The 56719-nt window shown below is 57.8% G+C and carries 52 protein-coding genes, 3 tRNA genes and 1 pseudogene; 24 read left to right on the top strand and 32 right to left on the bottom strand.

Annotated elements, in window-relative coordinates; all coding sequences use genetic code 11:
* Positions 1–334 precede the first annotated feature (334 nt).
* Together H6G07_RS12460 and H6G07_RS12455 are read right to left on the bottom strand one after the other, a co-directional pair.
* Positions 335–928 carry a DUF1517 domain-containing protein gene (locus tag H6G07_RS12460; RefSeq protein WP_199312057.1) on the bottom strand — a complete coding sequence of 198 codons (594 nt, stop codon included), beginning with the start codon at positions 926–928 and terminating at the stop codon, positions 335–337.
* Positions 929–1442: 514 nt separating this feature from the next.
* Positions 1443–1515, bottom strand: a tRNA-Arg gene (locus H6G07_RS12455).
* 142 nt (positions 1516–1657) lie between these two features.
* On the opposite strand from H6G07_RS12455, the gene cobO reads away from it, so the two are divergent.
* The 3 genes from cobO (at position 1658) to H6G07_RS12440 (ending at position 3878) form a co-directional block, all read left to right on the top strand.
* Entirely contained in the window at positions 1658–2335 is a 678-nt protein-coding gene (cobO, locus tag H6G07_RS12450; protein ID WP_073608576.1) for a cob(I)yrinic acid a,c-diamide adenosyltransferase, read from the top strand.
* Positions 2336–2362: 27 nt separating this feature from the next.
* Positions 2363–3217, top strand: coding sequence for an oxygenase MpaB family protein (locus H6G07_RS12445; RefSeq protein ID WP_073608577.1), 855 nt, complete (start codon positions 2363–2365; stop codon positions 3215–3217).
* Between the two features lie 70 nt (positions 3218–3287).
* A complete protein-coding gene (locus H6G07_RS12440; RefSeq protein WP_073608578.1) occupies positions 3288–3878 on the top strand; it encodes a hypothetical protein in 591 nt (196 codons plus the stop codon).
* 34 nt (positions 3879–3912) lie between these two features.
* Here the strand turns inward: H6G07_RS12440 and H6G07_RS12435 are convergent, their stop codons facing one another.
* From H6G07_RS12435 to H6G07_RS12390, 10 genes are all read right to left on the bottom strand, one after another.
* The gene (locus tag H6G07_RS12435; protein ID WP_073608579.1) at positions 3913–4338 is read right to left on the bottom strand and encodes a YggT family protein; all 426 of its coding nucleotides are present in this window, start codon (positions 4336–4338) and stop codon (positions 3913–3915) included.
* A 344-nt stretch (positions 4339–4682) separates the two neighbouring features.
* On the bottom strand, positions 4683–5864 hold the full coding sequence (locus H6G07_RS12430) for a TRC40/GET3/ArsA family transport-energizing ATPase (protein ID WP_073608580.1): 1182 nt from the start codon (positions 5862–5864) through the stop codon (positions 4683–4685).
* A 209-nt stretch (positions 5865–6073) separates the two neighbouring features.
* Complete coding sequence (locus H6G07_RS12425) at positions 6074–6850, bottom strand: YebC/PmpR family DNA-binding transcriptional regulator (protein ID WP_073608581.1); 777 nt, start codon at positions 6848–6850, stop codon at positions 6074–6076.
* A gap of 114 nt (positions 6851–6964) precedes the next feature.
* Complete coding sequence (locus tag H6G07_RS12420; protein ID WP_073608582.1) at positions 6965–8017, bottom strand: glucokinase; 1053 nt, start codon at positions 8015–8017, stop codon at positions 6965–6967.
* Entirely contained in the window at positions 7995–8852 is an 858-nt protein-coding gene (gene larE / locus H6G07_RS12415; RefSeq protein ID WP_073608583.1) for an ATP-dependent sacrificial sulfur transferase LarE, read from the bottom strand. The genes H6G07_RS12420 and larE overlap by 23 nt, the downstream gene beginning before the upstream one ends.
* 116 nt (positions 8853–8968) lie before the next feature.
* Positions 8969–9343, bottom strand: a complete 375-nt coding sequence (locus tag H6G07_RS12410) for a DUF5615 family PIN-like protein (RefSeq protein WP_073608584.1) — start codon at positions 9341–9343, stop codon at positions 8969–8971.
* Entirely contained in the window at positions 9327–9569 is a 243-nt protein-coding gene (locus tag H6G07_RS12405; RefSeq protein WP_073608585.1) for a DUF433 domain-containing protein, read from the bottom strand. The genes H6G07_RS12410 and H6G07_RS12405 overlap by 17 nt, the downstream gene beginning before the upstream one ends.
* 89 nt (positions 9570–9658) lie before the next feature.
* Complete coding sequence (locus H6G07_RS27080; RefSeq protein WP_073608586.1) at positions 9659–9838, bottom strand: YDG/SRA domain-containing protein; 180 nt, start codon at positions 9836–9838, stop codon at positions 9659–9661.
* A gap of 22 nt (positions 9839–9860) precedes the next feature.
* Positions 9861–11075 (bottom strand): glycosyltransferase family 4 protein, encoded by a 1215-nt coding sequence (locus tag H6G07_RS12395; protein ID WP_073608587.1) that lies wholly within the window; start codon positions 11073–11075, stop codon positions 9861–9863.
* Positions 11075–12067 (bottom strand): glycosyltransferase family 2 protein, encoded by a 993-nt coding sequence (locus tag H6G07_RS12390; RefSeq protein ID WP_073608588.1) that lies wholly within the window; start codon positions 12065–12067, stop codon positions 11075–11077. Before H6G07_RS12390 ends, H6G07_RS12395 begins: the two co-directional genes overlap by 1 nt.
* A gap of 166 nt (positions 12068–12233) precedes the next feature.
* Here H6G07_RS12390 and H6G07_RS12385 point away from each other — a divergent pair, with 166 nt between their 5' ends.
* Positions 12234–13142, top strand: coding sequence for a phosphodiester glycosidase family protein (locus H6G07_RS12385; protein ID WP_073608589.1), 909 nt, complete (start codon positions 12234–12236; stop codon positions 13140–13142).
* Between the two features lie 81 nt (positions 13143–13223).
* On the opposite strand, the gene H6G07_RS12380 is transcribed toward H6G07_RS12385, so the two are convergent.
* The 9 genes and pseudogenes from H6G07_RS12380 to H6G07_RS12340 form a co-directional block, all read right to left on the bottom strand.
* A complete protein-coding gene (locus tag H6G07_RS12380; RefSeq protein ID WP_073608590.1) occupies positions 13224–13937 on the bottom strand; it encodes a lecithin retinol acyltransferase family protein in 714 nt (237 codons plus the stop codon).
* A gap of 94 nt (positions 13938–14031) precedes the next feature.
* On the bottom strand, positions 14032–14694 hold the full coding sequence (locus H6G07_RS12375) for a hypothetical protein (protein WP_139297037.1): 663 nt from the start codon (positions 14692–14694) through the stop codon (positions 14032–14034).
* A complete protein-coding gene (locus H6G07_RS12370) occupies positions 14694–15644 on the bottom strand; it encodes a zinc-dependent metalloprotease family protein (RefSeq protein WP_073608592.1) in 951 nt (316 codons plus the stop codon). The genes H6G07_RS12375 and H6G07_RS12370 overlap by 1 nt, the downstream gene beginning before the upstream one ends.
* 1611 nt (positions 15645–17255) lie before the next feature.
* Positions 17256–19043 (bottom strand): annotated as a pseudogene (gene recJ, locus H6G07_RS27250) (single-stranded-DNA-specific exonuclease RecJ); the annotation flags it as partial.
* Between the two features lie 224 nt (positions 19044–19267).
* A complete protein-coding gene (locus H6G07_RS12360; protein WP_073608593.1) occupies positions 19268–19543 on the bottom strand; it encodes a type II toxin-antitoxin system RelE family toxin in 276 nt (91 codons plus the stop codon).
* Positions 19543–19842 carry a RelB antitoxin-like protein gene (locus tag H6G07_RS12355; protein WP_139297038.1) on the bottom strand — a complete coding sequence of 100 codons (300 nt, stop codon included), beginning with the start codon at positions 19840–19842 and terminating at the stop codon, positions 19543–19545. Before H6G07_RS12355 ends, H6G07_RS12360 begins: the two co-directional genes overlap by 1 nt.
* A 71-nt stretch (positions 19843–19913) precedes the next feature.
* Positions 19914–19995 (bottom strand) — tRNA-Leu (locus tag H6G07_RS12350).
* Positions 19974–20840, bottom strand: a complete 867-nt coding sequence (locus H6G07_RS12345) for a M48 family metallopeptidase (protein WP_073608595.1) — start codon at positions 20838–20840, stop codon at positions 19974–19976. The genes H6G07_RS12350 and H6G07_RS12345 overlap by 22 nt, the downstream gene beginning before the upstream one ends.
* A 99-nt stretch (positions 20841–20939) precedes the next feature.
* Complete coding sequence (locus tag H6G07_RS12340; RefSeq protein ID WP_073608596.1) at positions 20940–21515, bottom strand: glyoxalase-like domain protein; 576 nt, start codon at positions 21513–21515, stop codon at positions 20940–20942.
* A 288-nt stretch (positions 21516–21803) separates the two neighbouring features.
* Here H6G07_RS12340 and H6G07_RS12335 point away from each other — a divergent pair, with 288 nt between their 5' ends.
* Positions 21804–22580, top strand: a complete 777-nt coding sequence (locus H6G07_RS12335) for an RNA polymerase sigma factor (protein WP_073608597.1) — start codon at positions 21804–21806, stop codon at positions 22578–22580.
* A gap of 34 nt (positions 22581–22614) precedes the next feature.
* Positions 22615–23631, top strand: a complete 1017-nt coding sequence (locus H6G07_RS12330) for a tetratricopeptide repeat protein (protein ID WP_084173143.1) — start codon at positions 22615–22617, stop codon at positions 23629–23631.
* 85 nt (positions 23632–23716) lie between these two features.
* Here the strand turns inward: H6G07_RS12330 and cphA are convergent, their stop codons facing one another.
* The 7 genes from cphA to H6G07_RS12295 all read right to left on the bottom strand — a co-directional run bounded on the left by cphA (position 23717) and on the right by H6G07_RS12295 (position 33458).
* Complete coding sequence (gene cphA / locus H6G07_RS12325; RefSeq protein WP_073608599.1) at positions 23717–26407, bottom strand: cyanophycin synthetase; 2691 nt, start codon at positions 26405–26407, stop codon at positions 23717–23719.
* A gap of 409 nt (positions 26408–26816) precedes the next feature.
* Positions 26817–27554, bottom strand: a complete 738-nt coding sequence (locus H6G07_RS12320) for a DUF1995 family protein (RefSeq protein ID WP_073608630.1) — start codon at positions 27552–27554, stop codon at positions 26817–26819.
* 20 nt (positions 27555–27574) lie between these two features.
* Complete coding sequence (locus H6G07_RS12315) at positions 27575–28741, bottom strand: cysteine desulfurase family protein (RefSeq protein ID WP_073608600.1); 1167 nt, start codon at positions 28739–28741, stop codon at positions 27575–27577.
* Between the two features lie 127 nt (positions 28742–28868).
* On the bottom strand, positions 28869–29777 hold the full coding sequence (locus tag H6G07_RS12310) for a glycosyltransferase family 2 protein (RefSeq protein ID WP_084173147.1): 909 nt from the start codon (positions 29775–29777) through the stop codon (positions 28869–28871).
* A gap of 354 nt (positions 29778–30131) precedes the next feature.
* Positions 30132–30785 (bottom strand): acyltransferase, encoded by a 654-nt coding sequence (locus H6G07_RS12305; RefSeq protein ID WP_073608631.1) that lies wholly within the window; start codon positions 30783–30785, stop codon positions 30132–30134.
* Positions 30786–31749: 964 nt separating this feature from the next.
* The gene (locus H6G07_RS12300; protein WP_073608601.1) at positions 31750–32601 is read right to left on the bottom strand and encodes a glycosyltransferase family 2 protein; all 852 of its coding nucleotides are present in this window, start codon (positions 32599–32601) and stop codon (positions 31750–31752) included.
* Between the two features lie 392 nt (positions 32602–32993).
* Positions 32994–33458: a DUF309 domain-containing protein gene (locus H6G07_RS12295; RefSeq protein ID WP_073608602.1), complete on the bottom strand. Its 465-nt coding sequence runs from the start codon at positions 33456–33458 to the stop codon at positions 32994–32996.
* A 91-nt stretch (positions 33459–33549) separates the two neighbouring features.
* Here H6G07_RS12295 and glmM point away from each other — a divergent pair, with 91 nt between their 5' ends.
* The 13 genes from glmM (at position 33550) to H6G07_RS12230 (ending at position 44564) form a co-directional block, all read left to right on the top strand.
* The gene (glmM, locus tag H6G07_RS12290; protein WP_073608603.1) at positions 33550–35022 is read left to right on the top strand and encodes a phosphoglucosamine mutase; all 1473 of its coding nucleotides are present in this window, start codon (positions 33550–33552) and stop codon (positions 35020–35022) included.
* A 199-nt stretch (positions 35023–35221) separates the two neighbouring features.
* Positions 35222–35986, top strand: coding sequence for a hypothetical protein (locus H6G07_RS12285; RefSeq protein ID WP_073608604.1), 765 nt, complete (start codon positions 35222–35224; stop codon positions 35984–35986).
* 139 nt (positions 35987–36125) lie between these two features.
* Positions 36126–37251 (top strand): peptide chain release factor 2 gene (prfB, locus tag H6G07_RS12280; RefSeq protein WP_199312056.1). Its coding sequence is split into 2 segments (ribosomal slippage): positions 36126–36200 and positions 36202–37251, totalling 1125 coding nucleotides; the frame shifts between segments, so codons are not numbered across the junction.
* Positions 37252–37354: 103 nt separating this feature from the next.
* On the top strand, positions 37355–37555 hold the full coding sequence (locus H6G07_RS12275) for a DUF3285 domain-containing protein (RefSeq protein ID WP_073608606.1): 201 nt from the start codon (positions 37355–37357) through the stop codon (positions 37553–37555).
* Positions 37556–37557: 2 nt separating this feature from the next.
* Positions 37558–38076: an rRNA maturation RNase YbeY gene (ybeY, locus tag H6G07_RS12270; protein ID WP_073608607.1), complete on the top strand. Its 519-nt coding sequence runs from the start codon at positions 37558–37560 to the stop codon at positions 38074–38076.
* A 72-nt stretch (positions 38077–38148) separates the two neighbouring features.
* Complete coding sequence (locus H6G07_RS12265) at positions 38149–38613, top strand: diacylglycerol kinase (RefSeq protein ID WP_073608608.1); 465 nt, start codon at positions 38149–38151, stop codon at positions 38611–38613.
* A 34-nt stretch (positions 38614–38647) separates the two neighbouring features.
* Positions 38648–39253 carry an anthranilate synthase component II gene (locus H6G07_RS12260; RefSeq protein WP_073608609.1) on the top strand — a complete coding sequence of 202 codons (606 nt, stop codon included), beginning with the start codon at positions 38648–38650 and terminating at the stop codon, positions 39251–39253.
* Between the two features lie 35 nt (positions 39254–39288).
* Positions 39289–39828: a Uma2 family endonuclease gene (locus tag H6G07_RS12255; protein WP_073608610.1), complete on the top strand. Its 540-nt coding sequence runs from the start codon at positions 39289–39291 to the stop codon at positions 39826–39828.
* Positions 39829–39940: 112 nt separating this feature from the next.
* Positions 39941–41584, top strand: a complete 1644-nt coding sequence (gene crtI / locus H6G07_RS12250; protein WP_073608611.1) for a 15-cis-phytoene desaturase CrtI — start codon at positions 39941–39943, stop codon at positions 41582–41584.
* Between the two features lie 296 nt (positions 41585–41880).
* Positions 41881–42648, top strand: a complete 768-nt coding sequence (locus tag H6G07_RS12245) for an MBL fold metallo-hydrolase (RefSeq protein WP_073608612.1) — start codon at positions 41881–41883, stop codon at positions 42646–42648.
* 116 nt (positions 42649–42764) lie between these two features.
* Entirely contained in the window at positions 42765–44075 is a 1311-nt protein-coding gene (locus tag H6G07_RS12240; RefSeq protein WP_073608613.1) for an aminopeptidase P N-terminal domain-containing protein, read from the top strand.
* 15 nt (positions 44076–44090) lie between these two features.
* Positions 44091–44354 (top strand): hypothetical protein, encoded by a 264-nt coding sequence (locus tag H6G07_RS12235; RefSeq protein WP_084173149.1) that lies wholly within the window; start codon positions 44091–44093, stop codon positions 44352–44354.
* Positions 44355–44491: 137 nt separating this feature from the next.
* Positions 44492–44564: transfer RNA gene (locus H6G07_RS12230), tRNA-Val, on the top strand.
* 157 nt (positions 44565–44721) lie between these two features.
* On the opposite strand, the gene H6G07_RS12225 is transcribed toward H6G07_RS12230, so the two are convergent.
* A complete protein-coding gene (locus tag H6G07_RS12225) occupies positions 44722–48720 on the bottom strand; it encodes a magnesium chelatase subunit H (RefSeq protein WP_073608614.1) in 3999 nt (1332 codons plus the stop codon).
* A gap of 388 nt (positions 48721–49108) precedes the next feature.
* Between H6G07_RS12225 and H6G07_RS12220 the strand changes: the two genes are divergently transcribed.
* Positions 49109–49762 carry a DUF305 domain-containing protein gene (locus H6G07_RS12220; RefSeq protein WP_171973013.1) on the top strand — a complete coding sequence of 218 codons (654 nt, stop codon included), beginning with the start codon at positions 49109–49111 and terminating at the stop codon, positions 49760–49762.
* A gap of 79 nt (positions 49763–49841) precedes the next feature.
* Here H6G07_RS12220 and H6G07_RS12215 read toward each other — a convergent pair whose 3' ends face one another.
* Positions 49842–50258, bottom strand: a complete 417-nt coding sequence (locus H6G07_RS12215; RefSeq protein WP_073608615.1) for a tetratricopeptide repeat protein — start codon at positions 50256–50258, stop codon at positions 49842–49844.
* 62 nt (positions 50259–50320) lie between these two features.
* A complete protein-coding gene (locus tag H6G07_RS12210; RefSeq protein WP_073608616.1) occupies positions 50321–50677 on the bottom strand; it encodes a HesB/IscA family protein in 357 nt (118 codons plus the stop codon).
* Positions 50678–51017: 340 nt separating this feature from the next.
* Here H6G07_RS12210 and H6G07_RS12205 point away from each other — a divergent pair, with 340 nt between their 5' ends.
* From H6G07_RS12205 to H6G07_RS12190, 4 genes are all read left to right on the top strand, one after another.
* Positions 51018–52697, top strand: coding sequence for a DUF6930 domain-containing protein (locus H6G07_RS12205; protein WP_073608617.1), 1680 nt, complete (start codon positions 51018–51020; stop codon positions 52695–52697).
* Positions 52698–52813: 116 nt separating this feature from the next.
* On the top strand, positions 52814–53206 hold the full coding sequence (locus H6G07_RS12200) for a VOC family protein (protein ID WP_073608634.1): 393 nt from the start codon (positions 52814–52816) through the stop codon (positions 53204–53206).
* A gap of 122 nt (positions 53207–53328) precedes the next feature.
* Positions 53329–54459 carry a hypothetical protein gene (locus tag H6G07_RS12195; protein ID WP_073608618.1) on the top strand — a complete coding sequence of 377 codons (1131 nt, stop codon included), beginning with the start codon at positions 53329–53331 and terminating at the stop codon, positions 54457–54459.
* Positions 54460–54627: 168 nt separating this feature from the next.
* On the top strand, positions 54628–56355 hold the full coding sequence (locus tag H6G07_RS12190; protein ID WP_073608619.1) for an alpha/beta hydrolase: 1728 nt from the start codon (positions 54628–54630) through the stop codon (positions 56353–56355).
* Positions 56356–56368: 13 nt separating this feature from the next.
* Here the strand turns inward: H6G07_RS12190 and H6G07_RS27070 are convergent, their stop codons facing one another.
* Positions 56369–56608 (bottom strand): opioid growth factor receptor-related protein, encoded by a 240-nt coding sequence (locus tag H6G07_RS27070; RefSeq protein WP_139297041.1) that lies wholly within the window; start codon positions 56606–56608, stop codon positions 56369–56371.
* Between the last annotated feature and the right edge of the window lie 111 nt (positions 56609–56719).

Genomic DNA, 56719 nt, shown 5'->3' with positions numbered 1-56719 from the left:
GCCCCCCGTGACTTCTTCGTCTGTCAGACGTGCTAGCGGCAAATTGGCGCTGCGAAACATCGACTGCCCAGGCGCAGTGTTGAGCAACATTAGGCTATACTCACCCGAGCTGTCGTCATAAGTAGCTTGCTGCACGGGGTAAGCTCCGTCTGTAATTGAGCTAGCAGCAGCAGGAACAGTTGTTTCCTGCGGAGGTTGCGGCGCTGGTTGCGAAGTGGAATAGCCTTCTGGGCTAGTGCAAGCCACCGATGACAACACTAGGGTTAGCGCTAATAAAGAAGCAGAAAGTTTACGTATCATTGTGGTTAAGGAGGGGCGCTGTGAATTAGAAAAACTAGAGCGGAATGAGTTCAGGAAAACTTTCGATCAATTGGTCTGATGTGAGTTCGTCTCCCAATTGAGCCGGAGAAAAATGTAGCTGAATTGCTCTTAAATTTCCTCTATAGTTCAGGTCGACTAAAGCTTTTAAACCTGCTTTTAAGGCAGTAATGTCAGCTAGGTTACCTTCTAGTTCGGGCACTTCGCCTTCAAAAGCAACTGTGAGCATGACGACCACGTTTTGGGTCACGGGGATTGCGAAATCTTCACGTCCATTTGAGTCAGAGCCGATCGCGCTACCATAACGTGCAGCCGAGTCGGTGAATAGCTCATTCACGTAATCTCCGGCATCGCCCTCATCCCAAAGAACATCTCCTTCGTTGGCTGCCGATTGCCAAAACGTTTCATATTCCAGCAAGCTTTCACAAACCCGCACAAGCTGCTTGCCCAACACTTGCATATCACCTTCTGAATCAATTGCCTCCCGTGCGGCTTGATTGAGCACGCCCAGAAGTGGTGCTACTTCTCGGCCTGAGAGATGCACAAAAATGCGACATACGACAAAGCGGGTCTGTCCACTAAGTTGATTGAAGCGATCGCGCAAACCCATAGCAATTTAATTTAGGTAGGAGAGGCATACAGGATCTATTGTAGATAGCCAACCTTACGGTGGTCTTGATCTAAAGGTTGATTGATAGGGTGATTTCCGCCATTAGCTTAGGGAAATAATTGAGCAGGTTGTTAGGATTGGTTTGTCACCCAGACTAATGAGATGCAAGCTGTTCCTTTAGGACGACTTTTTCTGTCCCTAGGCTCATAAACGACCCTCTCAGCACATCCGTTTTCGTGCTGCCGACGGCGATCGCGCAAACGCGACCACTGGTACTGGCGGCACTGGTCAGCTAAAAGATGATGGACTAGCAAGCGCCATGATTTGTGGCCGCTCAAGCGCACTACGGCGCAAAAGTTTGGTTTGAGACAAATCCTGCCGGGTTTGACTGGGCAGGAAGATTGACAAGCGACACTGGTGCCGGAACAGCGACACTAATTCCAGAGCTGTGTCAGATAATTTCGTAACTTACAAAAACCTTGCGGAGTAGCTGACTCCCTGGCTGTGTAAGAAACGAGCATGGCAGGATTCGAACCTGCGACCCCTAGAACCGGAATCTAGTGCTCTATCCACTGAGCTACATGCCCTTAGGCTGCACCATTCTAGCATCTGCTAAGGGCGTTGTCACAATGACTCGTCCTTAGTCCACAATCGAGTATGGCAAATACTGTATCGGCCCACACGGCTGATCCACGAGTTTTGCCCGCCCCACACTCTATCTGAGACCCCATGACCCAACCTACTGACACCGCCAATTCCCTCGATGCTGCCGCTGCCGCCTTGACCCAAGAGGCTGAGGGGGCGGGTTTATCTGAAGAGCAGTATCGCCGCAAAATGCAGCGCCGTCAGGAGGTGCAGCAGCAGCGCATCGCCGAGCGCAATGTCGAAAAGGGTCTGGTAATTATCAACACCGGCAACGGTAAGGGCAAAACCACCGCCGCTCTGGGCATGGTGATGCGATCCCTTGGCCACAGCTACAGGGTTGCGATCGTGCAGTTTATCAAAGGTGCGTGGGAACCGGCGGAAAAGGCGGTGCTAGAGCGGTTTGGCGACCAGCTCACCTTCCAGGCCATGGGCGAAGGCTTTACCTGGGATACGCAGGATCGCGATCGCGACACCCAAACGGCCCAAACCGCTTGGGAAACAGCCCTTTCCTACATCCGTAACCCCTTGTACAAAACCATCCTGCTCGACGAAATTAACATTGCCCTCAAGCACGGTTTTCTAAGCGTCGATCAGGTGGTGGCGGGGCTGGCCGAAAAGCCGGAAATGACCCACGTCATTCTCACCGGGCGAGGCGCACCCCAAGCGCTAATCGACCAGGCCGACCTGGTGACGGAGATGACCCTAGTGAAGCACCCCTTCCGTGAACAGGGAATTAAGGCCCAGCCCGGCATTGAATACTAAATCCACTCACCTACCCATCCACTCTCCATGGATCGCTACGCCACCCTACGACGCATTCAGAGCCTCGACCCCGAGCGCGACCACGCCGAAATTTGCTGCCTGCTGGCAGGCTACGAGTTTCCGTGGGATGTCACTCGCGCTCTGGAGGTTGCCCTGCTGCGGACGTTTTGCATCCCCAGCGTGTCGGCGCTGCTAGATAAAACTGGGGAGTTTCGCCACCACGCCCAAAAGCGCTACGACGACACCGGCATTGTGGTGTCTGAGGTGCTCAAGCACGGCTACGACAGCCCCCGCGGCGACGCCTTTATTCAGCGCATGAATGCCATTCACCGCCACTACGCCATCGGCAATCGCGACTTCCTCTACGTGCTCTCAACATTTGTGTATGAGCCGATTCGGTGGTGCGATCGCTTTGGCTGGCGGCCTTTTTGTCAGCAGGAGCGGCTGGCCTGCTACTACTTCTGGCGGGCGATCGGCGATCGCATGGATATTCAAGACATTCCGCCAACCTACGCGGCGTTTGAGCAGTTCAACCGCGAGTTTGAGGCTGAGCAGTTTGCCTACGCCCCCACCAACCAGCGGGTTGCCGATGCCACCCGACACATGCTGCTGTCGTGGTTCCCTGCCGTCACTCGGCCACTGGTGAACTGGGGGCTGCCCTGCCTACTCGACCCACCCTTGTTAGCGGCCTTGGGATGGCAGCCGGTGCCGGTGGCAGTGCAGCAGCTAGCCAACACCGCCCTTAAAGCCCGCAGTCGCCTATTGCGTCGTCTGCCGCCGCGCACCGAACCCGATTTCTTTGTCGATCAATCCATCCGCAGCTATCCCAAAGGCTACACCCTGGAGGATATCGGGCCAGAGGCGCTGCGATCGCGCCTGTAGCCAGTGCCCCCAACGCTATCGATAGGGTTATGCCCTATCATCAAAAGCCGTAGCCGCCACCAGTAGCCCCATGCCTGACTATCAGCCCTCCCTGCTCTCCGACGCCGATCTGCGGGCAGCGGATCTGTCGTGGGCCTACAACCGACCGGCGGGGTCAGCCATGCTAGCCGACGAACTCCAGGGCTGGAAGCAGCGGGTGGCTCAGTTTCAGGCCACCGTCAAATCTAACCCGTCAGTTCAGGGGACGTTGTTTGAGGTCGTCGATGCTTCGCCTGCGGATACGATTGATCCCTTTGCCCTACCGCCTCGCAACGCCGAGTTTTGGCGGGGGCAGTTTCAAGAATCGGGGGTGCCCGCTCTGTACTTTGTGGTTGATCACGACGCGGCGGTGCTGCTCTACGTGGGCGAAACCGTCAAGTCAAACCAGCGCTGGAAGGGAGTACACGACTGCAAGCGCTACATTCTCAGCTATGTGGAAGCCCACCGGGTTCACCAGCTGCCCGTGGCGGTGAATATTGGTTTTTGGCCCCACGCCGACTGCGATCGCAAGGCCCGCCAGTCGTTAGAACTGGAGCTGATTCGCCGCTGGCGATCGCCCTTTAACAAAGAAAACTGGGCCACCTGGAGCACCCCATTTGTAGGCGGTAAGCTAGAGCCCTAGCGCCCGCCATCCGCACCTATTGCGATGACAGCAGTTAGCGACTCTGAAAGCCTGGGCCTTGAAGGTAGTTGACTAGGGCGATCGCCAGGCCCCCCAGCAGGGCATAGATAGCCATGGCAATTAAGTTGTTGAGATCAAAAATTTGAGTGGCGTCAGCGCTGGTGGGGCTAATAAACAGGGTCGAGAAGGGCCGCATAAACGGCTCTGACAGGGCGTAAATAGTTTGGGCAAAGGGATTATTGGGGTTTGCGCTAGTCAGCCGCAGAAACAATCGCAGCGCCAGCAGCACCTCTAACGCACCGACCAGCAGCACAATAGAGTTGCGTACCCAGGCTAACCGAGCCCGCCGCTGAGCTGCCCGCAGCCGATCGTGCTCCTGCCTGAGACGATAAACCTCCTGGTTGTGAATGAGTTCTCGGCTGCGTTCAAACTCATCGTGTCCGTTGGGTCTTTGGCTCATGGGGATGTTATTGCCTGCAATTAACGGTTCTTGGTGCTAAAGCAACCGCTACGTTAGCTAAACCATAACGCAGCTCAGCCAGCGCTATAGTTTGGCTCACTTTATTTATATAGGGTATGGCTCAGAGGCTATCTCTGCCAGGGATATTACCAAACCAGCAACAAAAAGTGCCTACCACCATAAATTAACGAGATAGGAAGGCTATAGGACGTCGGCGCTGCGATCGCGGGGCGCACCCAATGGCCAACTTCTGGTTGGGCTGGGGTACGAGGCAGTGGAATTTAGCCAGACCCCAGCCTGCGCTGCTATAACGCAGGCGATCGCAGCTTTGTCCGATTCACTCCCTAGCCACCACTGGCAAAGCGAATCTTCAGGTAGTCGTCTTCCATCTTGGCACCAGCGGGTTGTAGGGCCGCCAAGGCCTGGGGCAGCACTAGGTTGCGGCGGTGGTTACCAATCCGCACGTTTAGCTCGTCTGCCGACTTGCTCAGCTCAATCTGGTCTTTGGGAATGCCGGGCAGGTAGAGTTCCAAGCTATAGCAGCCTTCCTCCTGCACCACGCGCAGGGTGGTTTCTTTGTAGTAAACCTGGGTGGGGTCTTCGTCGGTATAGAGGGTTTCTTTGAGGCGCTGGAGCGACTCTAGGCCGCACAGTTCTTCGGCAAACAGGGGCACCTCTTTCACCGGCAGTGGGTGAAAGTTCTCGTGAATTTCCTGCTTGTACTGCTGCTGCTTTTCCTTCATCCGCTGAAAGAACGGATCCTGCACTTCCTCAGGAATAATGCGGTTGGCGATCACCAGATCGGTACCGACGTTATAGAGGCTGAGGTAGGCGTGGGCGCGGAGCGATTCTTTGATCACCATTTTTTCGGGGTTGGTGACCAGGCGCACGGAGGTGGTGGTCGCGTCGGTGAGCACTTTTTCTAGCTCGATAAGCTGCTCGTAAAATTCGTAGGGCGCATCCATCACTTCTTTGGTCGGCAGGTTAAAGCCTGCCACTGGGCGAAAGAAGGGCTGCACCAGGGGCCGCAGGGCTTCGGAGACCGCTTGGAAGGGTTTATAGAGTTTGCGCATGTACCAGCCCGCCACCTCAGGCAGGCTGAGCAGGCGCAGGGCGGTGCCGGTGGGGGCCGAGTCGATAATCAGCACGTCGTACTCGCCTTCGTCGTGGTGGCGCTTCATACGCACCAGGCTAAAGATTTCATCCATGCCGGGGAGAATGGCCAGCTCTTCGGCCTCAATGCCCTCTAAACCACGAGCCTGGAGCACGTCGGTGATGTAGCGCTTTACCGCGCCCCAGTTGCCTTCGAGTTCCATCAGGGCGTCAAGTTCTGCACCCCACAGGTTGGGCTGCACCAGGCGAGGCTCGTGGCCGAGTTCAATGTCAAAGCTGTCGGCCAGGGAGTGAGCGGGATCGGTGCTCAGCACTAGGGTTTTGTAGCCCAGTTCTGCGCAGCGCAGGCCCGTGGCGGCTGCGACGGAGGTTTTGCCGACGCCGCCTTTACCGGTCATTAACAATACCCGCATGTGGGTGTCCTCACCTTTTCCGTATGGTTCCCTATTTCTATAATCTATAGGGTTTTTGAGGTTTCCGCAGGGCGAGAGCGATCGCATGTTGGGGTGTGATCCCCGAAATCGTGATTTTTTCTACGCTTAAAGGTTTTTGGGAGGAAACCATTCCTGTTGTAGGGGCGAATGTCTCAAGCGCTGGGCGATCGATTTCTTCATCCGCTCCCCTAAGCCGCGATCGCATCCATCAGCTCCTCCGCCATATCAAAGTTGGCAGTGACCGACTGCACATCGTCCAAATCTTCAAGGGCGTCCATCAGTTTGACCAGCAGGCGGGCTTGGTCGGGGTCATCGACAACCAGCGTATTGCTGGGCAACCAGCGAAGCTCCGCCTGTTGGACGGTTAATCCCTGAGCCTTGAGGCTGGTGTCGAAGGTCTCTAGATCGGCGGGAGCGCAGAATAGCTCAGCGGCGGGAATTTCCTCGTCGCGGCGGCCCAGCACTGTGGTGAGTTCGTAGGTTTCAGCCCCGGCTTCCATGGCGGCTTCGAGCAGGGTTTCTTCGTCGCCGGGATGAATGATGGTGACGACACCTTTTTGCTCAAACATCCAGCCGACGCAGCCAGTTTCACCCAGGTTGCCGTTGCTCTTGCTAAAGGCGGCGCGCAGGTCGGCGGCGGTGCGGTTGCGGTTGTCGGTGAGGGCTTCGATTAAGATGGCGACGCCGCCAGGGCCATAGCCCTCGTAGCGGATGGCTTCGAAACTGTTGTCGGCACTGAGGTTGCCGGAGCCTTTTGCGATCGCCCGGTCAATATTGTCGTTGGGCACCCCCGCCGCCTTGGCTTTATCGATCGCTGTGCGCAGCTGAAAGTTGCCCGCCGGGTCGCCCCCCTGACGCGCCGCCACAATGATTTCCCGCGACATCTTGGCGAAGACTTTGCCTCTGACGGCATCAACCCGCGCTTTTTGGCGCTTGATATTGGCCCACTTGCTATGACCTGCCATACCTCACAGACAAATGCACTGCGTTTTCGATTTTATCCTCTTGGGGATCGGCTAGCGCTGCTCTTTTGAATAGGTCAATCCAAGTGACCCCTACCCTAGCCCCTCGGGCAAGGGCTAAGCAGCGGCCTTGAGCGCCGCCCCAATCAGCCCCACCTGGGGGTTGAGCACGATATGCACGGGCACCCGATCGAGCAGGGGGCTGACGCGGCCCTTGTGGCTAAATGCTTCAAAAAAGGTGCCCGCAATCATTAGATCCAGGTTTTTGGCGGCGATGCCCCCAGCTACATAGAGGCCGCCGTAGGGCAGCAGCTTGAGGGCCAGGTTGCCTGCCTCAGCCCCGTAGGCGGAGACAAAAATCTCCATGGCTTTGTGGGAGAGGCGATCGCGGCAGCCCACAGCGGCCTGGGCAATCACGGCTCCGGGATCCACAGTTTTGGTGCTGAGGCCGGTTTGGCGTTCCCAAGCGGTGATGGCTTCAGCGATTTCTGGTGTTTCGGTGGCAAACTCGCGATCGCGCAAAAATTGGTAGATCGCCACAATGCCCTGGCCCGACACTACCCGCTCCACCGACACGCGGGAGATCTGGTGCTTGTCGAGCAGATAGCGCATTAGCTGAAACTCTAGCTCTGAGCGGGGCGCGAAGTCGGCGTGCCCCCCTTCAGACGGAAACACCAGAGGGCGACCGCTGGTGGCCAGGGCAAACCCCTGCCCCAGGCCGGTGCCCGCGCCGATAATGGCTACTGGAGCGTTGCGGTCAGGGTCGCCCGCTTGCAGGGTGTGGATGTCTTCGGCAGCGAGGCCAAAGACGCCGTAGCCGACCGCTTCAAAGTCGTTGATCAGCTCAACCCGGTCGAGGTCGAGTTCTATCTGGAGGCGATCGCCCTCCAGCGACCAGGCCAGGTTGGTCAGGCTGGAGGTATTGTCTACAACTGGCCCGGCGATCGCAAAACAGGCCCGCTCAGGCGCGTAGGTATATCCGGCGTCGATGGCGGCCTGGTGCAAAAATTCTTTCACCATGGGCACCAGGTCGGGGTAGACCTGGCTCGAGTAAGTGCGCTCAAACTCGTTTTTGAGAATCACCGGGGTCGATGGGCTGGGTTCGCTGGCTTCGACCAGGCGCAAAATGGTTTTGGTGCCACCAATATCACCGGCAAGCAGATAGGTCATGGCTGGAACGTTCTGAGGGGCTAACGACAGTTGCGGGCAGATCCTGGTTTAGCTTACCGCTGCGAAAGCCCTCTAGATCGAGGGTGACGTAGGTGAAACCGTAGTCTTGCAGCGCCTTTACCAGGGCTTCAAGATCGGTGGCCGCTACAAATTCTTTAATATTTTCGCAAGGAATTTCAATGCGGGCAGTATCGGCTTGCGATCGCACCCTGAGCTGCCGCAGCCCCAAATGCCGCAGGTACAGCTCTGTCTGGCCCACCCGCCGCAGCTTCTCTAGGGTGATGGCCTCTCCGTAGGGGAAGCGCGAACTGAGGCAGGGCTGCGCCGGTTTATCCCACCAGGGCAGACCCAGCAGGCGCGAGATCTCGCGCACCTCAAACTTGGTGATGCCGACCTCGGCCAAGGGTGACCTGGCACCGCGCTCCTGCGCCGCCTGAATGCCGGGGCGGTAGTCGCCCAGGTCATCGGCGTTGACACCATCTACCACGTAGGGGTAGCCCCGCCCCAGGGCCAGGGGCTTGAGGGTGTCGTGCAGCTCGCTCTTGCAGAAGTAGCAGCGGTTGACGGGGTTGGCGGCGTAATTGGGATTGTCTAGCTCGTGGGTGGCGACAATTTCATGGGCAATGCCGATCGCTGCCGCCTGCACCTGGGCTTCTTCTAAATCGGCGGGCATGAGCGAGGGAGAGTTAGCGGTAACGGCGAGGGCGCGATCGCCCAGCACGTCGTAGGCGACCTTAGCCACCAGGGTGCTGTCGATGCCGCCCGAATAGGCAATCAGCGCCCGATCCATCGCAGCAAATAGGGTTTTGAGCTGGTCAAGTTTTTGCGACACCATGGGCTGTGAGCGAGGTTGTATGTTCAAAGTTTGGCTTTCATCCTTTGGCAAGGATCACTATCATCCTAATAGGCACAAGTCTGTTGAGAGATTAAGCTATCACCCCACCAGACAGGCTAGATTTTAGGTACCAAGGGTAGGCGGCGAGTACGAATTCGACCTGGCTCAACTGTGATAGCTGCTCCCTGTTCTAGCTCCCCGCTGCATTCAGCAATTGTCATCAGCAATAAATCCGTGAGGGCTTGGGCGCGGAGCCTTTCGATGCGAATGCGAATTACTGAAGGAGATAGGGCTTCACTCAAAGCTAGCAGGGCATGAAAATCCGCGTCGAGTGTAGCTATCACCCGGTCTTCTAACTTTGCCGTCTGAATGATATCGACGTCATCTGCTTCAGCCATGCCAATTTCGCCTACGTGAACGGTATTCACCCCAGCATCGCGCAATAGTCCTGCTGCCGAACGAGGGAATCCTTGATCAAGCAACAGTTTCATAGCGATTGGAAATTTCAATGATGCGATCGTCTATGTAGGAGGCAGCAAAGATCAAAGCCTGCTGAATGTCTTCGTCCTCCAGCTCCGGAAATTCCTGATGTAGTTCATTTCTGTCGGGATAGGTTGCCAACAACTCAATTACCCGGCGCACAGTGAGTCGAAGATTACGAATACAGGGTTGGCCGTTCATGCGAGAGGGATTGCTAGTAATGCGATCGAGATTCATAGGGTTAAACCTAGTTTTTTAAGAAATAATGCTCTCTGTGATAACGCAGATTTGCTGGATATATGGAATGACCCTCCGCCAGGGTTAAGCTATCTTCTATTCCTATTAAAGAATAGATCATCAGCTATTGAATCGGCTCCTTCGCCTTCTGTCCCGCTAATTCCTGCCACTCCAGGACGATGTAATCCTGCTTCTGATAGTGCAGCTCTAGACTCAAACCAACTACCAACTGGATAACCCTGAATATGACCAAAGATTCTTTCAAACATGTCTCAGAAATATAAGTGAGATTTAAGTTTGGAGATTCAGCACGGCTTCGTAGGCTTGCCCAGCCCTCTCCCAGGTGAAGGTGTCTTCAATCAGCTCGCGACCGCGAACTGATAGGGTGGCGCGTAGGTCGGGCTGGTCGAAGAGTTGGCCGATCGCCACCACATACTCATCCACAGTATTCGCCCGCAGCGCTCGCTGGGGCTGGTCTACGGCGAGACCTTCGAGGCCGCGGTCGCTGGCCACTACCGGCACCCCCGCCGCCATCGCCTCCAGGGTTTTGTTCTTAATGCCAAAGCCAATGCGCATGGGCACCACGCACACCGTGGCCCGGTGCAGATATTCCGCCACCGACGGCACCCGTCCAGTCACAACGACTCCCGGCAGATTTCCCAACGCCTGCACCTCTAACGTGGGTTTATTGCCCACCAGGTAGAGAGTGGCATCGGGATAGCGCTGGCGCAGGGGCGGCAGAATGGCTTGGGCCAAGTACTTGGCGGTATCCACATTGGCGATGTAGTCCATCGCGCCGACAAAAACCATGCTGCGACCGCCGGGGTCAGTGCAGCGATAGGGAAACTGCACCAGATCCACACCGTTAGGAACAATATGCAGGGGAGTAGCCCCTGCGATCGGGGCAAAGAATTGACGGTCTTCCTCAGTGGTGAGCACCAGATCGGTAAATTTTTGGGCGTACTGGCGTTCGTAGCGGCGGAGCAGGGGCAGGTTGAGGCGATCGCGCAGCGGCTTCTCCGCTGTTCCGGTCTCTAGCTGATTGACGAGAGTGCCGTAAAGCGAGCTATGGATATCGACCACCACCTTCTTGACGCGTTGACGATAGCTGGGGCGCACAAAGACTTCATTGACGCTGTGCTCACAGGTGATGGCGTCGCAGTGGCCACCCTCTACCCACTCATCGATCCACTGCTGCATGGCGGGTGTGTACAGGTAGGTGGTGCTGGGGGGCGTGCCCGTAGTGAGGAAATGGGTAAAGCGGCTGATTTTTCCACCTATTCCTGGCTGAAGGTCGGCGGCAGTGGGGCGAGGAAAGCACACTAGCTTATCCACGTGGGTGGACAGGGCATTGATCTCTTCCTCCGTCACTTCGTCGGAACGCTGCGTGACCAGCGTGACCTCGTGCCGCTGGGCTAAGTATTTAATCAGATAAAACGTGCGAACTTGCGTACCTCCCAGCGTCGGCGGGTAGGGAAACGTAGTGGAGATCATCAAAATTCGCATCAGACGGGTTCTCCCAAACGAGTAATGGTGTGGGCTGCCTCGGGCAGTTTGGCTTGGGCTTGCCCCTGGGTGCGGGCGTGGGCGCACCACAAATCCAGCGGGGTAATCGCTAGCTCTAACGCGGTGCCGCGTCCGTTTAGGAGCTTAGCGGTGGCCTGGGGCAGTTCTTTCAAACCCCAGCGCAGCAGACGATAGCGCATTTCTTTGGCGGTGAGAGGGCGCATCAGATCGACGCCGTGCAGGTCGTGCAGATAGCGGTTTGAGCAGCCGTAGCGGTGCCACTGGTTGCGCAGATCCTTCAAACTATCTCGATGGCGATGGTAGACCACGGCATTGGCAGCATGGACGAGTTGCCATGGGGTGGCTTGCTGAATGCGCCAGCACAGGTCAGCGTCCCCGCCCGTGGTCAAGTGAGGACGAAAGAGCCCAACTGTACCCAAAACCTCAGCCCGCACCGCCAGGTTCGCCGTTTGGCCATAGGGCAAGAAGCCATGGTTGAGGGTGTTGTGTTGGGAGAGGGTGCCCTGGCGATCGGCGTAGCGCTCTAGCCAGTTTTGGCTGGGCAGAGCTTTGATTTCCCCAGCGACTAGTCCGACAGAATGGTCGATGAAGGGCTGCACCAGGGCGGCGAGCCAGCTTGGCTCGGGCTGGCAATCGGCATCGGTAAAAACGAGAATGTCACCCTTGGCAGCGGTGATGCCAGCGTTGCGGGCGGCATAGGAACTTTGGATAGCGCTGTAGGTGAGGGCGTGGAGCCGGATTCCCTGGGATGCGGCGGTAATGGTGGCGGCTTGGAGCAGGTCAGGGGTGCGATCGCCGCTGCCATTATCCACCAGCAAAAACTCGACGCGATCGGCTGGATACTGCTGACTTACCAGCCGTTCCACCAGCCCAGGCAAATCGGCCTCACCGTTGTAAATGGGCACAATCACCGACACCGAGGGATAGACCATCGGCTGAGCCGCATCGGTTGTCACAGTGGGAACCGCCATCGTCTGTCACACAATTCAGAGGGCAAACTGGTTCCAGTATGCCCATCGGCTTAGGGGATGTCCCGAAGCTGGGGCCGCTATGGGACGGTCATTGATAGGAGATAGCAATTGGCAAGGGCGATCGCACTTCTCGCTATACTGCTGAACGCAACCCGCTGTTGGCTCTATGCGTTCTATCCTTCAACCCTGTCTGACCATTAGCCTAGCTGTCTTCTTGGGCCTGTCGAGCTGCGCCCCTGTTCCCGATGCGGCTGATACGGCTCTAGAGGAGGTCGTTCCGGCAGAAGCCGCGATGCCGCCAGTCTATGAAACTGTGAGGCTGCCCGCTGCAACGGTGTATGTGGTGACTATTCCCGACCCGGTGCGCTACCCGGTGCAGGTGGCGGTGGTGGATGAGCTAGCGCGGGTGGATCAGATCGCTTCCCAGGTATGTCGAGGGGAGGGATGCGTTGCAGCGGCGATCAACGCCGGTTTCTTTGATCCCAACAACGGGCTGACAACATCCCATGTGATTGAAGATAGCGCCCTGGTGGCCGATCCCAACCAAAACGAGCGGCTGGTCGGCAATCCCGACCTGTCTAGCTATATGGATCGGATTTTGAATCGCTCAGAATTTCGCCGCTACGACTGCGGCGGCACCCCAAGCTACGACATCACCTTGCATCAGGAGCCTGTGCCCGCAGGGTGCGCCCTGGTAGATGCGGTTGGTGCTGGCCCGCAGCTGCTACCGCAGGATACGTCGGTGGAGGAAGGCTTTATCGATCGCACCACCCGCCGCGATGCCCTAGGCAGCCAGTCGCCCAATGCTCGCTCCGCAGTGGGCCTCAAAGCTGACGGCAGCGTGGTGCTGATGATGGTGGCCCAGGTGCCAGGGGTATCGCCCTCAGGCCTGACAATGGGGGAAGTGGCGGCTTTTATGAGCGATCGCGGCGTCACCCAAGCCCTCAACCTCGACGGCGGCAGCTCCTCAACCCTGATGTATGACGGCACTACCCACTACGGTCGTCTCAATGCCGCTGGCGAACTCGTGCAGCGTCCGGTGAAATCAATTTTGTGGGTCGCTAATCTTGAATGAGGGGGTTAAGTGAAAAAAGCTTTATTCAATGGTGGGCGTACCTACAGTTAACTGCCTCACTTCATCGCCTGCTCCCATCCCTTAGCTATTCACCCACCCACTGCCCACCTGCCTCTCGACAAATACCCGGTTGCGCTGAAGATTTAGCTCTAGCTCCACCAGCTCGCTGAGCTGGGCAGTGAGCATATCCACCCGCTTCTTGGCCGCGACCTTACGGTGTAGGGCGGCTTTGGACAGGTCTTCTCGGTGATTCTCGAGCGCTTTTTCGGCTACTCGGTGCCAGTCGCGAACGTCCTTTTGGGCGGCCTGCTGGTCGGCCAGGGTGGTGTTGTAGGCGGTGGCAATGTCGCCTAGGGCTTTTTGAAAGTTGGCGCGGGCTTCGGCGGGGGGGGTGGTGTAGCGATCGCCCTCGGCCAGTCGCCGCAGTTCGGGTAGGTTGAGCTGGTCGGTGCGCAGGCCAAAGTTAGCCAACTGGCGGCTTTCGCTGCGACCCGTGGTACACCAGTTGGCAAAATGTTCGCAGTTGTTGAGCAACAGGTCGTACTGGCGCTCGCCCAGGCGGGTAGTGGCCCGCTCAACGACAACCTCAGGGTCATAGATCAGCGATTTGCGAACGGTATAGACCGGGTTGCTCCAGGAAAAGGCGTCGTAGCTGGTGCGGGCGATCTCGGCGATGTCTCGAGCTTTGCTGTAGTGGATAACGGTGCCATCGCCACAGTCAATGCCGTGGTGCTGATACAGCCCGGGCACCCCGGCCAGGTCGCGCATGACGTAAATTTGATCACCCTTGGCCATAGCTGCGGTCTCGTTTAGAACAGGGCGTGCCGAAATTGCTCTTCTTCGTTATAACAGCCTCGTTTGTGGCTGGGCAGTGCGGGCATACACACTGCTAAAACCCCATTTCTCCCGTTGCCAAATCTAAGCTGAGCTGTCCTCCAGCGGCAGGGATTGTCATGCGATCGCTCGTAATATCCATCTCAGGGGTGCCGCTTAGCCAAAAGCCCTGGGCCGCTTGGTCAACGACTGCCGCTCGCGACTGGCCAGTCACGTCAACAATATCGTCAAAGCTGTGCTGGGCCATGACCTGGCCGTCTAAACCCATCACCACAATGGCGCGAGGGCTGGCTACGTTGATCCATTCGTCGAGTAGTACGACGGTGCCAGCGTCGTTCACCAGAGCCAATCGGGGGCCGTAGCTGTGGGGCAGGGGGTGCGACCAGACCTGCTGGCAGCGATCGCCCAGGGTCTCAAACAGGTTAGCGGTGGTGCGCTGAGCACCCGCCTCATCTTTTCCCAGCGTCAAAATCAGGTGGTAGTTACCTGCGGGCGATGTTTCATGGCGCAGTAGCGGCGGGTAAGGAATGGAATCCTGGCCAAGCACGGGCAGCGACTGCGATAGAAGAACAAAACCGGGCAGAGTAGCCCCGCTAGATGCTAAGCCTGAAGACGGCTGGGGGATGGTGGCCCGTGCTGCCCCGCTAAAGGGGATAGCCCCGTTCACTGTGGCTACTGCTGCCTGAGCCATCAGCAGCCAGCCTATCAGCACCACCATCATCGCCCTCGGGGTTGCCAGCGCAGATAGCCCGCCAGCAGCCCTGCCGTCAGCAGCGACATCGCCGGGCCATTGGGAATCGGTTGGGGAGCCTGTGTCGTTGCGGCAAAGGCGGCCTCAGGCAGCAGGGCCAGGTCGGTCACGGGGGTTGCTTTGGACGGGGCAACCCAGGGCAACGCATCAGGAGCTGCGTCTGCCAGGGGAGGCAGTGTCGTGGGTAGTTCTCTTGGGGTGCTATCGGCAGAGGGGTCGGGGGCAGTGCGGGCAAAGCCGCTGTTGCGGGCTTCGTCGATTTGGCGATCGGTGAGCTGGTCTAGGCGCGCGCCATCGGGGGTGATGTCATCGAGGGTGCTGGGCGAATTGCGAAAGCCGCCGTCGGTCATCAGGTTGTTGGCCCCGCCCGCCCCAAAGCCCTCGTGGGTTAGGCCCAGGTTGTGGCCAATTTCGTGGGCCACCGTATCGAGGCGGCCAGTGCCATTGTTAAAGGTGAGAATGTCGTCGTCAATTAAGACGCCGTTTTGATCAATCCAGCCCAGACCCAAGGTGTCAAACCCTTCAAAGGGAAAGATGCTCTCCACAAACCAAAGACTGATGGGGCCGGAGGTGCGGGTTGAGAGGGGGTTGCGGCCAAAGGCCCCGGCCCCGCCCGCAAAGGATAGCTCGGCAAACTCGTCCTGGTTGTCAATGGTGAGAAAGCGGCTGGCGTTGAGCCGGTTGGGGGCCAAAAAGCTGACGTCGAGGTTCGCCTGAGCCCAGATTTTGCGGGTAGCTTCTTCAAAGGTAGCCAGGTCGGCACAAAAAATGCCAAGGTCGTCGCACACCTGAATGGGCTGAATGCTGACGAACCGCGTCGGGCCACTGCTGCCCTGCCCTCCGCCCGAGCAGGACACCAGCGCCGCCGAGAGGCCGCAAACCATCAAAAACTGAGGCTTAAAAAGCGCGTTGGCCATTTGAGGTAGAAACCATGGGCTCGGGTTGGGCACAGTTGTCAAAACACCATACCCTGAGCAACCGTAGGATCAGGGAGATTATCCAAAAATTTTCTGTAAAGTTCCCTTTTTTTGACGCTGGCCTAGCACCAAATGTTGCAGCATTTGCCCTTGCCACAGCGGCAGAGGATTGCTAGCACGCTGGAGCTGCGCCACCTGAGCCAGATCGGAGGCAGCTTCGGCCCCAGCCCCAGTCAGCCAGCGCGCAATGGGATGATCCCAGCCCTGAAGAAATTCGTCGAGCATGACCCGGTGGCTGTCGTCGATGGGGAAGGGGGTTTCGCTGGTGTCGGCGTGGGTGGTTTCGTGGAGCGCTTTGCGGGGTTTGTTGGGGGCGGCTAGGGCTTTGGCGCTCAGCGATCGCCAGGTTTCGCTCAGCAGCGGCGGCAGCGCCGCCAAACTGGCGGCCTGGGCCAAATCGCTGGCGAGGGCAGTCAGGTCGCGATCGCCGGTTTGTTCGCCATAGCGGGCAAAGTCGTCCAGCAGGGGCTGCAAGAGCTCGCGCTCCAGCACCGTAGCCAGCCCGGCTACGGCGGTGGCGTCGACCATGGGGCCACTGGCAGTGGTCAGGTGGGCCACCGCAATGGCCAAATCTCTCTGGCTGTCGGGGCTGAGGCAAAACCAGACGCGATCGCTCAAACTCTGGCGCACCTGCTGCTTAGCGTCATCGAGCTTTAGGGGCAACGCTGCGGCTTTCGTAGCGGCTGGCGGTTCTGCCACGGGCGATACAGGCTGAACTTTCGCTGCCTGAGACGACATGTCTATCTGAACTGAGGACTGAGCGACCCGAGTAGACTGAACCGACATGGATTGGGTCTGTGTTGTCGCAAAACCCACTTTTTCTGATTGAACAGAATGGTTCTGTCGTGGAGCAGGCTGGGGCTGACTTGCCTGGATTTGGGCCTTTAGTAAAGCCGCATTCTCAGCTTTCAAGGTGGCCAATTGAGACTCTTTTTGAACCATCAGAACGTTCTGTTCGGCTAGTAAAGCATCCCGTTCTGCCAGCAAGGCGTCCTTCTCGCTGAGCTGGGCTGTTGCTGCCGCTAGCTGTTGCGCCATCTGCTGAAGTTCTACCGCTGCTGCCCCAGCTCGCACTAGGTTGCCGTAGTGGGGTTCGCTGAGGTCAACGGGTTTGGCCGATTCGCCCGGCAGGTAGAGCCAGCCTTGCTGGTCGCCCCGGTTGACCACGAGCCGCTGCCCCTCGGGGTTGCTGATTGTCAGGGTAGTGATACCTGCTGTGGTTTTGGTCGTAGCCGAGTAGCGGCGGTTGCTGTAGGTAAACTCGGCGGCATCCAAGGCCGCTGGAGGCTGAAGGGATGGCGCTGAAGTGGGGGTGGGGAGCGGGGAAGGCGTCGGTGGGTCAAGGGGGGGGGAGGCGATCGCCTCTAACGCCTTCTCCGTCAGAGGTTTCGCAGCATCGAGGGGCATCTCAGCATCTCGGAGGATCAGCCGTTCCCCGGCTTTAGCTGCTAGGGGGACACTGACGTTGGGCAGCGATGGCCCAACCAGGCGGGTCGGCAGAGGCCCTTCGCCTGGGCTGATGGACTGGCCTTTTTCCTGGGTGCTGACTGGTGTGGCTCCTGCCGCTGGCCGCACGCCAACCAGTTCTAGCTCCACGCTGGTGTTGCCCTGCCACTCGTTTTGCTTGAGTTTATAGGCCACATCGAGGTGGCCGGGCAGGGGGTAATACTCGCCCCAGCGCCAGGCGATCGCCTTGATCGTCTCGCCTCCAGCTTCGGCCAGCACCAGCTTAAGGTGGTCGCGGTTGCGGCCCACGGTCTGCTGCTCTAGCACCCGCACATTCGGCGTCCAGAACACCGGGTCGGGGTTCTCAATGCCGCAGGGGTGCAGGTGGTCGATCTGATCAAACAGGCCCTGGTGAATGTCGCTTAACCTCGCCTGGCTGTCAATTTTCACCAGCGGCTTGAGCAGATCGACCGAGAGGGTTTGGCAGGCGTAGTGCGACAGCCGGGTGGACACCTGGCGCAGGCGATTGGCCAAAAACGAGAAGCCCCCCGCCGCTCGGTGGCCGCCAAATTTTTCCATCAGGTCGTGGCAGGTTTGCAGGGCCGCAAACACGTCAAACTCAGGAATGCCCCGCGCCGAGCCGCGAATCACTCGGTGGTCATCATCCTCGTAGGTGCCAATGAAGACGGGCACGCCATAGCGCTCCACCAGCCGCGAGGCCACAATGCCGATGACGCCGTGATGCCAACTGGGTTGCACCACGACCAAGACGCGATCGCGCTCAATATCCACCGTGCCCATGGCTCGCTGCTGCTCACACCAAGCGATCGCCTCCTGCTCAATGCTCTGGCACAGATCTTGCCGGGTGCCGTTGATCTGCTCGCACTGCATGGCCCGCTCTAGCGCCACCCCTACGTCATCCGTCGTCAGCAGGTCAATCACAATCTGCGGTTCGCTGATTCGGCCCACGGCGTTGATGCGCGGCCCAAGGCGAAAGCCAATGTGCTCAGGCTTCAGCGGCTTGCTCTGGTCAGCCAGTCCCGCCACCTGAATGAGAGCCTGAATGCCGAAAAGGCGCGATCGGGGCAATAGCCCCAGCCCCCGCCGCACCCATCGCCGATTTACCCCCGTCAGTGGAGCCAAGTCAGCGATGGTGCCTAGGGTAAACAGCTCCAGCAGTGGCCCAGTCAAATCCTGGGTACGCCCTAGCGCCTGGGCTAAGCACACCGCCAAAATGTAGGCCACCCCCACCCCCGCCACTCCCCGGTAGGGCGAGGTCTCGGGCAGCAGCTTGGGGTTCAAAATCGCATTCGCTGGGGGAATCTCGGGCGGAATATCGTGGTGGTCGGTGACAATTACCGCCAGGCCCAGCTCACGGGCGCGGGCGATCGGAGCCACCGCCGCAATGCCGTTATCTACAGTGAGAATGATGCTCACACCCTCGGCGTAGCAGTCTTCGACAATGCGGCTGTTGATGCCGTAGCCCTCGGCCATGCGGCTGGGAATGGTGTAGCTCACCTGCGCTCCCAGCGCCCGCAAGGCCCGCAGCAGCAGGGCGGTGCTGGTCATACCATCAGCGTCATAGTCGCCGCAGATAGCGATCGCCTGCTGTGTGGCGATCGCCGTTACCAGCAGCTCTAGACTCGACGCTAGGTCGGGAAACTCCGCTAGGGGCGACGGCAACTGCTGCCGTTCGGGGTCGAGAAAATCAGTGGCCTGCGCCGGAGTCACAATGCCCCGATTGATCAACACCTGAGTCAGCAGCGGCGACAGCCCCGTAACCTGTGCTAAGGATGTTGCCAGGGGTGCATTTGCCGGGGCCACCTGCCACCGCTGGCGCGGTAGGCCAGCCGTAGCGGTTGTAGACGAGGGGGCGGCAGCAGACTCAGTCACAGTACAGAAGCACTAAATTGTGTGAACTTATCATAGCTGGAGTTCCCGATTTGGTTGAGCCCAGTGCACCCTCGCAGAGATTCGTAACCCACATAGTTAGAGCACTACAGCCATAGATGCAGAGCAAATCCTTCAGATTCAGCGGTGTCTCGACAAAAGGTGAGGTCTTGAGTAAAGCAAGGCGATCGCCAATCAAACCGTTCAAATTACGGTTAGGGAATGGATTAGGGAAACTTGCGGTAGATGTCTTGCCGATGTCGTACTCGGCGAAACTCAATGACCTGATTTTCTTGATCAATCCGTAAGCCTAAACGGTATGACCCAAAACGAACCTTGTAGAAATCATCGTATCCCTTTAGCTTTTCGACTTTACCAGCCCCAAAAGGATTTTCCTTGGTTGTATAGCCAAAGGCAAATTCTTCAATTTGCTGTCTAACTTTTTCTGGAATTTTCGCTAGCTCTTTGTAAAAAGTTTTCGTATATCTAACCTGCCAATTCATTAGCCCTCCCCGGCTAGAATTGACTGATAAAAGGCTTGGCCTGCTTCTCCCTCAAGCCATTCATCATCGTCAACCTCTTCTATAAGCTGGCCTAGCGCTTCGTCTTCTAGCCAGTCCATCAAAATCTCGGGTTGAGTATTTAATAGCTGGGCCAGCGTAAAGATAGATACCTGAGGCTCTTCAGCAAAGAATAGGACACCAGGAATATTCTTGGTTTTCAAAAACCTTAAGAATAAGTCCGGTTGAGTGCCTAATATCGAAGCCGACGTAGAAAGATCAAGTGTTAGTGATGTGGTCATTGCTTCTAAGCCCGATGAACACAGAAAAGTTATCCGCCAACAGGAAGATTACTCAATATTGAAACTAACAATGGGCGGAGCGAGACTCGAACTCGCACAACCGAAGTCGCCACATTTTGAGTGTGGTGCGTCTACCAATTCCGCCATCCGCCCTTCGATGCGTCCTCATTATACTCAACTGTTGGGCGTTTAACCAACTGATAGTAATCATTAGTGCTGGCCCAGCGATCGATTTCTCGGGCGCGTAGCACCGGCACCGGGTGGGTCAGCCCCTGGGTACGAACCTGCTTGAGGGCTTCGCCGATGGCGTCATCGCTGAGACTGTCGTAGGCGCGGGCCTGAGCGATAAAGGCATCGACATTGAGCTGGTCAACCAACGAAGGTGAGCCGCCGCAGAGTTTCATCAGCAAAGAGGCGACGATGCGGGGGTCTTGGGCGACTAGCAGAGCGGCGCGATCGCAGGTAAACTCCGCACAGCGCACCCACTCCATGAGCTGATTTTGAAGGCTCTGCGCCAGCACTTCACCCAGGGGGAGCTGGCTAGCGGCCAGCGTGATCAGGTTGGCCAGGGTGAGATAAACACTGTGTTCACACTTCAGGTGGCCCAACTCATGAGCGATCACCGCCTGAGTTTCTGCCGGCGTCAGCAGTTCGATCAGCGCCGTGTGGATGACGATGAAGGGTTGCTCGCCGCGCATGGCAAAGGTGTAGGCGTTGGGCACCGGGTTTTGGCGCACGTAGAGCTGGGGCACCTCTAGATCGAGAATGCGGCAGGCTTCGACTAGCGACTGGTGCAGATCGGGCAGCTGGCGATCGCTCACCTGCAAGCTTGAAGCCAAATGGTCGAGGTGAAAGAACCGCTCTGCCAGAGGAGCCAGGGCCATGCGCACCATGACATCGAGCCCCGGCAATTGCTTGAGGGCGCGGGTGGCTTTTAGATCCAGAGGGTGGCGAAACTGGTCAGCGCGCAGCCCTACCAACAAAGTTTTACCAGGCATATTTAAAGGCGATTCAGGGTGCGGTTAGGTATCTTCTATCGTAGCTTGGGGAGACTGAGCTTGCCTGAGCAGATAGTTTTCGCCTAGCATAGTCAACCGCTAGTCGTCAATTTCAGCTAGCTCGATCACCTGGTTGTCGTAGTCTTTGACCAAAAAGTTGAGGGGCTTTTCGTTGCGAATTTTGTGCTGCACGCCGCCTAGCTGCACACGCATCAAAATGTACTCCAAACAGTTGTGGTCAAAGCAGACATGGCGTTGCTGATTGCGGTGGCCGAGGCTGGCACCCCCCACCACGTGAAGCTGGGTGTTTTTGCGCAGCTGATACCACAGCCCCTCGGGGCTATTCATCACGTTTTGGTTGGCCAGGCTGGTGGCACCGCCCAGGTACATGGGGTCGAGACCAGCGGTGCCTAGGGTTTGCTCGTAGTTGTAGTAGTAGTGCAGGGGCACCTCAGCGGCGGGCAGGTTGAGCATGCCCTCGTAGAAGTGGCGGGCTACCTCCAAATCAGACACCATCACGGTGTAGACCTTGGGGGCACCCTTGAGAAACATCCACATGGCCCCGGCATAGGCCACTAGCAGCAAGACCATGATTCCCTGGGTCGACATGATGCTGTCGAGGGGCAGCCCCAGCAGGGAAGCCAAACGGAGGGTTAGGGAGCAGTCAAGCAGCATAGGCCCACTCACAGGATTAACGACAAGGGCGGTGATAGCACTCACCCCAATACTCAGTGTCTCGTAACCAGTGTATCAATTCTGCAATAAACTCCCCACTTGTGAAGGAGTTGCTGGGCCGTGGCGGCATCTTGAACCCAGGTCGGGGAAAATCCCTGAATTTCAAAAAAATTACGTCGCCAAAAGCGCCATGGTAGGTATATTAAAGGCTGATTTACCCGCAGCCTGGGTCAGTAGCGATCGCAGATCTGGGGGTGGCTTTGGTCAACGTTCTCCACGGCTTAACCTATGTCTAGCCCAGCACCTATTCCTAATTTTCCTGAGTGCGACCACAGGCTGGTGCAGTCGCTGCACCATTTGAGCGATCGCGAACTGGTGCAGCTATTTCAGCGCCACGGTGATGCGGGGCGTTACTTCACAGCGATTTTTTGTCGCTATAGCCCCATGGTCTATAGCCTGATTCGCCACTCGGCGCGATCGCCCGTGCAGGCCGAGTATCTGTTTGCCCTCACCTGGCGTCACATTCTCCTTGAGCTGGGCGGGGTGGAATGCCCAGAGGCGGTGGCGGGCGAAGGGCCGGGAGCGTTTACCCTACAGAACTGGCTGATCAACATCACCGCCCTGTGCATCAACCAGGCAGTGGTGCCCGAGGTTGAGACCATCCACTATTCCCTCGATCAGGCTACGCCGCCCCTGTGGTGCTATGTCGAGCAGGCTCTCGATCGCCTGCCTGCGGTAGAGCGGCTGGTGGCGGTCATGGCCCTGACCTTTCGCTGGAGCGAGAACCGCATTGCTGCCTACCTTCAGGCCGAGGGTGAGGCTTTGACAGCAGCCGACGTGCGCCAGAAGCTGGGATCGGCCTTTCAGCACTTAGAGTCGGCCCTGCCCGAGGATATTCGCCAGATTTATCTAGGCGATCAGTCGCTGCGTCCCGAGCCCCTACCCGACGACCTTGATGGCCTGCTGACCGTTCCCGATCTAGAAGGCATTAGTGTGGGAGACGCCAACCTGGTGGGCACCACTGGAGACTTTGGTGGGGACTTCGGCAACGAATGGGCCAACTAATTCTGACCCGCAACGGGAGTCCTGGGGAGGGGCAATGGCAATGAAGCACATCGGTAAACTGAGTCTGGCGCTGGGTTTAATGCTGCTGGTTGGGCAGGCTGCCCCAGCCGCCAACCTGGAAGAACAGCTCGATCTGCGCCCCAATAGCGCGACTCAGGGAGAGTCGCGGGATGTGGCCGACGGCTGGATGCAATTGGGCAACCAGCAGATGGCCGAGGGCAATCTCACCCAGGCCGTAGACTCTTGGGCAGAGGCCGCCGAGATCTATCGTCTGCTGGGTGACGGTCAGTCGGCGGGGCGGGCCTACGGCTCTATGGGGGCTGCCTTTGCCACCCTTGACCGCTACCCCGAAGCCGAGCGAGCCTTTGTGCTGCGCATCGGGACTGCCCGCGACAACGACGACCTGCTCGGGCAGGTTTATGGCCTTAATAACTTAGGCAATCTCTACATCAACCAGGGCCGGCTGAACGAAGGGCAGGCTCACTTTCAAGAGGCGCTGCAAATTGCTCGCACCTCAGGAGATTCGCGGGCCATTGGCGTCTCCCTCAGCAACCTGGGGCAGGTGGCGACCCAGCGGGGCGACCTCGATGTGGCGGTGCAACTGCTCGAAGCTGCCACCAACTACCGCATTTTGGCCAGCGACTACCTGGGTGAGGCCCACTCGTCCAACAGCCTGGGCGATGTCTATGTGGCCCTAGGGCGCGACTCTAACGCCATTGGTGCCTATCGGGTCGGGCTGCGGGCCGGGGTCGATGCGGGCGATCGCACCCTACAAATTCGCGCCCTTGATGGTCTGATCGGCATTTACCTGGAGCGGGATGATCTGGTGCAGGCCAAAACTTACCTCGACCGGCGCGCCGCCCTCACCTTGGCAACTGTGCCGCCCGATCTGCAAACTGCCCTCAGCTATCGAGCCCTGGGCGACTATTACATGCTAACGGGCGACGAAACCCGAGCTGAGCAAGCCTTTGCATTAGGTTTACAGATCGCCCGCGATCTCCAGCAAAAGTCCCTAGAAGCCGAATTCATCAACCGACTACTGGAGTTTTAGCCTCCTGCTACATCAGTTACTCGAAAGGGCTTCCCCAGATTTTCGGGGAAGCCCTTTTGTGTGGCAGGGGCGAGCCGCTCGTCGCCTAGGGATGCACCTGGGCGTACTGGTCGAAGGGTGCTGCGCCTAGCTCGGCGGCACCATTTAACCCTGGTTTTGCGGGAGGCAGTGGGTTGCGGGCTTTAATCAGGGCGATCGCTCGGGTCACGGTTTCGGGCAAAATCACCACCAAGCTGTCATCTTCCGCGCCATCTAGCGCCGTGTTGATCGCCTCAGTTTCGTCGAGAATAACCCGATAGCTGGCATGGCCAGCCCCCTCCTCGATGCCGTGGATGATCCACTTGGCGGCGTCGCCCCGGCCCCGGCCCCGAGTGTCGTCGTCCTCTTTAACTACGATGTCGTCAAACATTTGGGCCGCCAGCTTGCCGAGGGTGATGAAGTCATCGTCGCGGCGATCGCCAGGCCCACCGACCACGCCAACGCGCTTGCCCGGCCAGTTTTTCACAAAGCCACCCAGGGCTTCGTAGCTGGCTGGGTTGTGGGCGTAGTCAACTAAGGCGTGGAACCGGCCTAGGTTAAACAGGTTCATGCGGCCTGGGGTCTGGTCAGTGGAGGCCTCAAAGGTGTGCAGGGCTTGACGAATATAGTCAATGTCAACCCCTTGGGCAAAGGCGGCCAGACTCGCCGCCAGAGCGTTGGCAATCTGGAAGGGAGCCTTGCCGCCCATGGTCAGGGGCACCTTGTCGGCCTGCTCAATGCGTAGCAGCCAGTCGCCCTTGAGAATAGACAGATAGCCCTGCTCGTAGACGGCGGCCAATCCCCCCTGCTGAGAATGCTTACGCACTAGCTCGTTGTGGGGATCCATCGAGAAGTAGGCCACCTGGCTCTTTACCTTTTGAGCCATGGCTGCCACTAGGGGGTCGTCGGCATTGAGCACTGCGTAGCCGCTAGGGCGAACGGTTTCAGCCACTACGCTCTTGAGGTGGGCCATGTCTTCGAGGGTTTCAATGTCGCCCAGGCCCATGTGGTCGGCGGCCACGTTGAGCACTACGCCAATGTCGCAGTCTTTAAAGGCCAGGCCCGATCGCAGAATACCGCCCCGCGCCGTCTCCAGCACCGCCACCTCCACAGTCGGATCCTGCAAGATTACCTGGGCGCTCTGGGGGCCGGTGGTATCGCCCGGTTCCACCATGTTGTCGCCGATGTAGATGCCGTCGGTGGTGGTAAAGCCCACCATCTGCCCGGTTTGCTTAAAAATATGGGCGGTGAGGCGAGTAGTGGTGGTTTTGCCGTTGGTACCCGTAATCGCTACCACCGGGATGCGGGCGGGCTGACCCGGCGGGAACAGCATGGCCAAAATCGGCTCGGCCACGTTGCGGGCGATGCCGACACTGGGGCACACGTGCATGCGCAGTCCGGGCGCGGCATTGACTTCGACGATCACCCCATCCACCTCGCGTAGGGGCTTGGAGATGTCAGTGGTGACGACATCAATGCCAGCGATGTCGAGGCCGATGGTTTTAGCAATGCGCTGGGCCACCCAAATATTGTCGGGGTGAATGTCGTCGGTGCGATCGATGGCGATGCCGCCCGTGCTCAGGTTGGCGGTGGCCCGCAGATAGCACATTTCGCCCGCGGGCAGCACGGTGTCAAGGGTGTAGCCCTTGCGGTCGAGCAGCTGCCAGGTGGTGCGATCGACCTCAATGCGGGTCAACAGGTTGTCGTGGCCTACCCCACGGCGGGGATCTTGGTTCGTGATGTCGATTAACTGCTCGATGGTCAACTTACCGTCGCCGACCACGTGGGCGGGCACCCGCTCAGCGACAGCGATTACCCGACCGTTGATCACCAGCACGCGGTGGTCGCGGCCCGAATAGAAGCGTTCAACAATCACGCCACTGGAAACCTCTCTGGCCGCTTCATAGGCTTCCTCTGCGGCTTCGAAGGTGTCGATGTCGATAGTAATGCCGCGCCCGTGGTTGCCGTCGAGGGGCTTAATCACAATGGGGTAGCCGCCCACATCCTCGATCGCATTCTCCAGCTCATCAAGATAGTTGATCACGGTGCCCCGAGGCACGGGCACACCGGCGTTGCGCAGAATCTGCTTGGTGCCCTCTTTGTCGGAGGCCAGCTCTACCGCCAAAATGCTGGTCTTGCTGCTCAGGGTGGCCTGCACCCGCTGCTGATAGCGGCCATAGCCGAGCTGAATCATAGCTCGGGTAGAGAGCTGCATCCAGGGAATATCTTGAATTTCGGCGGCGCGCACAATGGCTTCAGTGCTCGGCCCCAGGGCGGCGTCGAGGCGAAATTCGGTGAGGTCAGCCAGGTCTTGCTCCAGCTCTTCCTTGGAGTAGTGACCGGTTTCGACCAGGCTGTTGCACAGGCGGACGGCGGCGCGGGCAGCATAGCGCCCAGCCTGCTCGTTTTGATACTCAAACACCACCTGATAGACTCCGGCTTCGACCACGCTGCGGGTGCGACCAAAACCCACGGGCATGCCGGCCATGGTTTGCAGCTCAAGGGCGACATGCTCAACGATATGGCCCATGTAGGTGCCCTGGCGCACCCGGCTCAAGAAGCCCCCCCGATGCCCCGGAGAACAAAAGTGCTCGATCAGGCTAGGGAGCGTTTCTACCAGCGCTTCGTAAAACCCAGGAATTTGGTCAGAGGGGCGATCGGCCAGATCTTCTAGATCTAGCCGCATCAAAATCAGGTTGGGATACCGGATGCTCCAGTAGTTTGGCCCGCGTAGAGTCTGGGTTTTAAGAATTCGCATGGGCGGTGGTGACTCACTGGTCGTAAAACAACGTCAGCTTGGGATCTGTAGAAAAATAACTTGTAAAAAGTCAAATCGACAACTGTCGAAGATTTGGTTCGATTTGTTGTGCCAACCAGCGTCGGCGAGTGATCGCATAGGGCAAATCTTTTAATTGGGAACTCGACCATCCAGGTTAAATAGTTCAGTTTAGAAGCTACTCCGGGCTGTTTTAACCCAGTTGACCGAGTTTGTCAGGAAACCCAGACAATCGCCCCAAACAACTATGCCCATAGACCCTTGACCAAGCTTCGAAATCACTTGGGAAAAGCCGAGGGATGGAGGCAGTATAACCCTAGCCTAAGGCTCAAAATAGTATCTTTTGAGGGTTAATTTGGTTAAGCTGGAGCCGAGTTTACTTGATTGCTGCCTACTGGGTGAGGGCGCGAAGAAAGCTTTGAAGCTCGCTGAGAAAACCGCCGCGCTTGCTCGTAGAACCGGTTGCCCGCTCGTCGGGGGTGGCGGATTCACCCATCAAAACGCGATCGATCGCTTCACCGGAGGGCTTTTCGGGCATTTCGGCCAGCAGCTCATAGCCATTGTCGGTCTCTTGCCACACCTGCCAGGGAGCGGGGTAGCAGCGCAGCAGCACGGCCCCCTCCATGGGCCGCAGGTAGTAGACCGGCTCCAGGGTGCTGAGGAAGCGATCGCGCAGCTGCCGCCCGGCATAGCCAATGCCAATGGTGGCTACGTCTTCGAGCTTGGGGTTGAGCATAATCACAAAGGCATCGCCCGCCTGGGCACACATCTCTTCGACCTGATTGACCTCGATCGACGAGGGCTCCACAAACAGGTAGGCCTGATCCCCCGGCTCCATCTCGCTGTGCAGCTCGCCAATGCCCCGCACCACAAACTCAGGGTTGCCCCAGTTGCGGCGAGCGAGGGCCGCCGCCCCCGCGTCGGGAAAATATATTTTGAAGGTCAGGCCCAGCTCTTGCAGGGCCGGGTAAAACAATTCGGCGACGGGCAGGCCTTTCAGCTCGGAGTAGACTAGTTCGACCATCATCCGAGGCACCCCCGCTTGGATAGCGGCCTGAGTCGCTCCTCGAGCCTGGGCGATCGCATCTTCGAGACTGGCTGGAACACCCGTAGTCGTTACAGAATCCATAGCACCATCCATAGCAGGCTCTACACCGGAGATAAGGTTAGGGGAACGAGGGTGCGCTGGAGCACCTGGCGCAGCACCATCGCTGTCCAGTCGATGTCGGCGGCGGTGGTGTGCCGCCCTAAAGTGAGGCGAATGCCGCAGCGGGCCGCGCGATCGCCGTAGCCCATGGCCAGCAGCACCGGGCTGGGGCTGACCTGGCCGCTGTGGCAGGCTGAGCCAGCGCTAATGCCAATGCCCGCCAAATTCATCTCGCGCACCAGAGTACGCCCACTGACGCGATCGCCATCGGCGGCGGCAATGCAAAAGCTGGCGTGGTGGGGCAGCCGGTGGCGGCGATCGCCCGTAGGCACCAGCTCAGCCACATCGGCTAGCTGCTCAAAGAGGCGATCGCGTAGCCCAATCAGCCGCAGGGTCTCACTGGGCATTTCCGCTGCCGCCAGGGCCGCCGCCGCCCCAAACCCGGCCAGCACCGGCACCGCCTGGGTGCCCGATCGCAGCCCAAACTCCTGGCCACCGCCTTCTAGCAGCGGCTCTAGCTCAACCCTGGGGCGCACATAGAGTGCCCCAGCCCCCTGGGGGCCATAGATCTTGTGGCTGGAGAGCGACAGCAGATCGACCGGCAGGGTTTGCACGTCAATGGGCAGCCGCCCCGCCACCTGCACCGCATCGGTGTGAAATAACGCTCCGTGGTCACGGGCTATCTGCCCCAGCAGCTCAATGGGCTGAAGGGTGCCCACCTCACTCTGACCGTAAATAATAGATACCAGCACAGTGTTGTCGCGCAGCGCCTGGCGCAGGTCGGTCGGGCTGATCCGCCCCTGGGCATCTACCGGCAGCCGGGTCACCTGCCAGCCCATCTGCTCAAGGTGCCGAGCGGGCTGCTCAATGGCAGAATGCTCTACCGACGAAATCACGATGTGCTGGGGCACTCGGTAGCGCCGAGCGACCCCGAGCAGCGCCAGATTGTCGGCCTCGGTGCCCCCCGCCGTAAAGACCACTGAGTTGTCGTCGGCGTTGAGCAGCGAGGCCACCTGCGAACGCGCCTGCTCTAGCACCGTGGCGGCTTGGCTACCCCAGTGGTGCAGGCTAGAGGGATTGCCCCACTGCTCAACCATGGCAGTCTGCATCGCCGCAATCGCCTCCTGCCGAGGGGGCGTAGTAGCGCTGTAATCTAGATAAATCTGCATGAGCGGGCTCGACAAGAGAACAGCGCACCCTGGGGCACAACGTCCATCCTAGCAGGGAGCGCTATCCCTGACGGGCGCACAAAACTACACCGGCTACGGCTCGCTTTTTCCCAACCGTGCCATTGCCCTAGGACCGGGTCACCAGGGCTGCCGCCAGGGGGGCAACGACAGGCGGACTGGGAACCTCAGCGGTGCTGAGTAAGCGGTCAACCACGCCCATATGCCAGCCCAACCGCCAGAGACTGCTGTGCGATCGAAACCCAGTGCCTAACACCCGCAGCCCCCACAGGGGAATCAGCACGAACCGGGGTGCCAGTCCATGCAGCTGCATACCTTGATCGCGGTAGCGCAGGTAGAGGGTAGCGAGGCCATACCCCCAGTTGTAGGCTTTGCTGTAGGTCGCCTGGCGGGCCTCCACAAACGACTGCTTGGTGCCCGTGCCGTGGCGATAGTGCACCACCGCCTCAGGCACATAGGTCAGGGCGTGACCGGCCATCTGCACGCGAATGCAGTAATCGGCGTCTTCTAAGTGGGGAATCGTTTCATCGAACCCACCCACCGCTGCGTGAATATCTTTGCGGATCGCCAATACGCAGCCCCCGGCAAAGGGGTAAAAAGGCGTTCTGAAGTTGTGCAGGCCCTGATTTTGAGGGGTATTGACAGCGCCCGGATTGAGCATCTCATTGTCCAGGCGACAGGCTAGAAAACTATGGCTGGCAAAGGCCTGCTCCAGCGCCCCTAGCCAGCCCTGGTCAACAACATCGTCGGCGTCGCAAAAGGCCAGGTAGTCACTGGTGGCAGCCTTGGCACCGCTATTGCGGGCGTGGGAAGCGCCCCGCACCCCAGAAGCATCGATCACCTTTAAGCGGGGTAGGCGATCGCGATACTGCTCAACCACGGCAACACTGTTGTCGGTGGAGCCGTTATCGGCCACGATCACTTCGTAGGGGGGAACGGTCTGCTTAGTTAGAGCTTCAAGCTGCTGATCAATTACCGTTCCAGCGTTAAGACAGGGGATAACAACGCTTATTTTCATAATGACAACTCAAGATAGACAAATAGCCTGCGATCGCGGTGCTCCCCATGTATAATTCGTCGCTCTATACACCTCAGGCTAGGGTAGTTAGCGGTAAATTTTCTTACGGTTCCGAATTATCTTTATATTATTGAATTGTGGTCATCATGCACCAAAAATCACATCAACCAAAAGATGGATTTCATTCTAATCCGGGTTCCTTAGAAACTCTCGAATGGATGACGGGAGCAAAGCATTCCCCTGATCTAAGACAAGAGACACCTATTCTTCTGCCCTATCTAACCGATCTAAAGAGTGAGAAGTCATTAACTGCTCTCAAGAATGTCTCCGGGCACAGATCTCTTTCCTGAAGATCTATAATTTTTCCTCTGTTAAAGGTTCCTGAATAAAGGTGCCATCCCCATCTGTCTTACACCATCTCTGGCCCACAAAGTCATAACGTTTGACTACGCGTGCGGGAACTCCGACCGCAACAGAATAGTCAGGAATACTCTTTGTCAAGACACTGTTAGCACCGACAACACAGTGTTTACCAACCGTGACAGCGCCATAGATACAAACGTTTTCGCCAATCCAACTATTGTCTCCAATCTTAACTTCACCAGGGACTAATAGCTGGTTTTCCCTAATTGAGCAGTCAACGTCTCGATAATCATGCAAGTTGTCAGACAGATAGCACCGATCGGCAATCAATACACCTTTTCCCACTGTAACGCGGTTGCAGGCCACAATATGGCAGGCATTACCAATATAAGCACCATCATCGATCAAGATCTCAGGCGTAAAATGTTGATCGCCGTAGTGATCATTGCCAAACAGCCAACCGTTCCAGGCGATATAAACATTCTTTCCTAAGGTTATGTATTGCCCTCCAGAAATTTTTGAGGGCCACTCCACCCGGCTGCCCTCTCCTACCGACTTAAATTTTGTCAGCAAAGTAGTAGAGCGAATTCTGTTGAACACGCTATTGGACAACAAAAAAGTCTTACCTAGAATATCGAAAATCATCGTCTTCTCTTTCAATCATTGACAAGAGTTCTAAGCTTTAGGGAGGAGAGGCGTCACTTATAAGCAGTCAATGCCTAGAAAAAATGACAGCCCCAGAAAAGTTGATTCGAGAGAGTTCCGGCGTCTTACGCAGCAGACTTTGAAACACTGCGCAAGCTGAACTTCTCTGAGTTCATTGGACACTTTTTCTTTCTGATTAGTAAAATCGAAACTTCATCGATCAACCTAAGCTTCAATCGATAGGTGATCTCAGGCAGAAGCCTTTTTGAGAAGAAATGATTTAGTAATCTTCTGAAAATATCTGATTAGCTTTTAGAGATGACGTAAGTAGATCACTCTAAAGCTCTAAAGCCTAATGCTTTTGCATAAATTGTCTGCTGTCTGACTTTCGATCAGATCTGACAAATTGCAAGAGTTATCACTTGTTTTCCTGAAAGGATCAAGCTTGAACCCAAAGCATAAGGTGCTTAGTATTTCTTAAGGGGGACTTAGTAGCGAAAAGGCTTGAGTTAAAAGTGTAGAGATGTTCACGACGTACTTGCTCCTTATGCTGGATAGCCCTACTAATTCAGCCGACTTAAGTTTCTCAACAACAAGACCTAGCATTAAACTTGCTAGAGCTTTGTCGTTGCCCGTGAAGATGGGGGAACCAAAAATCGCTATGGGGGACTAATCAAGCTAGAGACAGGCAAAGTGTGAGACATGCGTTTTCTCTACTAAGTTTCGGGAGATGACTGCAATTACTTGTAAAAAAGAATAGCGTTTATATACGTATTCTTTTGTAAAGCTTGCATGAAGCAAAAGATCTTTAAGTGATTTTTTTGCAAAGTTCACTGCTACGACATACAGAATTAACTTCCTAATACTCTCAAGGTAAAAGCAGGGGCAATGTCTGATTCACTGCACCCTGCCCTTTATAAACCGTTTCTTGACCAGGAGAGCTGACAAATCTAGCAGCGCCGGACTACGAACCAGCTAGCAGCCGATTGACCACGCCCATGTGCCAGCCCAACCGCCACACGCTGTTGTGGGACTTAAACCCAGTCCCCAGCACTCGTAGCCCCCACAGCGGAATCAACACCAGGCGCGGCGGCAGCCCGTGCAGCTGCATACCCTGATCGCGGTAGCGCAGGTAGAGGGTGGCGAGGCCATAGCCCCAGTTATAGGCTTTGCGGTAAGTCGCGCGGCGAGCCTCAAAAAAGGACTGTTTGGGGTCGGTAGCGTAGCGATAGTGCACCACCGCGTCGGGCACAAACACCAGAGGGTGGCCAGCCATCTGCACGCGGATGCAGTAGTCGGCGTCTTCTAGGTGGGGAATGGTTTCGTCGAACCCGCCCACCGCCTCGTGAATGTCTTTGCGAACGGCCAGCCCGCACCCCCCAGCGAAGGGATAAAAGGGCGTTCTAAAGGTTTGCAGGCCGTCGGTTTGGGCGGTGTTGGCGGTGTCGTTGTTGAGTTTTTCGTAGTCGAGGCGGCAGGCTAAAAAGCTGTGGTCAGCAAAGGCCTTCCCCAAAGCCTCAAGCCACCCCTCACCGACGATGTCATCGGCATCGCAGAAGGCTAGGTAGTCGCTGGCGGCGGCCTTGGCCCCCACATTGCGAGCGTGGGATGCGCCCTGCATCCCGGCGGCATCAACCACCTTTAACCCCGGCAGGCGATCGCTGTATTGCTCGACCACAGCGCGGCTGCTGTCGGTAGAGCCGTTGTCGGCCACGATCACTTCGTAGGGGGCAACGGTTTGCTTGGCCAGGGCCTCTAGCTGCTGCTCAATCACCGATGCGGCATTGAGACAGGGGATGACAACGCTAATTTTCATGGTGACGATTCAGATTGTAACAATTCAGAAGGGGTAGACAATCCGCGATCGCAGTGCTCCGTAATTACATGCATAGGTCGTCTCGCTCAGTCCCGATCAGGGATACAAAGCCCACTGCCGAAGCGGACGACTCGCAATGCCCCGATAGTGTATAACTCTGCCTCCCAAAAGCAAGAGATTTCGCAGAAAAATTTCTATAAGTAGAGAGACGTGACCGATAGAGGCAGACATGGTCTCAGAAGTTGATAGCGGCTCTGTGGCGACAGTGTGCCAAGACAGAGCGCCCTAAGGGATCCAACAGTATTGTCTAAAATACATTATTGTAAATTTCGTCACACAATTACATCCATCAGGATGGTTCTGCTAATTGTGTCACCTAGAAATGGCGGGGACTATGCCGATATATGTAGCGCTGGCAAGCGGTGCTCGACTCCAGCGATCGCCACTACGGCTTTTGAGTCAACTTCCGCCGCTGGCTCTTTCTGGGCCTGAAGCGCCGCCGCTGCTACGTCAGCCACCCGTTCAGGGCCGCTCTGGTGCAGGGCAGTCAACCAGGCCCAACCGCAGTCAACCAGTCGTTCTATATCGATGCCGCCGTAGGTGGGTTCAAAAGGGCGCAGGCGGTTTACCCCTTCCCCCAGCAAAATGCTGGCCCCTTGCCAGTTGTGGTTGCCCAGGTGATAGAGCCCCACCGCAATTTGCAAAATGCCTTGGTAAAACGGCTTTTCGAGGGTGCTTGCCTCCATCCAAATGGCTTCGAGCACATCGTGGCAGGCGTAGTAATTCCCCTGATTAAAAAGGGCTATCCCTTCCCTAAGGCGGGAATCAACACTGTCATCGGAGATATCAGTGGCCATGGCGATGGGGGAACTGGCCTAAAGGGATAGTTCCATCCTAAGGCAGAGGTGTTATCCTCCACTGTGAGTGTGAGGTGTGAGGAAAATTAACATGGTCAGTTCTCCAGTAAGGCCGACGGGCACGGTACCTGTCAGCCAGCAACTCATTGATTCTGAGGCCGCTGTTGAGCGATCGCCCCAGGGCTTGGGCGGCCTGCAACTTCCCCCTGGGCCACTGTTTGGCACCGATGGCATTCGCGGCAAAGCGGGAGATCTGTTAAACGCTCCCCTAGCTATGGAAATCGGCTACTGGGCTGGGCAGATCATGCAGGCCCAAGGCTTGACCGACGGGCCGATTATTTTGGGCCAAGACTCTCGCACCTCTGGGCACATGTTAGCTACCGCCCTCTCCGCTGGGCTGACCTCAGCAGGGCTAGATGTGTGGCACATTGGCCTCTGCCCAACCCCCGCTGTAGCCTACCTGGCTGAGTCGTGCCAGGCCTTGGGCGGCATTATGATTTCGGCTAGCCACAACCCGCCAGCCGACAACGGCATTAAGTTTTTTGGCGGAGACGGCACCAAGGTGGCCAGCGGTGTGCAGGCCACCATTGAAGCGGCCCTGCGGGGTCAAGGGGCGGCGATCGCATCTGGAACCACCTGGGGTCAGTGCTACTACCGCCCAGAACTCGTCAACCGCTACGCCAGCTTCTTGCATGAGCCTCTGCTGCCCGGCCTCGACCTGGCGGGGATGAAGGTGGTGCTCGACATGGCCTGGGGCTCAGCCACTCGTCTGGCGGAACAGGTGTTTGTGGAGGCCGGGGCCGAGGTGATTGCCCTGCACGGGGTTCCGGATGGCGATCGCATCAATGTCAACTGTGGCTCGACCCATTTAGAACCCCTAAAGGCCGCTATTCCAGCCCACGGGGCCGACCTGGGGTTTGCCTTCGACGGCGATGCCGACCGAGTGATGGCGGTGGATGCCCAGGGTCGCGTGGTCGATGGCGACTACATTCTCTATCTCTGGGGCAAGCGGCTGCAAGAGCAGGGTCGGCTGCCCAACGACACCCTGATCTCGACGGTGATGGCCAACCTGGGCTTTGAGCGCGCCTGGGAAAAGCTAGGTGGCACTCTGGTGCGCACCCAAGTGGGCGATCAGCATGTCTATAGCGAGATGGTCAGTCGGGGAGCAAAACTCGGCGGCGAACAGTCAGGCCACATTCTCTGCCACCACTACAGCCTGACTGGCGACGGCATTCTCACTGCTCTGCATTTGGCGACTCTAGTCCAAACGCTGGGCGGTTCCCTCGCCGCCCTGGTGGATGACAGTTTCCAAACTTATCCACAGAAGCTTCAGAATGTGATGGTGGTCGACCGCGATCGCCGCCTCAACTGGCAAGACTGCGCCCCCGTCCACCAGGCCGTAGTTGACGCCGAGCAGGCCATGGGCAACGAGGGCCGAGTGCTGGTGCGCCCCTCCGGCACCGAGCCGGTGATTCGAGTCATGGTCGAAGCCGCCGACGCGAGCCTAGTCGATCGCTGGACTCAGCACATCGTGCAGGCCGTCACCCAGCATTTAGCGGTGTAGCCACTCAAGATCCCTGGGTTTTTCCAAAAACCCAGAGATCTAATCTGTCGGCAATCACCCTAGCTGAGGGCCAGTCAGGAACAGCTAAAAAACCGGTATAGCGGCCACGCTTAGACAACCTACAGCGGCCAGCATAGGGGCAGATAGACGGGGATGTTTCCCAATCTATCTGCCCCTTAATTGCGTTTGGAGCCTAGGGATGGTGGCGAGCTTTTTTAGCCTGGTGTTGGTGATACTTTTGCTGGGCATTTTTGGCCTGGCCCAGTGGTGGCAAATCCCCGTGGGCAACTTCGTTGACTGGGTCGTGGGATTAGCCAGCTTTGGCTGGCTGCTGACGATTACCACTGTGCCCTGGAATATCTACTTTGAGGCCAAGGGTGCGTTGAGCGAAGCGACCCTGTCGGCAGAAAACGGCATTACGGTGGACGATCGCCAGATCGACTATGTGCGATCGCTGGCCCGCTGGTCGCTGCGCCTCGTCCTCGGTCTACACCTGCTCACCGCCCTGGGCCTGTATTTTCTAGCCAGTACAGGAATTAGCCAGCTCGGTTACTGGGGATCAGCCGCTGCCCTACTGCTTAGCGGGCTGCGCCCTGCCGTTCGCACCTACCAATATTTTGCCGCCCGCATTGCCGCGATTCAGCAGCAGTTTAAGTACCCCCGCGAAGACGTGGTGTGGCTGCGCGATCGCCTCACCCAAGCCGAAACCAAGCTAGAGGAACTCACCACCCAGCTCAATACCGACGACCCCGCCTCCTGGGCCGCTACCGAGCAACGCCAGCGCCAAGCCCTGCGGCAAGATCTCACTGTGCTCGCCACCGAAGTTACCACCCTGACTACGACCAACCAGGCGGAGCACCAGCGGTTGGCCTTGGAGGGGCAGCAGGCGATCGCCCAGCTCAGCGCCGACGGCCAGTTTCTAGAACACGTGCGCGAAATCATTCGTTTCTTCAAAGCAGCCTAGGGAATCGAAAGTAGTGGGGGACAGAATCGTAAAGACAATATCTCAAATTCCTTTTCACCCCTTACCCCTTCATCCTCTACCTCCCTAATCCCCAAGATTCGCTATAGTGATTTCCCAAGCCAGAAACACCCTCACTTCTATGATCGACACTACCGACCTCAAGCGCGAGCTTGACGAACTCACCAATCGCCTGGGTAAAACCCAGGAGTATCTTTGACATTCCTGCCCTCGAAGCCCGCATTCAAGACCTGGAGCAGGTCGCTGCCCAGCCAGAGTTTTGGGATGACCAGAGCAAAGCCCAAGACACCCTGCAAGAGCTGAGCGACTACAAGGCTAACCTCAGCCAGCTCACCACTTGGCAAACCAGCCTCGACGACACCGTCGCCATTCTTGAGCTGCTGCAAGAAGATCAGGACGAATCTCTTTTTCAAGAAGCTCAAGCCACCGTCACCAGCCTCAGCCAGGAGCTGGATCAGTGGGAGCTTCAGCAGTTGCTTTCTGGCCCCTACGACAAAAAAGGGGCTGTACTGACCCTCAACGCTGGGGCAGGCGGCACCGATGCTCAAGACTGGGCCGAGATGCTGCTGCGTATGTACACCCGCTGGGCTGAGCGTCAGGGTTACCAGGTGCACCTGGTAGAAATATCTGACGGCGAAGAGGCCGGGCTGAAGTCGGCCACCCTGGAAATTACTGGACGCTACGCCTACGGCTACCTCAAGTCTGAAAAAGGTACCCACCGCCTGGTGCGAATTTCACCGTTTAACGCCAACGGCAAGCGTCAGACCAGTTTTGCCGGGGTGGAGATTATGCCGATTCTCGATCAAAATATCGAGTTGGATATCCCCGAAAAAGACCTGGAAATCAAGACCTCGCGATCGGGCGGGGCCGGTGGCCAAAACGTCAACAAGGTGGAGACAGCGGTGCGCATTACCCACCTGCCTACGGGCATTTCAGTGCGCTGCACCCAGGAGCGATCGCAGCTACAAAACCGCGAGAAAGCCATGATCATCCTCAAGGCCAAGCTGCTGATTATTGCCCAAGAACAGCATGCCAAGGCGATCGCCGAAATTCGCGGCGATATGGTTGAAGCTAGCTGGGGTGCCCAGATTCGCAATTACGTGTTTCACCCCTACCAGTTGGTCAAAGACCTGCGTACCGGGGTTGAGACCACTGCCATTGAAGATGTGATGGCAGGGGAACTCGAAGCCTTCATCCAGGCCTACCTGCGCCAGGAAAACAAGGTGCTGCAAGAGCAGACCGTCTAGGGCGTGGGGCGTAATCTGAACGGATAACGCCTCCCCTAGTGCTCCCCCGCTACCCACTCAAAAAACCCGGTACATTAAAGCTATCTGCACTGCGACATTTTCTATGAGCCAAGACCCGCCGACCCTCGACCCGTCTGTCATCCCTCAGCCCTCGCCGACCACCTCCGCCGAAGCGCCCCCCAGCTTTGTCAAACTGGCCATGCGCAACATGGTTAAAAAAGGTGGCAAGTCGCTGTTTCACTTCTCGCTGACCGTGACCGCGCTGCTGAGCCTGTTGGTGGGTCTAGCCTACCTGACCCGTTAACCATGGCTACTACTCTTTCCCCCCTGCCTACCCTAGAGGTGGCCCTAGACCCAGAGCATCCCCAGGCTGAGGTGATAACGGCTGACGAGTGGGAGACCTGGTTTACCCAGTGGGGCCAGCAGATGGCCTTGGAAGGGTCACCTATCGGGGCCTACGAGCTATCGCTCAAGCTAACGACCGATGGGGCGATCGCCGCCCTTAACCACCAGTTTCGCCAGCTCGACCAGCCCACCGACGTGCTCTCCTTCGCAGCGCTCGAAACCGATTTTCCTCAGATCGACGAACTGCTGACTACAGAACCCCTCTATCTGGGCGACATTATTATTTCCCTCGACACCGCCGCTCGCCAAGCCGCCGAAGCCGGTCACTCCCTGCGGTGGGAGACAGCCTGGCTAGCCGCCCACGGATTTTTACACCTGCTGGGCTGGGATCACCCCGACGACCCCAGCCTGGTGGCAATGCTCGACAAACAAAGCGAATTGCTCGCTGCCGCCGGGTTAAAGTCTGAAAAAGTAGGCTAAATTAGCCCTGATTCGCGCTCCACGGTACGGTATAGGGGCATATTGCCCAATGGCTTCTATCAGTAGTTATCTATGACCCTCTATAGCGAAAAATCTGAGACAGCGGTTTCGGTACCGGAGGCTAACCTCAGCCCGGTCAACCGATCGCTCTCCTGGAAGGTAGCCACCAACCTGCTAGTGAGCTTCAGATATGCCTGGCAGGGGGTGGCCTACGCCTTTCGCACCCAGCGCAATTTTCGCATTCATGTGGTGGTTGGTAGCTTTGCGGTCGGGTTGGCGATCGCCCTCAGCCTCGCCCCAGTAGAGCTGGCGGTCATCATCCTCACCTGCGGCATCGTGCTCACCATGGAGCTGATCAACACCGCTCTGGAGTCGGTGGTTGACCTGACCGTCGAGCAGACCTACCACGAACTCGCTAAGATCGCCAAAGACTGCGCCGCTGCCGCCGTACTGATTTCGGCGCTAATTTCGGTGTCGGTGGCCGCCTGCCTGCTGCTGCCGCCCCTGTGGCAGATCCTGCAACCCCAGTTCTTTTAGCCTCAGCCTTCTCCACCCCATTCTGCCTGCGCCCATGATTTTGGTCATCGACAACTACGACAGCTTTACCTACAACCTGGTGCAATACCTGGGCGAACTGGGGGCCGAGCTACCGGTGGCGGGCGACCTGCGCGTGTTTCGCAACGACGAAATCACCGTGGATGAGATTACCGCACTCAAGCCCGACGGCATCGTCATCTCCCCCGGGCCCGGCACCCCCGACGACTCAGGGGTTTCGCTAGAAATTATTGAAAAGCTTGGCCCCACCCTGCCCATCCTCGGCGTGTGCCTAGGCCACCAGAGTATCGGTCAGGTGTTTGGCGGCAACGTGGTGCGCGCCGCCGAACTCATGCACGGCAAAACCTCCCCCGTCTTCCACACCGGCCAGGGCGTCTTTGCCGGTTTAGAAAATCCGTTTTTGGCCACCCGCTACCACAGCCTGGTGATCGATCGCCCCACGTGCCCCGAGACTCTCGAAATTACCGCCTGGGTTGAAGATGGCACCATCATGGGCGTGCAGCACCGCGACTACCCCCACCTGCAAGGGGTGCAGTTTCACCCCGAAAGCATTCTCACCGAGTCGGGCCTGCAAATTCTGCGGAATTTTTTGGTATCGCTGCCGGTGCCCGTGGCGGCGTAGGTGGGCACCGCTAGCTCTACAGGAGAGGTTAATCTATGGCGCAATCGCCCATTACGACCAGTTCCCTAGAGAAATTCCTGCGTCAGGATAATATTGACGGCTCCCCGGCTTGGGAGTTTATCCATGGGCAGGCCCAGCAAAAACCCATGCCCACCCTTTATCACTCTCGCCTACAGCGCAACTTAGTCAACGCCATTAACGCCCAAACCACGGCCTACGAGGCGATTCAAGAACTGCGCTGTATTGTGCCACCACTATCGCCTGTACCCGACATTGTGGTCGTGCTCAGTGACCGTCTACCCGAAGCAGATGGCCCCTTGCAGGGGGCACCGGATTGGTTAATTGAAATCCGCTCCTCAAATCAGAGCACCTTAGAATTGCAGGCCAAAATTCTGCACTGCCTAGCCAACGGGACTCAACTGGCCTGGTTAATCGATATTCAGCGTCAGCAAATTTGGGTATGGCAAGGGGCAGAGCTACCGATTATCTGTGCTAGCACCGAGTCACTACCAACTTTAGGGACACTGGAGGGGTTCACGGTAGACGCTATTATCGCGTTGTCGCGGCAGCGCTAGGAGAGCTGAATATTCGCGCATGTAGCGGCTTGAGGCCGTGCGACAGGAACTAAGAGTAGTAGAATACGAACAAGTTATTAACGTTTGTAACAGAATCTCTCAGGAGTCAAGCATGGGCCGGAAGCAGGCGATCGTGATTGGAGCTGGGGTAGGCGGGCTATCCATGGGCATTCGCCTGCAAAGTTTGGGGTTTGATACCACTATCGTTGAGGCGCTGGATGCCCCTGGTGGACGGGCCTACGTGCGCCGCGAGCAGGGCTTTACCTTCGATATGGGGCCGACGGTGATCACGGTGCCCCACTTTATTGAAGAGCTATTTTCGCTGGAGCGCGATCGCGCCAACCTCACCGCCGAAGACTTCCCCTCCACCATCGTCGATGAAAACAAGCGCATTAAAGAAGGGATTTCTGGCGGCCCCAACACCAGCCGCTACGTGCAGATCGTCCCCATTCTGCCCTTCTACCGCATTTACTTCGACGACGGCACGTTTTTTGACTACGACGGCGACGAAGCCAACACCCGGCGACAAATTCTAGAGCTGGGCGAACCGGGCGATCTGGAGGGCTACGAACGCTTCCATGAGCAGTCGCGGGCGATTTTTGAGCGAGGCTTTTTAGAGCTGGGCTACACCCACTTTGGCGATGTCGGCACCATGCTCAAGGTCGCCCCCGACCTGCTCAAGCTCGACGCCGTACGCAACCTGTTCCGCTTTAGCAGCCGCTATTTCAAGAGCGACAAGCTGCGCCAGGTGTTTACCTTTGAGCCGCTGCTGGTGGGCGGCAACCCCCTGTCGGTGCCCGCCATCTACGCCATGATTCACTTTGTCGAAAAAACCTGGGGCATTCACTTTGCCATGGGCGGCACCGGGGCGCTGGTGCAGGGCTTTGTGAAAAAGTTTGAGGAGCTAGGCGGCAAAATTAAGTACAACGCACCAGTGACCCAAATCAACGTCACCCGCAAGGACGGCAAGAAAATAGCGACTGGAGTTGCCCTGGGCGATGGCCTAGTCATGAACGCCGACGTAGTGGTTTCTAACGCCGACTGGGCCACCACCTACGGCAAGCTGATCGAACCCCAGTACCGCTTCTGGAACAGCGATCTGCGGGTAAAGCTGAGCCAGCAGTCGATGTCGGTGTTTGTGATCTACTTCGGCTTTAAGGCCGACGGCAACGAAACCGAAAAGCTGCGCCACCACACCATCATCCTCGGCCCCCGCTACGAAGAGCTGCTGAAGGATATCTTTGGCCGCAAGATCTTCCCCAAAGATTTTTCCCAGTACCTCCACCTACCCAGTCTGACCGACCCTTCCTTGGCTCCGCCCGGACATCACGCGGCTTATACGTTGCTGCCAATGCCCAACAACAAGTCTGGAATTGATTGGAACGAGATGGGCGATCGCCTGCGCGACGTCGTCTTTGACTTCCTCGATGAGCGCGGCTACCTGCCCAACCTGAGAGAGCGGCTGGTGTGCCACAGCTACATCACCCCCGACTATTTTGAGGGCACCCTCGATGCCTACGCGGGCAATGCCTTTGGCCTGGAGCCTTTGCTGGTGCAGTCGGCCTTTTTCCGCCCCCACAACCGCAGTGAAGACATCAACGGTCTGTATTTGGTCGGAGCCGGTACCCAGCCCGGCGCGGGTACCCCCAGCGTCATGATGTCGGCCAAAATGACGGCGCGGCTGGTGGCGGAGGATTACGGTGTGGATGATGCGATCGTCAGCGGCCAAGCCAGCCCTGAGCTAAGCATCCGCTAGACCAAGGGCAATGTAGGGTGGGCAATGCCCACCTGCTACTGCTGCGGGTTTGCTCAATATACCCGCTACTGTAAGCGGTGCATTGCGGCCCAGGACTAGCCTGGGGAATGCGCAGAGTTGAGGGCCGCGAATGCACCCTACTCACCCCTTAGATATCGGCAAACCTAAAACTGCTAAATCCAAAATCCGACATTGATACGTCCAGTTCCATGGCTGGCTCAAAATGGGGCAATAAACCGACGGTTTGCGGTCTACACTAGGCTAGCCAAAGCTATATGTGCGGGAGTAAGAGTGCAATGAAACGGCGACAACTACTGGGTTACGCAGGGGCAGGATTGGGGGCCACCCTGGGGCTAAGTCTAGTCGGCTCCGCAGCACAGGCTCAAACCGCAGGCGTCACCATTCGCAGCCTAGGCCATACGGCCTTCCTCTTCACTGGCGGCGGACGACGCATTTTGGTCAACCCCTTTCGCCCCATCGGCTGCACCGCTGGCTTTCCCTCCCCAGCCGTGCCTGCCGACCTGGTCATGATCAGCAGCCGCCTGTTTGACGAAGGCTATCTGGAAGACCTTCCCAATGAGCCTCGCGTGCTCACCGACCCCGGCATCTATGACTTTGAAAACCTGAGAGTGCAGGGCATTCTGACCCCCCACGATCGCCAGGGCGGGCGGCGCTTTGGCAACAACACCGTATGGAAATGGACTCAGGGCGGCGTCACCATTGTCCATATGGGCGGAGCTGCTGCACCGCTAGGTGTGGAAGAGCAAATTTTGCTGGGCCGTCCGGACATCATGCTCGTGCCCGTAGGCGGTGGCCCCAAGGCCTACACCGCTGCCGAGGCGGTGCAAGCCGTACAGGTGCTAAAGCCTAAAATTGCCATTCCAACCCACTATTTGACGACTGTGGCTGGCGAAAGCTGCGAGCTTTCGCCCGTGGACGAGTTTTTAAGCTTGATGCAGGGCACTCCCGTGACCCGGGCCGCCAGCGGTTCTTTGAGCCTGCGCCCCAGCGATCTGCCCAGTCAGGGAATGCGGATTCAGGTTTATCAGTACCCTAGAGCGTAGGCTGTTATTAGGGGTGTAGGGGGTTAAGGTATCAGGTGTAGGGTGCGAGTCTTCCCCTAAGCCTTGTAACCTAAACCCTTTCACCCATCGACCTTTCTACCCATCGACCCTCCGCTATGACCTCCTCCTACGCCCACCGTCGTCAGCGTGCCATGGATCTCATTGGTGGCGGCACTGCCGTCTTTGCCAGCGCCCCTCCGGCGGTGATGCACAACGACGTAGACTACCCCTTTCGCCAAGACAGCAATTTTTACTACCTGACGGGGTTCAACGAGCCGGGCGCGGTGGCCGTGCTGGCTCCCCACCATGATGAGCATAGGTTTGTACTGTTTGTGCGCCCTAAGGATCCTGAAAAGGAAACCTGGTCGGGCTATCGGGTCGGGGTTGAGCTAGCTAAGGAGCGCTTTGGAGCCGATCAGGTCTACCCTATTGGCGAACTCGACGAGCACCTGCCCAAATATTTAGAAAAGGCCGATCGCCTCTACTACCACTTTGGCCACGACCAGGCCCTCAACAACACAGTGATGCGCCACTGGCAGCGGCTGCTGGCCACCTACTACAAGCGCGGCACCGGCCCGGTGGCGATCGAAGACGCCACCTTGATGATGCAGACCCTACGGCGGGTGAAGTCGGCAGAGGAGCTAGATTTGTTGAGAAGGGCGATCGCGATCGCCGCCAAAGCCCACAACCACGCCCGCGACATCACCCGCCCCGGTCGCTTTGAGTACGAAATCCAGGCCGAGATGGAGCACATCTTTCGCCTAGAAGGGGCGATGGGGCCAGCCTACACCTCGATTGTGGCCTCGGGGGCCAACGCCTGCATTCTTCACTACGTCGAGAACAACTGCCAAATGCAGGAGGGCGACCTGCTGCTGATCGATGCGGGCTGCGCCTACGACTACTACAACGCCGACATTACCCGCACTTTCCCCGTGGGGGGGCGTTTTAGCGATGAGCAGCGGATTTTGTATGAGCTGGTGCTGGAGGCGCAGCTGCGGGCGATCGCCGCCGTCAAACCCGGTGCCCCCTTCAACGAATTTCACGATGCCGCCACCCGCACCATCACCGAGGGGCTGGTGGAGCTAGGCCTGCTGACGGGCAGCGTGGACACCCTGATCGAGGAGAAAAAGCACAAGGCTTTCTTTATGCACGGCACCGGCCACTTTCTCGGGTTAGATGTCCATGATGCGGGCATCTTACGCAATGCCGACAAAACCTGGAAACCCTTCGAAGTCGGCAACGTCGTCACCGTCGAGCCTGGGATCTACATCTCCCCCACCTACGAGCCGGTAGAGGGGCAGCCCCAGATCGACGATCGCTGGCGGGGCATCGGCATTCGCATTGAAGACGACGTGCTGGTGACCGAAACCGGCTGCGAGGTACTGACCGCTGCGGTGCCCAAAGCCCTAGAGGATATGGAACGTTGAGGAATTAGTTAAACCATGATCGGCACTCAATCAACCGCAAAAACGGTCTTTCTCCTGGTCTCTATGGTCGGTTGGCTGCTGGTGGGAGCAGCTCTGATGTATCTCTTTCCGGCGATCGCCGATGGGCTGGTAGGCAGCGATCTCACCCACCTGTGGATGACCAATCTGGCCCGCAGCGGCTACAATCCCTTGCTTGGCTGGGTTGGCGGCGGCATCGTTCTGGCGGTGACAGTAACGGGCAACTGGGTTTGGTATCAGTACTTTGAAGGTAAGCGTTAGAGACCTGCAAAGCAGCAGCCACTTTCAGCACAGGGTTGTGTAGGTGAGAAAGCCTGCGAGTTTGGAGGAAATTTATGGGGCGATCGCGCAAAACGCCCCTCATCTTCTGCTAAGATATAAAACTGCAAATGCAGCACGGGCGATTAGCTCAGTTGGTAGAGCGCCTGCCTTACAAGCAGGATGTCACTGGTTCGAGTCCAGTATCGCCCATACTTTGCCCCTGTATAGTCCAATATGTAGGCTCATAACCATTGGCAGTGGCCATTGGTTCATCCTGCGCAGGAACTGATAAAACGGTGATCTTAAAAAAGCCAGGACTCTTAGGTAGTCCTGGCTTTGCAAAAGGATATCAGCTAAACGATAGGGTCTATTCCACCCCTTCGATGCGGTCTTCCACTTCCTGGTAGAGCTCTTGCAGCTTCTCCAAGTTTTCGTCGCTGGTTTCCCAGTAGCCGCGCCCGTTCACCTCCAGCAGGGTCGAAACCATGCGGCGGAAGGAGTTGGGGTTGAGATCCATCAAACGCTTGCACATCTCCGGGTCTTGGATGAAGGTGGTGTTGACATCTTCGTAGACCCAGTTATCGACCGCGCCAGCGGTGGCCGACCAGCCCATGGTGTTGACCAGGCGCTTGGAGAGTTCCCGCACCCCTTCGTAGCCGTGGGAGAGCATGCCCTCGTACCACTTGGGGTTGAGCATTTTGGTGCGGGCATCTAGTCTTACTGTTTCAGACAGAGTACGCACCTGGGCGTTGGCGGTGGTGGTGTCAGCGATGTAGGCCGCTGGAGCCTTGCCGTCTTCGCGCAGAGACGCCACCAGCTTGGTGGGGTCAGAGTCAAAGTAGTGCGACACGTCGGTGAGGGAAATCTCCGAAGAATCGAGGTTTTGGAAGGTGGCATCCGCCGTCTTCAAGGCCGACTCAAACAAGCCTCGGTTGCTGTCCATAACGCCAGGGTTGTCGGAGTTGAAGGCAAAAGACTTGCGCTTCAGGTACATCTCCTGGAGTTCGGCCTCATTTTCCCAGGTGCTATTCTCCACCGCCAGGTTGATGTTGGAGGAGTAGGAGCCGGAGGCATTGGAGAAAATGCGGGTAGCGGCTTCCCGGAGGCCAATCCCCATTTCTGCCGCCTGCTCCAGGGCATGCTTGCGAACAAAGTTCATCTCCAGGGGTTCATCGGCTTCGGCGGCCATTTTCACGGCGCGATCGAGCAGCGCCATCTGGTTGATGAAGAGATCGCGGAACACCCCAGAGCAGTTAACAACGATGTCAACACGGGGACGACCCAGCTCTTCGAGGGACAGCAGCTCCAGTTTATTCACCCGGCCCAGGGAGTCGGGCACGGGCTTAACGCCGACAAACCACATCATCTGGGCGAGGGATTCGCCATAGGTTTTGATGTTGTCAGTACCCCAGAGCACGGTGGCGATGGTTTCGGGATAAGCCCCACCGTTTTCCTGCCGCTGCCGCTCCAGCAGTCTGTCCACCACAATTTTGGCCGACTGGACGGCGGCAGTGGTAGGGATGGACTGGGGATCGAGGGCGTGGATGTTTTTGCCGGTGGGCAGCACATCGGGGTTGCGGATCGGGTCGCCGCCGGGGCCGGGGAGCAGGTATTCGCCTTCCAGGGCTTGCAGCAAGGCACCCAGTTCGTTGTCGGCGCAGACCTGCTCCAGGCAAAACTCCAGGTATTCCATCAGGGGCTTGATGGCATCGGCATCGACCTTGGTGTAGCCCGCCTCATGGAGGGCTTTGATCCAGGGTTCTTTGCGACCAATGTTGAGGAAGTTGAGCCGCGACACCATGGAGACACGCCCTTCGGCGTCGATTTGCTCGTGGACGAGGGCGGAGATGGCACCCCGAACCCCCTGGTTGATGTCGTAGAGGAGTTGGACATCGGCGAGGTGGCCGCGATCGCTGTTCCCGTAAATATCATCGATATCGCGGCCAATGCTCTCAGCGATGATCCGCTGGAGGCTCTTGATGCCGTCTTCTTCGCGATCGAGGCTACCGATGTTGACTAGGGTGGCGATCGCCTCCTCAGCCGTGGGCGGCTTGCCCACCACGTGCAGACCGCAGGGCAGCAGCCGCGACTCGATCTCCATCAGCTTGATGTAGATCTTGCCCACCAGGTTGTCGCGTTCCTCGTTAGACAGCTCCCCGGTGTCACCTTCGGGCAGCGCCACGTCTCGATCGAGGTTACAAATCCGCGCGGTTTCGATAATGGCGTTAACGATTTGCACCGCCCGACCGCTCTCTTTATTGCCCTGATAGGAGCCGATCAGTTCGCTCAGCTCCTTCAGCCCCTTGTACAGGCCCGCATTCTCAGCGGGGGGGGTGAGGTAGCTGATGGTTTCGGCGTAACCTCGACGCTTGGCGATCGTGGCCTCGGAGGGGTTGTTGGCCGCGTAGTAGTAGAGGTTGGGGATGCTGCCGATCAGGTTGTCGGGATAGCAGGTGCCCGACATGCCCATCTGCTTGCCGGGCATAAACTCTAGCGACCCGTGGGTGCCAAAGTGCAGCACCGCATCCGCGCCCCAAATTTTGTTCAGATAGGTGTAGTAGGCGGCAAAGCCGTGGTGGGGGCTGGCGGAGCGGGAGAACAGCAGCCGCATGGGGTCACCCTCGTAGCCAAAGGTGGGCTGCACGCCAATGAACACATTGCCGAAGGCTTTGCCATAGACCAGCATGTTCTCGCCGTCGGTGTTGAGGTTGCCCGGCGGTGGCCCCCAGTTTTCTTCGAGCCGTTCAGCATAGGGAGTGAGGGCCTGGTACTCACGCACCGGCATGCGGTAGGCGATGTTCAGCTCGGGGCTGTTGTACTGGGCCTGGGCGTCGTGGATAACTTCTTGCAGCAGGGCTTCGGGCGACTCGGGCAGATCCTGCACGTCGTAGCCGTTCTGCTTCATTGCCTCCAGCACTTTATAGATGGAGCCAAAGACATCCAGGTAGGCGGCGGTACCCACATTGCCCTTGTCGGGGGGGAAGCTGAACACGGTGATGGCCAGCTTTTTGTCGAGCTTGGGCTTGCGGCGCAGGTTGGCCCACTTCATCGCCCGCTGGGTGATCGATTCGATCCGGTCTTGCAGGGAGATCGCCCGGCCAGTTAACCCATCGCGGCCCGAGAGCACGATCGGTTCGATCGCCCCGTCCAGCTCAGGAATCGCCATTTGCAGCGCCACCTGAATGGGGTGCAGGCCCAGGTCGCTGTCTTCCCACTCCTCGGTGGTTTGAAAGACTAGGGGCAGCGCCACCATGTAGGGGCGGTTGAGGCGCTTGAGGGTTTCGATCGCCTTGGGGTGATCCTGCCGGGCCGGGCCGCCCACCAGGGCAAAGCCGGTGAGAGAAACCACAGCATCAACAATGGTTTTGGTGTTGTCTACCGGGTCAAAGAAGTAGGCATTTACGGGCTTAGAGAAATCTAGCCCGCCCGCAAACACGGGGATTACCTTCGCGCCTAGGTACTCAAATTCCTGCACCATAGCGACGTAGTGAGCCTCGTCGCCCGTGACCAGGTGGGTGCGCTGGAGCACCAGACCAATGGTGGGGGCGAGGGGATCTTTGAGATCCTCAGAGATGTCGCGGCGGGAGGCATGCCAGTTGAGGTACTCCTTAATGTCCTCAAACATGTGGGGGGCCATGGGGTGCCAGATGCCCATGTCGGGGTAGGTGACAGGCTCTTCGTACTCCAGGCTCTCGGGCTGGGGGGCACCCTCGATTGGGCTGTCGGTGATCACGTAGCGATCGGCCAGCATCAGAAAGAAGTTTTCCAGGTTCTCGGGAGAACCGCCCAGCCAGTACTGGAAGCTGAGCATGAAGTTGCGGGCGTCCTGGGCCTTTTCGACCGGCAGGTATTTGAGCACCGTGGGCAGAGTGCGCAGCAGCTTCAGCATCGCATCTTGGAAACCCGCCCCGGACTTCTCCTTCCGCTTCTTCATAAAGGAGGCGATCATGCTCTTCGACTGGCCGAGCTGGGCCATAGAGAAGCTGCCCATCTTGTTGAGGCGCATCACCTGGGGCATGGAGGGGAAGCACACAGCCACATCGAGGCCATCGCGCAGGGGGGCAACCGCTTCAACGACCTTGTCGGCCAGGTCTTCGATAAAGATCAGCGAGGCGATAAATACGTTAGCCTCGGCCACATCCTGCTTAAACGCCGCGTAGTTGTTGGCGTCGCGCAGTTCTTCAATCAGGTAGCCGTTGACTTCGAAGGCCACTTGAGAGTTGCTGGCGTTGATCGACCGGATGGCCGAGGACAAAGAGCTCTGGTATTGAGGCTCTAGAACCACATAGACCACCTTGACCAGACGCCGCCCGTTGAGGTCATCGGGGGCAATGTGGCGAACAGTGGGCTTGACGTGGGTGAACATGCAGTAAAACTCCTTTCGCGGCTAAGTCTGGGGGTGAGAAGGCTGCGGGCGCAGCATCAGCAACAGTGAGCAGGGCAGACCGCAGGCAGACTCTGGGGATTGTATAGGAAATATTTCGTAACGAAAGCAAAATCAATGATGCCTTTCATGTTTGTATCAGAAAACCTTGCCAGATAAGGATTCGAGCGTTTAGGTGACACAATTTGAAATAAATCAGCTTGAGCTTTGTTAACAAAATTTACAGTACGGCGGGATCACTCCTCTCATTTTCGTAACAAAATATTAATTAAGCGCTGACCAAGGAAATATATCTTGCCCAATCAGCCCTTGACTCTACAGCGGGCTGCAATGTGTAGGCTTAAATCATCAGGCATTTGGGAGACGAACCATGCGATTGAGACAGCCTTTAACGACGATGCTAGCCCTGGCTACCCTAGTACCACTAGCCTCCTGCGGCACTAGCAACATGGAGGCCATGCACGAAGGCCATGGCTCTGGAGGCATAGCTGGGGAGCAGATGATGCACAGCGGTCACGGGATGGATTTAGGCCCTGCCGACGCCACCTACGATCTGCGCTTTATCGACGGCATGATTCCCCACCACGAGGGGGCCGTAGTGATGGCTGAAGCTGCCCTAGAGAATTCTCAGCGACCCGAGATTCGGCAACTGGCAGAAGACATCATTGCCGCTCAGCAGGTGGAAATTGCTCAAATGCGGGATTGGCGGGCGGCCTGGTACCCCGATGCGCCCGCCGAGCCGATGATGTACCACGCTGAAATGAATCACGACATGGCCATGAGCGAAGAGATGATCTCAGCCATGCGGATGGATATGGATCTCGGTGGAGCCGACGACGAGTTTGACCTGCGCTTCATCAATGCGATGATTCCGCACCACGAGGGGGCGGTGGCGATGGCGGAAGATTTGAAGGGCAAGAGCGATCGCCCTGAACTGCTCACCCTAGCCGACGAGATCATCACCTCACAGCAGGCTGAGATCGATCAGATGGAGCAGTGGCGGCAGGATTGGTACGGTCAATAATTTAAAAGCGCTCCCCCATCGATAGGGGGGAGCGCTTACTTAACAGTTGAGGGCAAAGGCTCACCCTGCATCGACCTAACTACTCAAGCCACTGCTTAACGCGCGACAGGCTCTTCCAGTCAGGTTTACGAACCAGGCCGTCGTTGATGCTATCCATCACTTCCTTTTTCAGGTCGTCGGCGACGGTCATCACTTGGCCAGCAATTTCGATATGCTCGCGCACGCCGGGTTTGCCTGCGTCGAGCATGGCGACCGCCAGGTTCACCCGCCCTTGGGGGTCTTGGGGGTTGAGCTTGACGGCTTTTTGGGCGGCTTTGAGGCCAGCGTTGGGCTTGTCGGTGAGCAGGTAGAGCCAGGCTAGGCAGGCCCAGGCGGCAGCGCTTTTGGGGGCGCGATCGCACACCTCTTTAAATACAGGAATTAGCTCAGCGGGATCTTCGCCCTTTTTGTAGCGCTCGATGCCTTCATCGAACAGGGTTTCTACGGTTTGAGTCATGGTCTATGAACTATCTAACGCGATATCCAGCAAAGCACAGAATGTAGCCCCGTAGGATGTCCCTACGCCCCGAAGGACTTGCCGCAGCCGCAGGTCTGGACGGCGTTGGGGTTGGTGAACTGAAAGCCGCCGCCGATCAGCGCGTCGCTGTAGTCGAGCATGAGGCCATAGAGATAGAGCAGGCTTTTTTTGTCACAGATCACGCGGAAGCCTTCGTAGTCATAGACTTCGTCGTGCTCGTTGATGTTGGCGGGGTCTTCAAAATCCATGGTGTAGGACATGCCCGAGCAGCCGCCCTGGCGTACCCCCACTCGCAGGCAGAGTTCTTTGTTGCCCTGGGATTCTTGCAGTGCCTTAACGTGCCGAAGGGCCGTTTCAGACATCAAAATGCCTCGGGTTTGTTCGGTGGCTTGAGCCATTGCAACCTTTCGATGTAAGTACAGCTTCTATCATCATAAGCAGAGTAACCCCAACCGCAGCCAGAGAAGCCTAAATTGTTTTGAAATCTAACACTTTCGTCGCCTAGGCTTAGCCGTTGCTGCCAAGAATTTCTATAGTTTATAGCAGCCGCTGGGGCGTCCCCTGCCCTGGGAGGGATGCTGGCTTCAGTGCAGTATCTCAATTTAGGGGACTGCACTGAAGCGCACGCGGTTAAGTTGCTGTGGGCAGTTGATGATTAAACTTGGCTATGCTGACCAAAGCTGTGCCCAAGCCAGCGGTCGCCTAACCATTTGTTCCATCTGTCGTTATCGTTAGCCCATGACTCGATTGAACCGCATTACCATCGATCGCCTGAAGCGGCTGCCCCGTGTAGCCAGCGTGTGGGAGGGCGATCGCCGTTCGGTGGGCGGTTTGATGGATGACGACGGCGGCCTGCGCCAGCGTCATACCGAAACCAGCGACTGCATTCTCTGGGTCGACAGCAGCCACGGTGCGGTGCGGGGGCTGACCATCGTGCCCACCACCTGCGGCTACGAGCCGGTGGTGCGCACGCTGTTGCAGGCCATTGAGTCACCCCAGGGCAACCTGGCCCCGGCCAGGCCGCACAAGATTGTGGTCAGCGATCGCGAAATTCAGTTTTACCTGCGGGGGGCGCTCCAGGGGCTTGATATTGCCATTGACTACGCCCCCGAGCTGCCCCTGATCGACGAGCTGTTCAACGCCCTCCAGCAGTCAGCCGAGATGACCGAGGCCGAGCTTCCCCCCCGCTACGCCGAGGCCATGATCGACAAGGCCATGGAGATCTGGGAACTCGCCCCCTGGAACACCCTCAACGAGCAGCAGGTGCTGGCCGTTGAGCTCAACAACTGGGAGCTTGACACCCTCTACGTGTCGATGCTGGGCATGGGCGGCGTGGAGTATGGCCTGCTGATGTACCGATCGCTGGATTCGCTGAAGCAATTTCGCCAGCGGGTGCTGATGGGGCAGCAGTCACCCAAGCAGATGCAGGAGGCCTTTTTAGAGCAAGACTGCCTGTTTCTCAACTTTGAGCTGTTTGACGACGAACCGTTTCCCAACATGCCTCAGCCCGCGAGCTGGCTGGCCTCGGCCCCTGAGGCAGTGCAGCCCGACTTTGGCAGCATTCACCCCCTGGAGGGGATGCGCAGCCAGCTCGCCGACGAAGAAGGAGCTACGTTTTTAGTAGTGATGGAGGCGCTCCAGCGCTTTATCACCCGCTACCGGGCTCAGCTCGAAAAGCCTCCCCTCAAAGCGCTCAAGAGTAGCTATAAAATTCCTAACCCCGAAAAAAGCGCCGGCGCGTCGCCGCTGAAGGTGACGGTTAAAACCCTGCCTGATGTGACCGCAGAGCTAGCTGCCGACACCGATGATGCCCTTGGCGACGACGGCCCCGAGGGCCTGGTTAATTTTCCGGTGCTGCGCGACGACTATGTGCCCGAGGGGGCGATCATCATCCTCACCCAGTTTCAGCAGCAGGTGCTAGACGCCCTGCGCCAGGATCCGGCGATCGCCTTTCAGAACCTAGAGGGCAAATGGCCCCACAATGGCACCGCTGACTCTCCCGATCTGCCGGTGGTGCTGATTCAAACCTCGCGGCCTAAGGCCAAGACCTTAATTCAACAGCTACAGCAGGCCCAGGGCGTGCAGGCGGTGTGCTTTAACCCCGGCAGCGACCCCTTTAGCGGCGAGGCCTTTGAGCTGGGTCTGTTGCAAACCGGCGATGGTGAACTGCACCTGTTCGCCGAATACGAAACCAACGGCAGCACCGATCGCCACCTGCTGGAACGCTGGAATACCTGGCAGAAGGACTGTAACGGAGCCTGCGCGGTGATCATCGCCAGCGGCATTACCGGCAGCAGCAAGGGCAAACCAAGCGTAAAAGATATTTTGGGTGTGTTCGAGGCCCGCTGCAAGACGCCAAAGGATCTACACCTGCCGCCGCTGATGTTGCAGTATGCAGCGGAGTGGGAGTTGGATTAGGGAGGGGTAAGGGGGTAGATGGGTAGGGGGTGGATGGGTAAGTAAGGGTGGGCGCAGGGTGGGCAATGCCCACCGCTGACTCACGAATTATTTAGAAAATCTTAGTGGAGAAGGCTTTGGCTGAGGCATCTGTAGGCTGCACCAGTGCTTTTGTGGCCCTGGCCAGCGAGAATTTTGGGCGGTTGGTAGACTTTTATGGCGAGCTGCTTGATCAGTCGGCGCGGCCTTACCAGCGCGATCGCTACGCTGAGTTTCATCTGCCAGAGCTGCGGCTAGCAATTTTTAAACCCAACACTGACCATGCAAGTCAATTTGCTGCCCCCAGCAGCGGCGCAATGAGCCTGTGTTTAGAGGTGACGGATTTGGATGGGGCGATCGCCCACCTCACCCACCTGGGCTATGCGCCCCCCGGCCCGGTGCTGACGGCTTCCCACGGGCGCGAGGTCTATGCCTACGACCCCGACGGCAATCGGCTAATTTTGCATCAAGGCCTTGCGGAGCCGGGCTGAGTGTTTGACCACAGAGATTTCTGCCCTAAGATTTCGGGGAAACGTGGCAGTATTGAGAGGGATGTGCCCCTAGAGGCCATTCTTCAGCGTATGCCGGTAACCGTGGCGAGGTGGGCTAACCCATGAGACCCCAAGATCCCAACTTTCCCGAAGAAATTCCCCCTGTTCCGCCCCCGCGCAACACTGATGAAGCAGAACAAGGGGATAGACCTGTACCGCCCGACTTAGATCCCAGCGCCGAGGCTATAGGGGAAGATGCTGTACCCCTGAGTGCTGCCGACGGTAACGTCGAAGACTTGGGTAGACAGGCTCTAGGCAGAGATCAAGCCCCAGCAGAGCCAGACTTTACCGATCGCCCCAACCGCCCAATCCCAGATGCCTCGCCTTACCCTGGCGTTCTCAATAACGGTCGCCCCTACACCCCCGACCCGGCACCCTGGACTGACAGCGACTTAGAAAATCTCGAAGACCCGCTACCGGTGTCAACCCCAGAACCCCAGCCCACCGAGATTGACCGGCGTCAGATGCCTGAGCGAACCACTGCCGCCAAACGAGTGCGACCCATATCCCCGGCAGAGGATGTCTGGGCCGATACCGGCATTCCCTACCAACCGAAGGAGCTAGGTGTGGTTGACCAACTGCTGCTGCTGCTGGCCGAGGGGGCAACCCTGTGGAAGAAAGGGCTGCGGTGGGTGCGATCGCAGCTCCCCCCCGATCTCCAGCGCCAGCTCTCCGACGGTATGCTCACCGCCATTGCCCTGGGCCTGCTGATGCTGCTGTTGGCCCTGTGGAACCCCCTGGGCGCAAACCGGGGTGAACCGCTGGTGGCCTCAGAGCCAATGCCCCAGATGACGGCGGCAGAACCTGAGGTGGATGACCGATTTGCGGCCCCCGTCCCCACCGCAGAGCAGCCCGCTCCAGCACCTGCTCCCGTGGTTGAACCTACGCCCGAGCAAAGTCTCATTACCGATATTCAAAACCGAGTCAGCCGCATCAGCCGCTCCTACGGGGCAGGGCTGATTCAGTCGGTGGAAGTGAACTTGCCAGGAAATACCCTGGGCGTAAACGTGGCCGAAGCCTGGTATGGCCTGCTCGGTGACCAGCAAAATGAAATCGCCCAAGACATCTACGCCCAGGCCCGGGGGCTCAAATTTGGCACCCTGCAACTGCGCGACCCCGAGGGCGTGGTGGTAGCCCGCAACCCGGTGGTAGGACCAAATATGGTGATTTTACGGCGGCTGCGTTGGCCCTAGGCCGCCTGTCGCATGGCATCGGTGGATGCAGACTGGCGCACGCAGTAGTGGGGCAGAGAGGTGTGGGGTCAGCCGCTTCGCCTCTGCCTCTGAGCAGAGTTAAAGGGGCAGAGACTTGAGTGAGAATCGAGCAGGGACGGCTCTTAGTAACATTTTTGGAGTGACGGCATGACCTGGCAATCGGGCGGGAGGTGGTTACGGCCTCGAAGCTTGGCTTTAGGCGGACTGAGCCTGGGCTTGACCGTGCTCAGCGGACTGCCAGCCCTGGCGGCAGAAGAAATTTTCTTTAGCTACGGCCCGGTGGAACGATCGGTGAGCACCAGCTCCCTCGAAACCCTGATTGAGTCAGGAGAATTGACCGATGACCTGGCCTTTTACGTCGATTTGGTTGGGCTGAGCGAGGCCGAAGTGGCCCAACTGCGTGAAAACCTCGATCGCCCCCTAGAGGTGGATGGGGTACTGCTATCGCGCTTTCTCTATACTGGCGTTGGTGAAGAGCTGCTTGAGCAGGTGGGGGTAATCCTCAAAACCCGGGCGGGCGACAACGGCAAGCTATCGCTGCGGGCGGCGCTGATTCAGGCGGCGACCTCACCGGAGGGGCTGTCGGCCATCAATGTGGTGCGATCGCTGCCCACCGACATGCAGATTGATATCAACGACGCCCAGGCGGTTGCCAGCGCCGTCGAGCGCATCGTCAATGCCACCACCGACTCCATTGTGCAGCTAGAGCAGATCACGGTGAGCCAGGCCGCCCAGCAGTCTGCCCTTGACTATGCCAACCTGGCTGATTTGACTGTTCCTGGCCCGGCGAGGGTGCAAATTCAGCGGTTTGAGTTGACCGATACCCAGCGCGATGGTCAAGGACCGGCCCCTGGGGGCCATCGCCAGCTCTATATAGATGTTGTGCGCCCCCGATCGTGGCGCGGCCAGGCTCCGGTAATGGTGTTTTCCCATGGGTTGACCTCTAGCCCCGAGGCACGGCACCAGTGGGCCTCCCACTTAGCTTCCCACGGCATTGTGGTGGTGCTGCCCCAGCACCCCGGCAGCGATCGGCAGCAGGTGGCTGACTTTCAGGCGGGTCTTAGCAGTGATGTGTTTGAGGTGCAGGAGTTTATCGATCGCCCCCTCGACATTACCTTTGTGCTCGACGAGCTAGAGCGGCTCAACCCCACAGAGTTTGAGGGGCGGCTCAAGCTTGATCAAGTGGGGGTGGGGGGGCACTCGTTAGGAGGTTACACGGCCCTCGCGGTAGCCGGAGCAGAGATTAACTTTGACCATCTCCAGGAGGTGTGCGACAGCAACTTCATTTACCTGAATACGTCGCTGCTGTTGCAGTGTCAGGCGCTAGAGCTGCCCCGGGAAACCTACCGCTTTCGCGACCCCAGGGTTAACTCGGTGCTGCTGGTGAACCCAGTTAACAGCAGCGTCTTTGGCCCTGAGGGTCTAGCGGCGGTAACGGTGCCGGTAATGGTGATTGCGGGCAGCCACGACCCCGCCACCCCCGCCGTGTTTGAGCAGTTTCGCACCTTCCCGTGGTACACCACCGAGAATCGCTCCCTAGCGCTGATCGAAGGGCAGGCCCACGTTGACTTCTCGACCCTCGATGCGGGTCTATCGCAACTGTTGTCTAACCTACCAGGGCTCACCCTAGCTGAGCCGGAGGTGATCGATCGCTACTTAAATGCCCTGGGCCTAGCCTTTGTAGGCCGCTACGTGGCTCGCCGACCGGAGTATGGATTGTATCTGCGATCGGGCTACGACAGCTACCTCAGCCAGGGCGAACCCTTTCGCCTATTTATGGTGAATGCCGGTGCAGAAGTGGATCAGCAGTTGATTAACCCCCTCAATGAGCTTCTCCAACCACTAGAACTGCCTAACAGCGAACCGGGAGAGTAGGCGATCGCACGACTCAACCTGATGCAGAAGCTTTGACTGCATTCGTCCAGTGCTGAAATGTTTCAGCTCCAATATCATTGCTACTCTCTCGATAGATCTGCCTCAAACACTCGTAAACAGCTTGGGCTTCATCCTCTAATCCAAACACCATCAAACACTTCAAAATACGAGTGATCCGAAGATAGTTGTGGTCGAAGGGAGAAACCCATTCCCGTTGACGGTTTGGGTAGTCCGCCGACCGGGTGACAACTATGTTTCCTTCACACGACTTGGAAGGTTAGCCTGAAGGGCTACTTCGGGGCAGAGTTATCGAGTCTAAGCAGGCATCAGCACCTCCAGGACCTCAGCCACAGATTGCCCCTGG

The sequence above is a fragment of the Phormidium tenue FACHB-1052 genome (assembly GCF_014696675.1).
GTDB lineage: Bacteria > Cyanobacteriota > Cyanobacteriia > Phormidesmidales > Phormidesmidaceae > Nodosilinea > Nodosilinea tenuis_A.
Note: the sequence above shows the minus strand (reverse complement) of the source record. Positions and strands in the feature narration are given on the sequence as shown.

Coding starts and splice junctions, on each gene's coding strand:
- H6G07_RS12460 (WP_199312057.1), bottom strand. CDS start 928: ATGGGTTTGCGCGATCGCTTCAATCAACTTAGTGGACAGACCCGCTTT.
- cobO (WP_073608576.1), top strand. CDS start 1,658: ATGACCCAACCTACTGACACCGCCAATTCCCTCGATGCTGCCGCTGCC.
- H6G07_RS12445 (WP_073608577.1), top strand. CDS start 2,363: ATGGATCGCTACGCCACCCTACGACGCATTCAGAGCCTCGACCCCGAG.
- H6G07_RS12440 (WP_073608578.1), top strand. CDS start 3,288: ATGCCTGACTATCAGCCCTCCCTGCTCTCCGACGCCGATCTGCGGGCA.
- H6G07_RS12435 (WP_073608579.1), bottom strand. CDS start 4,338: ATGAGCCAAAGACCCAACGGACACGATGAGTTTGAACGCAGCCGAGAA.
- H6G07_RS12430 (WP_073608580.1), bottom strand. CDS start 5,864: ATGCGGGTATTGTTAATGACCGGTAAAGGCGGCGTCGGCAAAACCTCC.
- H6G07_RS12425 (WP_073608581.1), bottom strand. CDS start 6,850: ATGGCAGGTCATAGCAAGTGGGCCAATATCAAGCGCCAAAAAGCGCGG.
- H6G07_RS12420 (WP_073608582.1), bottom strand. CDS start 8,017: ATGACCTATCTGCTTGCCGGTGATATTGGTGGCACCAAAACCATTTTG.
- larE (WP_073608583.1), bottom strand. CDS start 8,852: ATGGTGTCGCAAAAACTTGACCAGCTCAAAACCCTATTTGCTGCGATG.
- H6G07_RS12410 (WP_073608584.1), bottom strand. CDS start 9,343: ATGAAACTGTTGCTTGATCAAGGATTCCCTCGTTCGGCAGCAGGACTA.
- H6G07_RS12405 (WP_073608585.1), bottom strand. CDS start 9,569: ATGAATCTCGATCGCATTACTAGCAATCCCTCTCGCATGAACGGCCAA.
- H6G07_RS27080 (WP_073608586.1), bottom strand. CDS start 9,838: ATGTTTGAAAGAATCTTTGGTCATATTCAGGGTTATCCAGTTGGTAGT.
- H6G07_RS12395 (WP_073608587.1), bottom strand. CDS start 11,075: ATGCGAATTTTGATGATCTCCACTACGTTTCCCTACCCGCCGACGCTG.
- H6G07_RS12390 (WP_073608588.1), bottom strand. CDS start 12,067: ATGGCGGTTCCCACTGTGACAACCGATGCGGCTCAGCCGATGGTCTAT.
- H6G07_RS12385 (WP_073608589.1), top strand. CDS start 12,234: ATGCGTTCTATCCTTCAACCCTGTCTGACCATTAGCCTAGCTGTCTTC.
- H6G07_RS12380 (WP_073608590.1), bottom strand. CDS start 13,937: ATGGCCAAGGGTGATCAAATTTACGTCATGCGCGACCTGGCCGGGGTG.
- H6G07_RS12375 (WP_139297037.1), bottom strand. CDS start 14,694: ATGGTGGTGCTGATAGGCTGGCTGCTGATGGCTCAGGCAGCAGTAGCC.
- H6G07_RS12370 (WP_073608592.1), bottom strand. CDS start 15,644: ATGGCCAACGCGCTTTTTAAGCCTCAGTTTTTGATGGTTTGCGGCCTC.
- H6G07_RS12360 (WP_073608593.1), bottom strand. CDS start 19,543: ATGAATTGGCAGGTTAGATATACGAAAACTTTTTACAAAGAGCTAGCG.
- H6G07_RS12355 (WP_139297038.1), bottom strand. CDS start 19,842: ATGACCACATCACTAACACTTGATCTTTCTACGTCGGCTTCGATATTA.
- H6G07_RS12345 (WP_073608595.1), bottom strand. CDS start 20,840: ATGCCTGGTAAAACTTTGTTGGTAGGGCTGCGCGCTGACCAGTTTCGC.
- H6G07_RS12340 (WP_073608596.1), bottom strand. CDS start 21,515: ATGCTGCTTGACTGCTCCCTAACCCTCCGTTTGGCTTCCCTGCTGGGG.
- H6G07_RS12335 (WP_073608597.1), top strand. CDS start 21,804: ATGTCTAGCCCAGCACCTATTCCTAATTTTCCTGAGTGCGACCACAGG.
- H6G07_RS12330 (WP_084173143.1), top strand. CDS start 22,615: ATGGCAATGAAGCACATCGGTAAACTGAGTCTGGCGCTGGGTTTAATG.
- cphA (WP_073608599.1), bottom strand. CDS start 26,407: ATGCGAATTCTTAAAACCCAGACTCTACGCGGGCCAAACTACTGGAGC.
- H6G07_RS12320 (WP_073608630.1), bottom strand. CDS start 27,554: ATGGATTCTGTAACGACTACGGGTGTTCCAGCCAGTCTCGAAGATGCG.
- H6G07_RS12315 (WP_073608600.1), bottom strand. CDS start 28,741: ATGCAGATTTATCTAGATTACAGCGCTACTACGCCCCCTCGGCAGGAG.
- H6G07_RS12310 (WP_084173147.1), bottom strand. CDS start 29,777: ATGAAAATAAGCGTTGTTATCCCCTGTCTTAACGCTGGAACGGTAATT.
- H6G07_RS12305 (WP_073608631.1), bottom strand. CDS start 30,785: ATGATTTTCGATATTCTAGGTAAGACTTTTTTGTTGTCCAATAGCGTG.
- H6G07_RS12300 (WP_073608601.1), bottom strand. CDS start 32,601: ATGAAAATTAGCGTTGTCATCCCCTGTCTCAATGCCGCATCGGTGATT.
- H6G07_RS12295 (WP_073608602.1), bottom strand. CDS start 33,458: ATGGCCACTGATATCTCCGATGACAGTGTTGATTCCCGCCTTAGGGAA.
- glmM (WP_073608603.1), top strand. CDS start 33,550: ATGGTCAGTTCTCCAGTAAGGCCGACGGGCACGGTACCTGTCAGCCAG.
- H6G07_RS12285 (WP_073608604.1), top strand. CDS start 35,222: ATGGTGGCGAGCTTTTTTAGCCTGGTGTTGGTGATACTTTTGCTGGGC.
- H6G07_RS12275 (WP_073608606.1), top strand. CDS start 37,355: ATGAGCCAAGACCCGCCGACCCTCGACCCGTCTGTCATCCCTCAGCCC.
- ybeY (WP_073608607.1), top strand. CDS start 37,558: ATGGCTACTACTCTTTCCCCCCTGCCTACCCTAGAGGTGGCCCTAGAC.
- H6G07_RS12265 (WP_073608608.1), top strand. CDS start 38,149: ATGACCCTCTATAGCGAAAAATCTGAGACAGCGGTTTCGGTACCGGAG.
- H6G07_RS12260 (WP_073608609.1), top strand. CDS start 38,648: ATGATTTTGGTCATCGACAACTACGACAGCTTTACCTACAACCTGGTG.
- H6G07_RS12255 (WP_073608610.1), top strand. CDS start 39,289: ATGGCGCAATCGCCCATTACGACCAGTTCCCTAGAGAAATTCCTGCGT.
- crtI (WP_073608611.1), top strand. CDS start 39,941: ATGGGCCGGAAGCAGGCGATCGTGATTGGAGCTGGGGTAGGCGGGCTA.
- H6G07_RS12245 (WP_073608612.1), top strand. CDS start 41,881: ATGAAACGGCGACAACTACTGGGTTACGCAGGGGCAGGATTGGGGGCC.
- H6G07_RS12240 (WP_073608613.1), top strand. CDS start 42,765: ATGACCTCCTCCTACGCCCACCGTCGTCAGCGTGCCATGGATCTCATT.
- H6G07_RS12235 (WP_084173149.1), top strand. CDS start 44,091: ATGATCGGCACTCAATCAACCGCAAAAACGGTCTTTCTCCTGGTCTCT.
- H6G07_RS12225 (WP_073608614.1), bottom strand. CDS start 48,720: ATGTTCACCCACGTCAAGCCCACTGTTCGCCACATTGCCCCCGATGAC.
- H6G07_RS12220 (WP_171973013.1), top strand. CDS start 49,109: ATGCGATTGAGACAGCCTTTAACGACGATGCTAGCCCTGGCTACCCTA.
- H6G07_RS12215 (WP_073608615.1), bottom strand. CDS start 50,258: ATGACTCAAACCGTAGAAACCCTGTTCGATGAAGGCATCGAGCGCTAC.
- H6G07_RS12210 (WP_073608616.1), bottom strand. CDS start 50,677: ATGGCTCAAGCCACCGAACAAACCCGAGGCATTTTGATGTCTGAAACG.
- H6G07_RS12205 (WP_073608617.1), top strand. CDS start 51,018: ATGACTCGATTGAACCGCATTACCATCGATCGCCTGAAGCGGCTGCCC.
- H6G07_RS12195 (WP_073608618.1), top strand. CDS start 53,329: ATGAGACCCCAAGATCCCAACTTTCCCGAAGAAATTCCCCCTGTTCCG.
- H6G07_RS12190 (WP_073608619.1), top strand. CDS start 54,628: ATGACCTGGCAATCGGGCGGGAGGTGGTTACGGCCTCGAAGCTTGGCT.